Source organism: Hyphomonas sp. GM-8P, from assembly GCF_003263315.1.
Classification (GTDB): domain Bacteria; phylum Pseudomonadota; class Alphaproteobacteria; order Caulobacterales; family Hyphomonadaceae; genus Hyphomonas.
In genome coordinates this window covers 57672-114269 of the sequence record NZ_AWFE01000127.1, presented here as the reverse complement: position 1 = coordinate 114269, position 56598 = coordinate 57672, and the positions used below count along the sequence as shown (strand labels likewise).

Annotated in this window: 57 protein-coding genes and 1 tRNA gene (2 of these 58 running past the window's edge); 19 read left to right on the top strand and 39 right to left on the bottom strand. The window is 58.9% G+C overall.

Annotated features, from left to right (window positions below; translation table 11 throughout):
* A protein-coding gene (locus HY26_RS17730) for a nitroreductase (RefSeq protein ID WP_034764882.1) crosses the window boundary here: on the top strand, window positions 1–467 show its 3' portion. The gene continues 205 nt to the left of window position 1, outside the view; 467 of the gene's 672 nt are visible here — the last part of the coding sequence; its start codon lies beyond the left edge, outside the window; its stop codon occupies window positions 465–467.
* A 43-nt stretch (window positions 468–510) separates the two neighbouring features.
* Window positions 511–1113, top strand: coding sequence for a DUF1287 domain-containing protein (locus tag HY26_RS17725; protein WP_034764886.1), 603 nt, complete (start codon window positions 511–513; stop codon window positions 1111–1113).
* A gap of 2 nt (window positions 1114–1115) precedes the next feature.
* On the opposite strand, the gene scpB is transcribed toward HY26_RS17725, so the two are convergent.
* The 5 genes from scpB to HY26_RS17700 all read right to left on the bottom strand — a co-directional run bounded on the left by scpB (window position 1116) and on the right by HY26_RS17700 (window position 6128).
* A complete protein-coding gene (gene scpB, locus HY26_RS17720; RefSeq protein WP_112074257.1) occupies window positions 1116–2120 on the bottom strand; it encodes an SMC-Scp complex subunit ScpB in 1005 nt (334 codons plus the stop codon).
* A gap of 10 nt (window positions 2121–2130) precedes the next feature.
* Entirely contained in the window at window positions 2131–2964 is an 834-nt protein-coding gene (locus HY26_RS17715; RefSeq protein ID WP_112074242.1) for a ScpA family protein, read from the bottom strand.
* Entirely contained in the window at window positions 2961–3998 is a 1038-nt protein-coding gene (nagZ, locus tag HY26_RS17710; RefSeq protein WP_233351680.1) for a beta-N-acetylhexosaminidase, read from the bottom strand. The genes HY26_RS17715 and nagZ overlap by 4 nt, the downstream gene beginning before the upstream one ends.
* Window positions 3998–4825, bottom strand: coding sequence for an SPOR domain-containing protein (locus tag HY26_RS17705; protein ID WP_034764889.1), 828 nt, complete (start codon window positions 4823–4825; stop codon window positions 3998–4000). The genes nagZ and HY26_RS17705 overlap by 1 nt, the downstream gene beginning before the upstream one ends.
* Before the next feature lie 130 nt (window positions 4826–4955).
* The gene (locus HY26_RS17700; RefSeq protein ID WP_065382740.1) at window positions 4956–6128 is read right to left on the bottom strand and encodes a deoxyguanosinetriphosphate triphosphohydrolase; all 1173 of its coding nucleotides are present in this window, start codon (window positions 6126–6128) and stop codon (window positions 4956–4958) included.
* Between the two features lie 27 nt (window positions 6129–6155).
* Here HY26_RS17700 and erpA point away from each other — a divergent pair, with 27 nt between their 5' ends.
* Window positions 6156–6497, top strand: coding sequence for an iron-sulfur cluster insertion protein ErpA (gene erpA, locus HY26_RS17695; protein ID WP_112074241.1), 342 nt, complete (start codon window positions 6156–6158; stop codon window positions 6495–6497).
* A 64-nt stretch (window positions 6498–6561) separates the two neighbouring features.
* Window positions 6562–7731, top strand: coding sequence for an epoxide hydrolase family protein (locus HY26_RS17690; RefSeq protein ID WP_034764915.1), 1170 nt, complete (start codon window positions 6562–6564; stop codon window positions 7729–7731).
* Here the strand turns inward: HY26_RS17690 and nusB are convergent.
* From nusB to glyA, 7 genes are read right to left on the bottom strand one after another with little or no spacing between them, the layout of a single operon-like run.
* On the bottom strand, window positions 7728–8195 hold the full coding sequence (gene nusB / locus HY26_RS17685) for a transcription antitermination factor NusB (RefSeq protein WP_034764917.1): 468 nt from the start codon (window positions 8193–8195) through the stop codon (window positions 7728–7730). The two genes, HY26_RS17690 and nusB, sit on opposite strands and share 4 nt — an antisense overlap.
* Entirely contained in the window at window positions 8192–8620 is a 429-nt protein-coding gene (ribH, locus tag HY26_RS17680; protein ID WP_034764920.1) for a 6,7-dimethyl-8-ribityllumazine synthase, read from the bottom strand. The genes nusB and ribH overlap by 4 nt, the downstream gene beginning before the upstream one ends.
* A complete protein-coding gene (ribB, locus tag HY26_RS17675; RefSeq protein WP_034764923.1) occupies window positions 8620–9747 on the bottom strand; it encodes a 3,4-dihydroxy-2-butanone-4-phosphate synthase in 1128 nt (375 codons plus the stop codon). Before ribB ends, ribH begins: the two co-directional genes overlap by 1 nt.
* Window positions 9748–9751: 4 nt before the next feature.
* Window positions 9752–10372, bottom strand: coding sequence for a riboflavin synthase (locus HY26_RS17670; protein WP_034764927.1), 621 nt, complete (start codon window positions 10370–10372; stop codon window positions 9752–9754).
* A 24-nt stretch (window positions 10373–10396) separates the two neighbouring features.
* Entirely contained in the window at window positions 10397–11044 is a 648-nt protein-coding gene (locus HY26_RS17665; protein ID WP_034764931.1) for a RibD family protein, read from the bottom strand.
* A complete protein-coding gene (nrdR, locus tag HY26_RS17660; RefSeq protein WP_034764935.1) occupies window positions 11041–11517 on the bottom strand; it encodes a transcriptional regulator NrdR in 477 nt (158 codons plus the stop codon). Before nrdR ends, HY26_RS17665 begins: the two co-directional genes overlap by 4 nt.
* A 6-nt stretch (window positions 11518–11523) precedes the next feature.
* Window positions 11524–12831 (bottom strand): serine hydroxymethyltransferase, encoded by a 1308-nt coding sequence (gene glyA, locus HY26_RS17655; protein ID WP_034764938.1) that lies wholly within the window; start codon window positions 12829–12831, stop codon window positions 11524–11526.
* Between the two features lie 213 nt (window positions 12832–13044).
* Between glyA and HY26_RS17650 the strand changes: the two genes are divergently transcribed.
* Complete coding sequence (locus HY26_RS17650; protein ID WP_112074240.1) at window positions 13045–13446, top strand: MucR family transcriptional regulator; 402 nt, start codon at window positions 13045–13047, stop codon at window positions 13444–13446.
* 48 nt (window positions 13447–13494) lie between these two features.
* Here HY26_RS17650 and hemA read toward each other — a convergent pair whose 3' ends face one another.
* On the bottom strand, window positions 13495–14712 hold the full coding sequence (gene hemA / locus HY26_RS17645; protein ID WP_034764948.1) for a 5-aminolevulinate synthase: 1218 nt from the start codon (window positions 14710–14712) through the stop codon (window positions 13495–13497).
* A 105-nt stretch (window positions 14713–14817) separates the two neighbouring features.
* On the bottom strand, window positions 14818–15609 hold the full coding sequence (locus tag HY26_RS17640) for a class II aldolase/adducin family protein (protein WP_034764957.1): 792 nt from the start codon (window positions 15607–15609) through the stop codon (window positions 14818–14820).
* A gap of 146 nt (window positions 15610–15755) precedes the next feature.
* Here HY26_RS17640 and HY26_RS17635 point away from each other — a divergent pair, with 146 nt between their 5' ends.
* Both HY26_RS17635 and HY26_RS17630 read left to right on the top strand, forming a co-directional pair.
* Window positions 15756–16523: an NAD kinase gene (locus HY26_RS17635; RefSeq protein WP_081813032.1), complete on the top strand. Its 768-nt coding sequence runs from the start codon at window positions 15756–15758 to the stop codon at window positions 16521–16523.
* A 55-nt stretch (window positions 16524–16578) separates the two neighbouring features.
* Window positions 16579–17160, top strand: coding sequence for an Hpt domain-containing protein (locus tag HY26_RS17630; RefSeq protein ID WP_112074239.1), 582 nt, complete (start codon window positions 16579–16581; stop codon window positions 17158–17160).
* 5 nt (window positions 17161–17165) lie between these two features.
* Here the strand turns inward: HY26_RS17630 and HY26_RS17625 are convergent, their stop codons facing one another.
* Together HY26_RS17625 and HY26_RS17620 are read right to left on the bottom strand one after the other, a co-directional pair.
* Window positions 17166–17996 carry an alpha/beta fold hydrolase gene (locus HY26_RS17625; RefSeq protein ID WP_034764963.1) on the bottom strand — a complete coding sequence of 277 codons (831 nt, stop codon included), beginning with the start codon at window positions 17994–17996 and terminating at the stop codon, window positions 17166–17168.
* A gap of 30 nt (window positions 17997–18026) precedes the next feature.
* A complete protein-coding gene (locus HY26_RS17620; protein ID WP_112074255.1) occupies window positions 18027–19715 on the bottom strand; it encodes an alpha/beta fold hydrolase in 1689 nt (562 codons plus the stop codon).
* Window positions 19716–19872: 157 nt separating this feature from the next.
* Between HY26_RS17620 and HY26_RS17615 the strand changes: the two genes are divergently transcribed.
* Window positions 19873–20505, top strand: a complete 633-nt coding sequence (locus HY26_RS17615) for a TetR/AcrR family transcriptional regulator (protein WP_112074238.1) — start codon at window positions 19873–19875, stop codon at window positions 20503–20505.
* Between the two features lie 41 nt (window positions 20506–20546).
* Here the strand turns inward: HY26_RS17615 and HY26_RS17610 are convergent, their stop codons facing one another.
* Entirely contained in the window at window positions 20547–21386 is an 840-nt protein-coding gene (locus HY26_RS17610) for a phasin family protein (RefSeq protein WP_051599801.1), read from the bottom strand.
* Between the two features lie 139 nt (window positions 21387–21525).
* On the opposite strand from HY26_RS17610, the gene HY26_RS17605 reads away from it, so the two are divergent.
* Complete coding sequence (locus HY26_RS17605; RefSeq protein ID WP_112074237.1) at window positions 21526–22230, top strand: dienelactone hydrolase family protein; 705 nt, start codon at window positions 21526–21528, stop codon at window positions 22228–22230.
* Here the strand turns inward: HY26_RS17605 and phoB are convergent.
* From phoB to pstC, 5 genes are read right to left on the bottom strand one after another with little or no spacing between them, the layout of a single operon-like run.
* Window positions 22227–22913 (bottom strand): phosphate regulon transcriptional regulator PhoB, encoded by a 687-nt coding sequence (gene phoB / locus HY26_RS17600; RefSeq protein ID WP_034764970.1) that lies wholly within the window; start codon window positions 22911–22913, stop codon window positions 22227–22229. The genes HY26_RS17605 and phoB overlap by 4 nt on opposite strands.
* Window positions 22914–22944: 31 nt before the next feature.
* Window positions 22945–23622 carry a phosphate signaling complex protein PhoU gene (gene phoU, locus HY26_RS17595; protein WP_034764972.1) on the bottom strand — a complete coding sequence of 226 codons (678 nt, stop codon included), beginning with the start codon at window positions 23620–23622 and terminating at the stop codon, window positions 22945–22947.
* Between the two features lie 6 nt (window positions 23623–23628).
* Window positions 23629–24420 carry a phosphate ABC transporter ATP-binding protein PstB gene (gene pstB, locus HY26_RS17590; RefSeq protein ID WP_197020245.1) on the bottom strand — a complete coding sequence of 264 codons (792 nt, stop codon included), beginning with the start codon at window positions 24418–24420 and terminating at the stop codon, window positions 23629–23631.
* A gap of 29 nt (window positions 24421–24449) precedes the next feature.
* Window positions 24450–26012 (bottom strand): phosphate ABC transporter permease PstA, encoded by a 1563-nt coding sequence (gene pstA, locus HY26_RS17585; RefSeq protein WP_112074236.1) that lies wholly within the window; start codon window positions 26010–26012, stop codon window positions 24450–24452.
* Window positions 26005–27393, bottom strand: coding sequence for a phosphate ABC transporter permease subunit PstC (gene pstC, locus HY26_RS17580; protein ID WP_233351679.1), 1389 nt, complete (start codon window positions 27391–27393; stop codon window positions 26005–26007). Before pstC ends, pstA begins: the two co-directional genes overlap by 8 nt.
* Before the next feature lie 157 nt (window positions 27394–27550).
* On the opposite strand from pstC, the gene hslV reads away from it, so the two are divergent.
* Window positions 27551–28111 carry an ATP-dependent protease subunit HslV gene (gene hslV, locus HY26_RS17575; RefSeq protein WP_034764977.1) on the top strand — a complete coding sequence of 187 codons (561 nt, stop codon included), beginning with the start codon at window positions 27551–27553 and terminating at the stop codon, window positions 28109–28111.
* A gap of 17 nt (window positions 28112–28128) precedes the next feature.
* Window positions 28129–29433, top strand: coding sequence for an ATP-dependent protease ATPase subunit HslU (gene hslU / locus HY26_RS17570; protein ID WP_034764981.1), 1305 nt, complete (start codon window positions 28129–28131; stop codon window positions 29431–29433).
* Window positions 29434–29442: 9 nt separating this feature from the next.
* Here the strand turns inward: hslU and HY26_RS17565 are convergent, their stop codons facing one another.
* On the bottom strand, window positions 29443–30249 hold the full coding sequence (locus HY26_RS17565; protein WP_034764984.1) for an NUDIX hydrolase: 807 nt from the start codon (window positions 30247–30249) through the stop codon (window positions 29443–29445).
* 114 nt (window positions 30250–30363) lie between these two features.
* Here HY26_RS17565 and HY26_RS17560 point away from each other — a divergent pair, with 114 nt between their 5' ends.
* The gene (locus tag HY26_RS17560; protein ID WP_034764986.1) at window positions 30364–31038 is read left to right on the top strand and encodes an EAL domain-containing protein; all 675 of its coding nucleotides are present in this window, start codon (window positions 30364–30366) and stop codon (window positions 31036–31038) included.
* Here the strand turns inward: HY26_RS17560 and HY26_RS17555 are convergent.
* Together HY26_RS17555 and tig are read right to left on the bottom strand one after the other, a co-directional pair.
* The gene (locus tag HY26_RS17555; protein WP_034764989.1) at window positions 31035–32198 is read right to left on the bottom strand and encodes a DUF2336 domain-containing protein; all 1164 of its coding nucleotides are present in this window, start codon (window positions 32196–32198) and stop codon (window positions 31035–31037) included. The genes HY26_RS17560 and HY26_RS17555 overlap by 4 nt on opposite strands.
* Window positions 32199–32360: 162 nt before the next feature.
* Window positions 32361–33698 carry a trigger factor gene (gene tig, locus HY26_RS17550; RefSeq protein WP_112074254.1) on the bottom strand — a complete coding sequence of 446 codons (1338 nt, stop codon included), beginning with the start codon at window positions 33696–33698 and terminating at the stop codon, window positions 32361–32363.
* A gap of 450 nt (window positions 33699–34148) precedes the next feature.
* Here tig and HY26_RS17545 point away from each other — a divergent pair, with 450 nt between their 5' ends.
* Both HY26_RS17545 and HY26_RS17540 read left to right on the top strand, forming a co-directional pair.
* Window positions 34149–35624, top strand: coding sequence for a UbiA family prenyltransferase (locus HY26_RS17545; RefSeq protein ID WP_158531553.1), 1476 nt, complete (start codon window positions 34149–34151; stop codon window positions 35622–35624).
* On the top strand, window positions 35621–36055 hold the full coding sequence (locus HY26_RS17540; RefSeq protein ID WP_197020243.1) for a GtrA family protein: 435 nt from the start codon (window positions 35621–35623) through the stop codon (window positions 36053–36055). The genes HY26_RS17545 and HY26_RS17540 overlap by 4 nt, the downstream gene beginning before the upstream one ends.
* Window positions 36056–36059: 4 nt before the next feature.
* On the opposite strand, the gene HY26_RS17535 is transcribed toward HY26_RS17540, so the two are convergent.
* The 4 genes from HY26_RS17535 to HY26_RS18905 all read right to left on the bottom strand — a co-directional run bounded on the left by HY26_RS17535 (window position 36060) and on the right by HY26_RS18905 (window position 40177).
* Window positions 36060–36470 carry a GtrA family protein gene (locus tag HY26_RS17535; RefSeq protein WP_158531552.1) on the bottom strand — a complete coding sequence of 137 codons (411 nt, stop codon included), beginning with the start codon at window positions 36468–36470 and terminating at the stop codon, window positions 36060–36062.
* Window position 36471: 1 nt separating this feature from the next.
* Window positions 36472–37419, bottom strand: a complete 948-nt coding sequence (locus tag HY26_RS17530; RefSeq protein ID WP_034765187.1) for a glycosyltransferase family 2 protein — start codon at window positions 37417–37419, stop codon at window positions 36472–36474.
* A gap of 81 nt (window positions 37420–37500) precedes the next feature.
* Window positions 37501–38646, bottom strand: a complete 1146-nt coding sequence (locus HY26_RS17525) for an acyltransferase (RefSeq protein WP_158531551.1) — start codon at window positions 38644–38646, stop codon at window positions 37501–37503.
* On the bottom strand, window positions 38636–40177 hold the full coding sequence (locus tag HY26_RS18905) for a YncE family protein (RefSeq protein WP_146740270.1): 1542 nt from the start codon (window positions 40175–40177) through the stop codon (window positions 38636–38638). Before HY26_RS18905 ends, HY26_RS17525 begins: the two co-directional genes overlap by 11 nt.
* Window positions 40178–40664: 487 nt before the next feature.
* On the opposite strand from HY26_RS18905, the gene HY26_RS17515 reads away from it, so the two are divergent.
* Window positions 40665–41969, top strand: coding sequence for a glycosyltransferase family 87 protein (locus tag HY26_RS17515; RefSeq protein ID WP_112074230.1), 1305 nt, complete (start codon window positions 40665–40667; stop codon window positions 41967–41969).
* Here the strand turns inward: HY26_RS17515 and HY26_RS17510 are convergent.
* From HY26_RS17510 to HY26_RS17485, 6 genes are all read right to left on the bottom strand, one after another.
* The gene (locus HY26_RS17510) at window positions 41888–43213 is read right to left on the bottom strand and encodes a glycosyltransferase family 87 protein (protein ID WP_146740269.1); all 1326 of its coding nucleotides are present in this window, start codon (window positions 43211–43213) and stop codon (window positions 41888–41890) included. The two genes, HY26_RS17515 and HY26_RS17510, sit on opposite strands and share 82 nt — an antisense overlap.
* Before the next feature lie 26 nt (window positions 43214–43239).
* A complete protein-coding gene (locus HY26_RS17505) occupies window positions 43240–44982 on the bottom strand; it encodes a PQQ-dependent sugar dehydrogenase (RefSeq protein ID WP_112074228.1) in 1743 nt (580 codons plus the stop codon).
* A gap of 142 nt (window positions 44983–45124) precedes the next feature.
* The gene (locus HY26_RS17500; protein ID WP_112074227.1) at window positions 45125–46570 is read right to left on the bottom strand and encodes a hypothetical protein; all 1446 of its coding nucleotides are present in this window, start codon (window positions 46568–46570) and stop codon (window positions 45125–45127) included.
* A 157-nt stretch (window positions 46571–46727) separates the two neighbouring features.
* Window positions 46728–46812: transfer RNA gene (locus HY26_RS17495), tRNA-Leu, on the bottom strand.
* A gap of 139 nt (window positions 46813–46951) precedes the next feature.
* Window positions 46952–48394, bottom strand: coding sequence for an NAD(P)H-hydrate dehydratase (locus HY26_RS17490; RefSeq protein ID WP_112074226.1), 1443 nt, complete (start codon window positions 48392–48394; stop codon window positions 46952–46954).
* Window positions 48395–48401: 7 nt separating this feature from the next.
* A complete protein-coding gene (locus HY26_RS17485) occupies window positions 48402–48941 on the bottom strand; it encodes a histidine phosphatase family protein (protein WP_034765005.1) in 540 nt (179 codons plus the stop codon).
* A 519-nt stretch (window positions 48942–49460) separates the two neighbouring features.
* Between HY26_RS17485 and HY26_RS17480 the strand changes: the two genes are divergently transcribed.
* Entirely contained in the window at window positions 49461–49799 is a 339-nt protein-coding gene (locus HY26_RS17480; RefSeq protein ID WP_034765007.1) for a P-II family nitrogen regulator, read from the top strand.
* Between the two features lie 53 nt (window positions 49800–49852).
* Window positions 49853–51256, top strand: a complete 1404-nt coding sequence (glnA, locus tag HY26_RS17475; protein ID WP_034765010.1) for a type I glutamate--ammonia ligase — start codon at window positions 49853–49855, stop codon at window positions 51254–51256.
* Window positions 51257–51409: 153 nt separating this feature from the next.
* On the opposite strand, the gene clpX is transcribed toward glnA, so the two are convergent.
* From clpX to HY26_RS17455, 4 genes are all read right to left on the bottom strand, one after another.
* Complete coding sequence (gene clpX, locus HY26_RS17470) at window positions 51410–52672, bottom strand: ATP-dependent Clp protease ATP-binding subunit ClpX (protein WP_034765012.1); 1263 nt, start codon at window positions 52670–52672, stop codon at window positions 51410–51412.
* A gap of 125 nt (window positions 52673–52797) precedes the next feature.
* A complete protein-coding gene (locus HY26_RS17465) occupies window positions 52798–53421 on the bottom strand; it encodes an ATP-dependent Clp protease proteolytic subunit (protein WP_034765015.1) in 624 nt (207 codons plus the stop codon).
* Between the two features lie 113 nt (window positions 53422–53534).
* Entirely contained in the window at window positions 53535–54596 is a 1062-nt protein-coding gene (locus HY26_RS17460) for an alpha/beta fold hydrolase (RefSeq protein ID WP_112074225.1), read from the bottom strand.
* Complete coding sequence (locus HY26_RS17455; RefSeq protein WP_034765018.1) at window positions 54512–55108, bottom strand: uracil-DNA glycosylase family protein; 597 nt, start codon at window positions 55106–55108, stop codon at window positions 54512–54514. Before HY26_RS17455 ends, HY26_RS17460 begins: the two co-directional genes overlap by 85 nt.
* A 47-nt stretch (window positions 55109–55155) precedes the next feature.
* Between HY26_RS17455 and HY26_RS17450 the strand changes: the two genes are divergently transcribed.
* Together HY26_RS17450 and HY26_RS17445 are read left to right on the top strand one after the other, a co-directional pair.
* Entirely contained in the window at window positions 55156–56052 is an 897-nt protein-coding gene (locus HY26_RS17450; RefSeq protein ID WP_034765208.1) for a pirin family protein, read from the top strand.
* Between the two features lie 68 nt (window positions 56053–56120).
* Window positions 56121–56598, top strand: partial view of a M28 family metallopeptidase gene (locus tag HY26_RS17445; RefSeq protein ID WP_034765021.1) — the 5' end (the start) only. Its footprint extends 1271 nt past the window's final position; only the first 478 of its 1749 coding nucleotides appear in the window; the start codon lies at window positions 56121–56123; its stop codon lies beyond the right edge, outside the window.

Genomic DNA, 56598 nt, shown 5'->3' with positions numbered 1-56598 from the left:
ACCCACGCGGCCAGAAGACGGACCGGCCGATCTATCCGAAAGACCTGTGGGAACCCTATGAAGCCCGTCGGCGCCGCGTCGGCGAGATGATGTACGAAGCCCTCGGCATTCCCCGCGAAGACCGTGCGGCCCGCCTCGCCTGGTTCTCCAACAATTTCCGCTTCTTCGGGGCGCCGCTCGCCATCTTCCTGGTGATTGATGAACGCATGGGCCACGGCCAGTGGGGCCATGCCGGCATGTACCTGCAGACCCTCGCTCTGCTGGCTGAAGAACGTGGCTGGGGCACCTGCTTCCAGGAATGCTGGGGCGTGCTGCGCCCTGCCCTGAAGGAGCACTTCAACCTCGCGCCGACTGAAATGATCTGGTGCGGCGTTGCTGTCGGCAAGCCGGACAAATCCCACCCTGTCAATTCTCTGCGGGCCGAACGGACCGATATTGACGAAATCGCCGAGTTTCACGGTTTCTAGATTCCGCCGCATTCCTGCCGGAACTCGATGATCTGTTAGGCGTATGTACACGCGCCGGTCCATACTCGTCTCCACGCTTGCACTACCTCTGCTACCGCAGACGTTCGGTGAACGATCGCTTCCCTTCGCCACGCGCCTCTCAAAAGCGGCCCGCCAGCAGATTGGCGTGACGCAGAGCTATGACGCGGCCTATGTCCGGCTCGATTACCCCATGGGAGATGTGGACCGGTCGACCGGCGTCTGCACCGATGTCGTTGTCCGCGCCTACCGGGATGCTTTCGAGGTGGATCTTCAGAAACTCGTCCACGATGATATGAAAACCGCGTTTGCGGATTATCCAGCAATCTGGGGGCTCAGCCGTCCAGACCGGAACATTGATCACAGACGAGTACCTAATCTCGAACGATTCTTCGAACGCCAGGGCGTGGACTTGCCCCTGCCCGCAGCGCTGGATGGCTGGCAGCCGGGTGATCTGTATACAATGCGATTGGGCGGCCGCTTGCCTCACATAGGAATCGTATCGGACAAGCGAACGTCTGCCGGCCACCCATATGTGATTCACAACATTGGTGGCGGCACGCAGGAAGAGGACATCCTCGGACTATTCGGCGACGAACGCCGGTTCCGCTTTGAAGTGACTGCCTAAACCTAGTCGTCCTCATTCCATTCGGAAATGGGTTGCTCCGGCGTCCGCTCTTCCTTGCGGAGACGCATCACGGCCGCCTTGATATCGTCGCGGTCAAATTCGTCCTGATCTTCGGCAGTCCGGACAGGCGCCCGCGTGTAGGCAAAGACGCTAATTCCGTCATCCTCTTGCTCGTCAGCCTTGACGTCTTCCACAGGCTTTTCCGGGAAGGATTCTGCCTCAGCTTCAGCGTCAGCTTCCGCCTCAACTTCTTCCTCATCCCGACCATCATCCATGAAATCGGTCACGAAGGATTCAATCTCTTCGGTATCACCGCCCGCGTCCACAAGCAGCTCTTCTTCGCTAAGCGCCTCCTCATCCGGCATCTGGAACCCGGCCGGAATGACATCCGACAGCAGACCTTCTGCTTCGAGGTCTGCCTTGCCCGGCAGCGTGCTCAGGCTCTCAAGGCCGAAATGCTCAAGGAACGCATCCGTGGTCCCATAGGTCAGTGGCTGGCCCGGCGTCTTGCGCCGGCCTTTAATCTTTATCCAGCCGGTCTCCATCAGCGTGTCGATCACGGCTTTGGAAACCGCCACGCCCCGAACCGCTTCGATCTCTGCGCGCGTGACTGGCTGGCCGTAGGCAATGATCGCCAGGGTTTCGAGCGCCGCCTGGCTGAGTTTCTTCTGAACCTGTCGCTCTTCCACGAAGAGATAAGACAGGTCCTGCGCTGTCTGGAAGCGCCATTTGCCGGCGACCTCGACCAGGTTCACCCCCCGGTTCACATAAAGCGCCCGCAGGGTCATCAACACTTCAGCGGCTTCAACACCGTGCGGAAGAATTTCCGCAATCTGCGTTGCCGACAATGGTTCACCCGCTGCGAACAGAACAGCCTCAGCCCGGCGCACGCCTTCAGCCAGCGCCTCGTTCATGTCTTCGTGCAGCGCTTCTTCAGACCGGCGGAAAGCCAGCGCGAGCTGCGTGACCGCGCTCGGTTTCTTCTCGGCTGACGTTTCGTCGTTCATTTCAATCTTCTCAAACATCTGCATGGCTGCCCCCCTGTGGGTGGCTTTGCGCATTCCGCAGGTACAACGGCGCAAAATGGGTGTCCTGCCGGACTTCGACCTCGCCGTCGCGTACAAGTTCCAGCGCCGCTGAGAATACGCTGGCCGTGACCGAGCGTGTGGGCAACTCCGGGTCCACATCCGTCATGGTCAGGCTGATCTCGTCAAGTGAAGACCACTGCGCGAGCTGACCGCGAAGCTGCCTGAGCGTCGTACGGGCAAGTTCCAGAGGCAAGACCAGCTGTTGCTCGATCACGTGCGGGCGCTCTTTCTCGCGCCGATCCCTGATCGAACCGAAAGCCTGCGTCAGCTCGTACAGGCTGGCATTCCATTCCGTGTGGCGAATCACTTTGGGCTGCTCAGGCGTGCCACGCAGGAAAACGACATTGTCCAATATCGGCCCGCCCTGCAGCTCTTTCACGGCATCGCGCATGGCGTCGAGCCGCTTCAGACGAAAAGCAAGCCGCGAAGCCATCTCTTCGCCAGTCGGTTCGTCTTCTTCCGGCTTTTCCGGCTTTGGCAGGAGAAGTCTAGACTTCATGAATGCCAGCCAGGACGCCATCAGAAGATAGTCGGCTGCGAGGTCCATCCGGCGCTTCTTCGCGTCCTCAATGAAGACGAGATACTGCTCGGCCAATTCGAACATGGATAGATGCAGGAGATCCACCTTCTGACGGCGGGCAAGCTCCAGCAGCAGATGCAGCGGGCCTTCATATCCGCCGACATCGACGCGGAAAATGTCCTGGATGTCAGCCTCTTCCATGTCGGAAGAGAGAGTCTCCATTGTGACAGAATCGCTACTCATTCGGCCGCTCCCACATTCGGGAATAGCTCATGGAACCGCTGCCAGGCCTTGGCCGGTTCAATCGGTTCGGCCTGCTGCGCGATGGCATCAGCAGCAGCGGCACGCTCCGCGGGACGCCCTGCCAAAACAGGGGCGGCTTCCGCCACTTCCGTCATTTCGGCGAGAATTTCTGCTGGATCCTTGAGAAACCCAGAGCAATGCAGCAGCACATCACAACCCGCCGCGATCGACGCGTGCGCGCGTTCAGCGAGGCTGCCGCCAAGTGCCCTCATCCCCAGATCATCGGTCATCAGGAGCCCATCAAACCCGATTCGACCTCGTATGATCTCCTGAATCATGTAGCGGGACACTGTTGCTGCCTTACCGGGATCGTAGGCCTCATAAGCAATGTGGGCTGTCATCGCCATCGGCGCATCAGCGACTCGGGAGAAGGCATCGAAGTCTTTCGACAGCTCATTGTCCCCAGCGGTTATTCGTGGCAGCTGCAAATGGCTGTCTGCCATGGACCGGCCATGCCCGGGAATGTGTTTGATCACGCTCGCTACCCCGCCAGCGTGCAGACCGGCCATAGCGGCTTGGGCAAGGTCCGCCGCCTGCTCCGGCTCTGCGCCAAACGCCCTGTCCCCAATCACGTCATGCGCCCCTGGCACCGGCAGGTCGACAACCGGAGCGCAATCGGCGTGGATCGACAAACTCGCGAGTTCCGACGCAATCAGCCTGTGGCCGAGCCAGCAAGCCTCTCGCCCTAGCTCAGCGTCCTTTTCATAGATCGCAGCGTAGTCCGCGCCGCGGGGAAACAGCGGCCATTCCGGCGCCTTTAGCCGCGCCACACGCCCACCTTCCTGGTCGATGAAGATCAACGTTTTCCGGCCTGTCGAATCCCAGATGTCCGCCACCAGCCTGCGCACCTGATCACGTGACACGCACGAACGGCCCATGAGAATCACACCCCACGGGTTTTGCGCCTTGAACAGGTCCGCTTCACCTGGTGTCAGGACTGAGCCTGAAACGCTGAGGATACAGGCCTTCGCCACTATCCGGTCACCACAATACAGTTGTCGCCTTCGGCCTTCAGCGCATCGCAAAAGGCGTCTGCCTCTGTTTTTTGGCTAAAGCCGCCGACTCGCAAGCGGTAGAACACACCTTTGGCGCCCAGATCGGCCCGCTGGATGCGTTTTCCGGCACCGCGGTAGAGATCCGGGTGCTCAGACGCAGATTTGCGCCATGCGGCCTCAGCAGCATCCTGGGTACGAAACGCTGCCACTTGCACGAGGTACTGACCCCCTTCGCTGAAGGCGAACTGTGGTGAGACCTCACGCGGCGGCGGGAGTGGCGCGCGCGGCGCTGGCATCGGCGCAAGCGCCTCCGACTCAATCCCCCGGTCAGGCCGGCTGAGATCGGCCAGTTCAGCTACCTCATCGGCGACCGAGTTCGGCATCCCATTGTCCGGATCGCTGCCATCCACCTCATCGTCCGTCGGACGCAAATCAATGGGCGGACCGCCCTGCAGCATGTCCGAGCCGTCGCCGCCATCGAGATTTGCCAGGTCCGGTATGCGCTCGGAAGCATCCATCTGGTCATAGAAGCGCTTGTCGGTATCGCGGACTTCCAGTCCTCCCCGTTCATCCGGAATACGTTTGTAGGGCTGCGCATCGGCAATCACGCTGGGCAACCCTCCTCCATTGGACCGGACGCCTTGACGGTATGTGTTCCAGACGACTGCGCCGAACACCAGCAGCACACCGATCGCCAGCGCCAGGATCAATGGTCCACGCGCGGTCTCATCGTCGCGAATGTCGAACCCGCGATAGTCATCTTCGAATGGTGAGGCCTCATCGGCGCCGTACCGGTAGCGACTCATGAAACGTCCCTTCTGGCTTGTTTCCTGAGGTTAATTTTTAGGCTCGTTTCGTTAACGGCAATTGAACAGCAGCCCATAGCTCCAGGGCGATGGCAGGGATTTCCTCAAATCTTGCAGTAGGTCCCAGCCTTCATCCCAGCTGGCTGAGGTCACAGAGGCGCCGGTGCTCCTCAATGGCATAGCCGTCGGTCATGCCCGCGATGTAATCGCAAACGATGCGGGCCCGGCGAAACGCATCCGCCTGCGAGGCATCTTCCCGCCAGGGCGATGGGAGCGTTTGCGGCTCTGAAGTGAACCCCTCGAACAGCTCTGCCAGGATCCGCTTCGCCTTCGAACGCATCCGGTTCACTTTGTAATGCTTGTACATCCGCTCAAACAGGAAGGCCCTGAGTGCCCGCTGTTTGTCAGCAAGCTCGTCACTGAACCCCACTAGCGGCTCACCCAGACCGCGGACTTCCGCTGCGCTCGCCGGCTGAAGGCGCTTCACCCGGCGCCGGGTTTCGTCAACAAGATCGTTGATCCAGACACCGATGAGCTGGCGCACCGCTTCATATGTGACCATCCGGTCCGTCAGATGTGGGTATTCAATTTTAACGCCCCGGAAAACATCTCCCACGATGGGCAGTTCCATCAATTCCTGGATCGTGAAGAGGCCCGCAGCAATGCCGTCGTCAATGTCGTGATTATTGTAGGCGATGTCGTCTGACAGAGCCGCAACCTGGGCCTCCGGCCCCGCGAACTGGTCAAGTTCCAGGTCTTCAATGCGGGAAAACTCCCGGAATGCGGCCGGGAGATCGGCGGCGCTCGTATCGCCATCTATCAACGGGCCGTTGTGTTTTACCAAGCCTTCCAGCATTTCCCAGGTCAGGTTTAGGCCGTCGAAATTCGGATAGCGCACTTCCAACCGCGTGACGACGCGGAGCGTCTGGGCGTTATGATCAAAACCGTCAAATGGTTCCATGCACGCGTCCAGCTGATCCTCACCAGCGTGCCCGAACGGTGGGTGGCCCATATCGTGCGCCAGCGCCATGGCCTCAGCCAGGTCCTCATCCAGCCCCAGCGTACGTGAAATACTGCGGGCAATCTGCGCCACTTCCAGAGAATGGGTCAGACGCGTGCGAAAATGATCACCTTCATGCGCCACAAAGACCTGCGTTTTCTGCTTCAGGCGCCGAAAAGCTGTGGAGTGAATGATGCGGTCGCGGTCGCGCTGGAAGGGCGTGCGCGTGGCAGACGGAGCTTCATCGTGATACCGGCCCCGGCTGTCTTCATGGCGCGTTGCATACACCGCTCTCTTTTCCATTGGTCCAAACGTCCCTATCTATGGGTCATGAGCACGACGACTGCCCCTGATGTGACCCTTACCGCTTCGGCTGCCAAGCGCATTAATGCGATTCTGGCCAAACAGGACGGCGCAGACTTTTTGCGCGTCTCTGTCGAGGGAGGCGGCTGTTCCGGCTTCTCATACAAGTTCGATTTCGCCTCAGAGGCGAATCCGGACGATCTGCTGGTTGAACGCGACGGGGCCAAGGTCCTGATCGATGAAATGAGCCTCGAATTTCTGAATGGTTCTGAGATCGACTTTTCGACCGAACTGATCGGCGCAGCGTTCAAGATCAACAATCCGAACGCAACGGCTGCCTGCGGCTGCGGGACAAGCTTTTCAATCTGACGCCGGGTAACCGCTCGCGCCAGTTGCACCTTCGCGATAGGGTCCGACGGTCAGGAGGACACTCATGAGCCAGGTACGCCCGTTCAATATTTCCGTTTCCGACGCAAAGCTCGCCGCCATCCGGGAGCGGGTTGCAGCCTATCGATGGTTTCCGGCACCCGAAAATGAAAAGGGCTTTGCGTATGGCATGTCGACGCCCGTCCTTCAGGAACTCTGCAAGTACTGGCTGAACGAATACGACTGGCGCGTGCAGGAAGACCTGCTGAACAAGTACCCGAGCTTCAAGGCTGACGTCGGCGGCATGGAAATCCACTTTGTCCACGTTGTGGGTGAAGCCGAAGGCAAGCGCCCGCTATTGCTGACCCATGGCTGGCCGGGTTCGTTCTTCGAGTTCTGGGACGCCATCGAACCGCTCGCCTTCCCGTCCCGCCATGGTGGCGACGCAGCCGATGCATTCGATGTCGTGATCCCCAGCCTGCCTGGCTACGCGTTCTCGGAGAAGCCCGCCTCTCCCATGGGCCAACGCGCAACCGCGGCGCTGTGGGATGAGCTTATGCGCGATGTGCTCGGCTACAAATCTTATCTTGCCCAAGGCGGAGACTGGGGCGGGCTTGTCACATCCTGGCTAGGCCTGAACCATGGCGCGCACGACAAGAATGGCGGGTGCCGCGCGATCCACCTCAACATGATTGGTTTCCGTCCGACACCGCCAACTCCGAACACGGAGGAAGAAGCGAACTGGCTGACCAACATGCAGGGCGCGATGCAAGCCGAAGGCGCCTATTTCATGGAGCAGGCGACAAAGCCGCAGACACTCGCCATGGCGCTGATGGATTCTCCGGTTGGCACGACTGCCTGGATCATCGAGAAGTTCCATGGCTGGTCAGACCTGCGTGAAGGTGACCTATACTCCGTCTACACACGAGACCAGCTGCTAACGAATGTGATGCTGTACCTCGTCAATGATGCGATCGCGACCAGCGTCTGGTATTACAACGCCCTATTCCAGGAAGGCGGTGTGCAGCTGCCGGAAGGTGCTCGCTGTGAGACACCGACCGGGTTTGCGAATTTCCCGGGAGAGAAGGTTTATACGGCCCCACCAAAAAGCTGGGTCGAACGAGCCTACAATCTCGTGCATTGGCGTGACATGCCGAAAGGCGGCCACTTTGCAGCGATGGAAAAGCCTACGCTCTTTGTCGATGAAGTCAGGGCCTGGGCACGCGCGCACGATTAGGCGCGCAGATCATTCCCGACATTGTCCAGCACGGCGTTGGCGAATTTTGCCTCTGACTCTTCAAAAAAGTCGTGTGCGAGGGACACATACTCATCCATGATCACGGCATGGGAAAGATGCTGGTGCACGATGAACTCAGCGGCGCCTGCGCGGAGCAAGGCGCGCATCGTGGCGTCTAGGCGGGTCAGCTTCCACCCTGATGCAAGGCGTTTCAGGATCGCTTTGTCGACCCTCGCCTGATTGTCTACCACACCATTGACGATGGACTTGAAAAGATCCGGATCGGCCTCTTCCACCGGTTCCTCATTCGGACCGATGCCAAGTTTGTCTTCCATGAAGGCACGAATGGTCTCGCGCGCCGACTTGCCGGTCTGCTCCATCGCATAGAGCGCCTGCACGGCCGCAAGGCGCGCACCAGCCCGGCGCGCGCGTGTGACTTCAAATGGAAACTTCTGATCGCTCAACGAATGAGTTCCTTGCGGAATTTGATCATGGAGAGACAAGCGTTCGCTGCGTCCGCACCCTTGTTGCCGCGTTTGCGATCGGCACGTGCCAGCGCTTGTGCCTCGTTCTCGACGGTCAGAATGCCGTAGCCGATGGCCTGCCGGCGATTGACGATCAGGTCCATAAGGCCCCGCGCGCTCTCGCCACAGACATAGTCATAGTGGGTCGTCTCACCGCGGATCACGCAACCCAAGGCGACCGCACCATCGAAGCGTCCCGAGTCTGCCGCCATGGCGATCACACCCGGCAGCTCAAAAGCGCCCGGCACTTCCATCACCGTGACTTTTGCGTCGGCAGCTTCCAGCACTTCCATCGCGCCAGCCAGCATCTCTTCGGAAATATGTTTATAGTAGTGCGAAACCGCTACCAGGACCCGGTCAGCCATCAGTTTGTCTCCTCGTTGAGGCGGCGCCACCCCTCTATCGTCATGCCGTATCCGTCAAGCCCTGCAACGCGGGTGGGCTGCGTATCGGACAGGTAAATCATCTTGCGCACGCCGAGCTCCCGCAGAATTTGTGCACCAATCCCGTACTCGCGCAGCGGCGAGGTCGGGTCTTTCGGTGTCGACGTCTTCAGACCGAGGCGTTCGGCAATGGCATTCGCCTGCATCGTGTTTACGAACACGACCACGCCTGGCTCTTCCGCTTCGGCAATGATCCGCATCGCACGTTCGACCAGGCCCTGTCGTGGACCGCGCTCGCCCAGGATATCTGCCAGCACGTCGGTGCGGTGGACGCGAACCAGCGTGGTGGAGTCTGGCTTGATCGTGCCGTGAACGATGGCGATGTGCTCGGAATTGTCGAGCACATTGCGGAAGCACACGGTCCGGAAGCCTTCTCCATAGGCCGACTCCAGCGGTGCCTCGACCCGGCGCTCAAGGAAGCGGTCATTCTGGCGGCGCCATGCGATCAGGTCGGCAATGGTACCGATTTTCAGATTATGGAGCTGCGCGAAGGCAACGAGGTCCGGCAGGCGAGCCATCGAGCCGTCCTCGTTCATGATCTCGCAGATCACACCGGCCGGATAGAGGCCGGCCATGCGAGAAATGTCGACAGCGGCTTCCGTATGGCCCGCGCGGACCAGCGTCCCGCCATCCTTGGCGACCAGCGGGAAAACGTGACCGGGTGAAACGATATCATCGTAGTCCTTGGTCGGGTCGATAGCGACAGCGATAGTCTTCGCACGATCATGCGCGGAAATCCCTGTCGTGACGCCTTCCTTCGCCTCAATGGAAACGGTGAAGGCCGTGCCCATGCTCTCCCGGTTGTTCCGGGTCATCATGTCGAGATTCAGCGTATGAGCACGTTCCTGTGTCATGGCGAGGCAGATCAGGCCCCGGCCGTGACGGGCCATGAAATTGACTTGTTCCGGCGTCGCAAAATTTGCCGGGATAATCAGGTCTCCCTCATTCTCGCGGTCTTCTGCATCCACAAGGATGAACATGCGCCCGTTGCGGGCGTCTTCGATGATCTCGTCGATCGAGGAGATCGCGTGCTTGAACTCGTCTGACATTGTTTCACTGCCCTTCAGGTGCATCAGCACCAATCATGCGGGCGACGTAGCGTGCCAGCATATCTATCTCAAGGTTCACACGGCTGCCCGGCTGCAGATCAGCCAGCGTGGTCACCTCCCATGTGTGCGGAATAACAGCGACCTGGAAGTCGCCATTCGGCAAGGCATCCGCGACGGTCAGCGAAACGCCGTTCACCGCGGCGGACCCCTTGGTCGCAAAATACTTCGCCAGATCAGCCGGTGGACGGATCGTGATCCGGCGGCTCTGACCCTCCGGCTCGATGGAGACGATTTCGCCGACGCCATCGACATGGCCGAAGACGAAATGTCCGCCCAGCTCATCGCCCAGTTTCAGGCTCTGCTCCAGATTGACCCGTGCGCCTTCGTTCCACTCTCCGAGCACCGTCTTCGCGAGCGTCTCCGGCACGGCCTCAACGGAAAACCAGGCGCCGCGCTCACCCTGCCCCTTATCGACGACGGTGAGGCAAACACCGGAGTGCATGATCGACGCGCCCATGGCGATGTCTTCCAGCGGGTAACCGCTTTCAACTTCGAACCGCGTCAAGCCGTTGCGGTGTTCCGCCTTCCGGACAGTGCCGACATCGGTGACGAGACCTGTGAACATGGGAAGACCTTCAGGCGACTTTTGCTAAAAACGAACATAAGTGTTCAGAACGTCATCCCCAATGCGTTCCGTCGCGACAGGTTTCCACCGTGTCGCATCCGACAGGGTCTGAAGGCCAAGTCCCCCAAGGGCTGGTAAGCCGTCGCCGCCAATCAGGATTGGCGCCACAAACCAGGCAATTTCATCAACAAGACCAGCGCGGATAAAGCTTGCAGCCAACGTTCCGCCGCCTTCAATCAGCAGCGAAGAAATTCCTTCCGCGGATGCCCGGCGTAGCAAATCCTGTACATCCATCCGTACGCCGTTACCGCAGCGCCAGATCTCCACGCCGCTCCGCGTCAGGAAATCCTGCGGCTGGCCATTGGTCGCCACCACGACGCGGCCGCTCGATACCGACTGCACAAGGCGGGAGCTGAGCGGTGTGCGCCCATTGGAATCCGCCACGATACGAACGGGCTGCTTCTTCGGCAGGGGCACCGTGCGCGCGGTGAGCAGCGGGTCGTCCGCCAGAACAGTACCAATGCCTACAAGGATGGCATCGTGCGAAGCACGCAATTGGTGCCCCCGGGCCCGGGACTCACTGGATGTGATCCACTGGCTCGTCCCATCGGCAAGGGCGATCCGCGCGTCCAGCGAAGTGGCGAGCTTCAGCGTGACCCGCACGCCGCTCATTCGCCTTCGAGGTCCTCTTCGTCCTCAAGCGCGGCCTTTTCGATGAACTGGGCAAAATCGCTCGGATCACGGAAGTCCTTGTAGACGCTGGCGAAGCGGACATAGCCGACCGGATCGACCATGCGCAGCGCCTCCATCGCCAGCTCACCTACATCGTTGGAGGCAACTTCCGGCTCGCCAGCGCTTTCCAGCTTCCTCAGAATACCTGAAACCATCTGGTCGATCTGTTCACGGTCGACCGGGCGCTTGCGCAGCGCAATCGTGATCGACCTTGCGAGACGTTCCCGGTCAAACGGCACACGCTTGCCGTCCCGCTTTACAACCGTCACTTCGCGCAGCTGCACCCGCTCGAATGTTGTAAACCGGGCGCCGCAGCTTTCGCAGACCCTGCGGCGGCGCACAGCGGTATCGTCTTCAGCCGAGCGGCTGTCTTTCACCGATGTGTTCTCAGATCCGCAGAAAGGACAACGCAAACCGGATCAGCCTCCCAAGCCACCATAAATCGGGTACTGCGCCGTCAGCGCTTTGACTTCGTCGCGAATACGGTCTTCCGTAGACGCACTGTCGCCCGTCGCGACGGCATCGACGATCTCGCCTATCCAGTTGCCGATCCGGGTGAATTCTTCTTCTCCGAAGCCACGCGTGGTGCCAGCCGGTGAACCGACGCGAATACCGCTGGTGATCGTTGGCTTCTCAGGATCGAACGGCACGCCATTCTTGTTGCAGGTGATAAATGCACGGCCGAGTGCGGCCTCAGCGTCCTTACCGGTCACCTTTTTGGGGCGCAGGTCGATCAGCGCAAGGTGCGTATCCGTGCCGCCAGAGACAACATCCAGTCCGCTGGCTTTCGCCGCAGCGGCCATGGCTCTGGCATTTACGACCACCTGCGCAGCATATTCTTTGAAAGACGGACGCAGCGCCTCACCAAAGGCAACAGCCTTCGCCGCGATGACATGCATCAGCGGGCCACCCTGAATGCCGGGGAAGATCGCCGAATTGATCTTCTTGGCCAGCTTCTCGTCATTGGTCAGGATCATGCCACCGCGCGGGCCACGAAGCGTCTTGTGCGTGGTGGTGGTTGCCACGTCGGCATAGTCGAGCGGGTTCGGATGCGCCCCGCCTGCCACGAGACCAGCAAAGTGAGCCATGTCGACCATGAACACCGCGCCAACTTCGTCAGCGACCGCCCGGAAGCGGGCAAAGTCGATTTCACGGGGATAGGCAGAGCCGCCTGCGATGATCATCTGCGGACGGTGCGCCTTGGCCAGGCGTTCGACCTGTTCGAAATCGATGCGGTCATCTTCCCGGCGCACGCCGTACTGGACGGCATTGAACCATTTGCCCGACTGGTTGGGGGGTGCGCCGTGCGTCAGGTGACCGCCAGCATCGAGGCTCATGCCGAGGATTGTGTCGCCTGGTTTCAGGACAGCCTGGAAAACACCCTGGTTGGCCTGGCTGCCGGAGTTCGGCTGGACATTGGCAAACTGGCAATTGAAGAGCTGTTTTGCGCGGTCGATCGCGAGATTTTCAGCAATGTCGACGAATTCGCATCCGCCATAATAGCGCCGGCCCGGATAGCCTTCGGCATATTTGTTGGTGAGGACGGATCCCTGCGCTTCCAGAACCGCCTTGGAGACGATGTTTTCCGAAGCGATCAGCTCGATTTCGTGCTGTTGGCGCCCCTGTTCCTTGCCGATCGCGGCGAAAACTTCCGGATCGCTCTCTTCAAGACCGGTCGAAAAGAAACCGCTGGTATCAAACCGTTGCGTCTGGGCGGTGTCTGCCATGGGATTCTCCTGCTTTCCGTGCGCTGTTTACGCGCAGAGGCGCGCGCTCGCAACTGGACAATCCCGCATAACAGTCGGCAGATTTTCTCAATCTTGTTTGATGTAATAAGGGTAATCGCGCGCTAATACTTATGATCTTCTGGTCTTACCGCGTTCTTCGTGACATTATGTTTTGAATTACCGTAGCATTATAAAAATAACGGTGGTGGCAAGATGGGTGACCCGAAGCAGGTTGACGTGCTGGGGATGACGACAGGGATCGTCTCGTCCTTCGTTTCCAACAATACAGTTCCAGCATCCGACCTGCCCGGTCTGATCCGGTCCGTACATGACGCGATCTTGTCGTTGTCCGAGGAAGATTCGAACAATGCCGAAGCCCTCTCGCCCGCGGTTCCGATTTCGAAATCCATTACACCGGACTTCCTGATCTGCCTGGAAGACGGCAGGAAGCTCAAAATGCTGCGCCGTTACCTGCGGTCCCGCTACTCCATGACACCGGAGGAATATCGGGAACGGTGGAACCTACCGGCCGATTACCCGATGGTCGCACCGAATTATGCCAAACTGCGCTCAAAGCACGCGAAGAACATCGGTCTCGGCAAGAAAAAGAGATAGGCGCCCAAAGGCGCCTATTCCGTTTGAATTCAGATGGCTCAACGTCGATCAGGCGGCCTTGTCGAGGCCCAGCTGCTTCCAGACGGCAAGGATCGCTTCGACCAGTTCGTCCATCATGACGGCGTCGTGCACCGGGCTCGGCGTAAAACGCAGGCGCTCGGTGCCACGCGGTACGGTCGGGTAATTGATCGGCTGAACATAGATGCCGAAATCGAACAGCAACGTGTCGGACAGGGCCTTGCACCGCTCCGGATCGCCCACGAGCAGCGGGACGATGTGCGACGGAGATTCCATGACCGGCAGGCCCGCATCGCGGAATTTCTGCTTCAGCTCTGCGGCCTTGGCCTGATGGATGGCGCGCAGTTTGCGGCCTTCATCGGAGCGCAGCTTCTGGATGCTGGCCAACGCTCCTGCCGCCATGACCGGGCAAGTTGACGTGCTGAAGATGAAGCCGGACGCCATCGAACGGATGGCATCGATCACGGTCGCCTTGGAAGCGATGTAACCGCCCATCACGCCATAACCTTTGGCGAGCGTACCCTCGATAATGTCGATCCGATCGGACAGACCGAGCATTTCGGCAACGCCAGCGCCCTGGCTGCCGTAAAGGCCGACAGCATGCACTTCGTCCAGATAGGTCAGCGCATTGAACTCATCTGCCAGGTCACAGATTTCCTTCATGCGGCCGAAATCGCCATCCATGGAGTAGACGCTTTCGAAAGCGATCACTTTCGGACGGTCCGGATCGTCGTTTTCAAGCAGGGCGCGCAGGTGGTCCACATCATTATGGCGGAACACCCGGTAATCGGCGCCCGAACGGCGGATCCCCTCGATCATCGAAGCATGGTTGAGCTGATCGGAATAGATGATCAGGTCTTTCATGATCTTGCCGAGCGTTGACAGGGTCGCGTCATTGGACACGTAGCCGGACGTGAACAGCAGCGCTGCTTCCTTCTGGTGCAGGTCCGCCAGCTCCCGCTCCAGATCGACGTGGAACCGCGTCGTACCGGAAATGTTGCGCGTACCGCCTGAGCCGGCACCAAAGCTGTCGATCGCTTCGTGCATCGCCTGGATGACATCATCATCCTGACCCATGCCGAGATAGTCATTTGAACACCAGATGGTGACTTCGCGCTCACCATCCTCGAACCGGGCGGTGGCCTTTGGGAAACGCCCCTTGTGGCGCTGCAGGTCAATAAAGACCCTGTAGCGTCCCTCGGAATGAATGGTGCCGAGGGCATCCTCAAAGGCCTTCAGGTGTTTCATCTGCTTATCCCTTATAAGCTCTGGGAAGTTTACTTAGACGCTTCGGTCGCGACATTTAATGGGCTGATAGCGCTTTCGCCGTTTTTGTCGCATCCGGGACACTACTTAGGAGTCGTAGCCTGGATATTCGCGGTCCAGTTTCCGAAGAAGTGCAGGCCAGACAAGCTTTTCGGTCAGCATGGACATGCCATTGCTGTTTTCAGTCATGCCGCCCTGCCCGGCCACTTTGTCCTGAAGGCCGTCATCACATTCCAGCACGCCATCACGGCCCGCGGACAGCGCCATGATCTGCATCTTGCAGGCGCGCTCGAGGAAGAACATGCGCGTAAACGTGATTGCTGCGGTTTCACCGCAGGTAAGCGTGCCGTGATTGCGCAGGATCATGGAGTGCTTCTTCGGGCCGAGATCGGCCACCAGGCGTTCTCGCTCGTCGAGATCAAGCGCGATGCCTTCATAGTCGTGATAGGCAACGTCTTCCCGTACAGCGAGTGCTGTCTGGCTGATCGGCAGCAGGCCCTCTTTCTGGGCCGAAACGGCGACGCCCTGGTCCGTATGCACGTGCATCACGACTTTCGCGTCGTCACGTGCGGCATGCACAGCGGAATGGATCGTGAAGCCCGCCGGATTGATCATGGACTCGGTCTCCTGGACGACGTTTCCATCCAGATCGACCTTCACAAGAGACGATGCTGTGATTTCTTCAAAGAAATAGCCATATGGATTGATAAGGAAGTGATGATCAGGCCCCGGCACGCGGTGGGAGATGTGGGTGAAGATCATATCGTCCCAGCCATACATCGCAGTCAGGCGGTAAAGTGCCGCGAGATCCACCCGCGCCTGCCATTCCTCAGCGCTCACTGAACCACGAATATCGGCTGTCTGGTTGCCATCGGCCATGTCTCTGCTCCCTTTGTTCTGCGGCCGCAACTTATCCCAAAAGCCTCAACTTCGCCACTCCAAAGCTGACGCCTCCGTCACAGTTGAAAGACCACATGTAAAGCGACGCCTTGACGCCGCTGCGGAACCTCAACCACATGAGCGCGATGAGTACACTCAGATTTGCCTTTTTCGCTTCCAAGCGCCCAGAAGCCCAGTCTGCCCTGCCCACGCTCGTCCAGCGCTACGGACAGCACAGCGAGGCTGATGCCGACGTGATTGTCGCGCTGGGTGGGGATGGCGCGATGCTGGATTCGCTGCGCCGCCGCTTTGGGGATTCCAAACCCGTCTATGGGATGAACCGGGGCACAATCGGCTTCCTTATGAACGAATACAAGGAAGATGACCTGATTGAGCGCGTAAACGCGGCAGAACGGGCCCAGATCATACCGCTCAGCATGGTGGCAACGGATATCCACGGGCAGGAACATACGGCTCTTGCGATCAATGAAGTGTCGCTGTTCCGCGAAACGGCCCAGACGGCCCGCCTGCGCATCACGGTGGATGGCAAGGTTCGCATGGAGGAACTCTCCTGCGACGGCGTCATGGTTGCCACGCCTGCAGGCTCGACCGCCTACAATCTCTCGGCCCATGGCCCGATCCTACCGATTGGGGCGAACCTGCTGGCCCTCACCCCTGTTAGTGCATTCCGCCCCCGCCGCTGGCGCGGCGCGCTCCTTCGTCATGATGCAAAAGTCACGATCGAGGTCATCGCACCGGATCGCCGGCCGGTTGCCGGCGCCGCCGACAATCAGGAAGTTCGCGACATTGCAACCGTGCGGGTGGAAGCTGATCGCAGCAAACGGCTTACGATGCTTTTCGATCCCGGCCACGCCCTCGACGAGAGAATTCTCCGGGAGCAGTTCGGCTTCTGATTTCCTAGGACATTTTTAAGGCTTGGGCGGCTTATTGAGCGCTCAGGAGTGCCCAATGTTCAAGAATCTGCTGACCGCCCTGCCGACCCGGCGCAAATCGACAACTGCCACCACCGCCGAAGTCACCATCGACATCAGCCGCGTGATCAAACCATCCGAACCGGTCCAGGCCATCCAGACTTCAGATTCTTCAGAAGCATCCTTCGAGACGCACGATCCGAATCTCCTCGGGACCGAAATTCTCGGCAGTCTTGCCGAAGATGCCGTAGACTCGCTTTCCAGCCAGTTCGAAACATGGATGCGGGGGGATCTCGACGAGCTGGTCCGCGCTTGGGGCGTGGCGCGTGAAACGGGCGCCACGTCGGAAGACTACCGCGCCGTCTTTACCGCGGCCCACAACATCAAGGGCGCCGCGAACTCGTACGGATATCCGGCCATTGCACGGCTTTGCGGGTCCCTGAGCCGCCTTCTTGGCGACACAAAGCCCGGTGAGAACGCCGCCCTCATCAATCTTCATGTTGAAGCCTGCCGTGCCGCGTTCAATTCGATTGGCCAGGGCAGCGATGGCCAGTCCATCGCCGATGCCGTCTGTGAAGCGCTTGAAGCGCGTGTGGCGTTGAAAATCGAAAGCGCCTGAGCGCTTCAGGCAGCCTCAGCCAGCAATTCCTCTGCGTCCAGGAACTCACGGATGATGTCTGCTGTTTCGGCAGCTCGGGACACCAGGAACAGGTGTCCGCCCCCTTCAATAACATGCAGGCGCGAGTTCGGCAGGCCCAGCTTCAGGATATGCCCGTTCGCCACCGGCACGATCGTATCTTCGTCACCCATGATGACCAGCGACGGCATCTTCAGGAAACGGATGAACGGCAGGCTGGACCAACCAACGAAAGCCAGAAGCTGGTAAAAGTATCCGCGCGGATGCGGCGGCAGCAGATTGTCAATGTGCCTGCCAACTTCTCCGTCTACGGCATCACCATACAATGAGCTAAAACTGTCACGCATGAATTCGGGATCGGTGTAACGCCGCGCGTCCACCATCTTGGACAGCGACTTCGGACGTCCCGGGACCATCGTCATGCCGGCGCTGGTCGCACACAGGATCAACTTGCCGACACGGTTGCGGTACTGGAAGGCGAACTGCTGGGCGAGCGCCCCACCCCACGACACGCCCATCACATCGACGGCATCGATATGGAACTGGTCCAGCAGCTTACGCGCCCAGCGGGCGAGCATCCACGGCCTGTAAGGCCATTGCGTCACCGGGCTCTTGCCGACACCCGGTACGTCGAACGTGATGATGTCGCGGTCCGGAAACATGTCGCCCAGCCCTTGGGTCAGCTCGAGGTTTGCTCCGATACCATTGAAGAACAACAGTGGCAGGTTGTCGTTTGCCAGCTTTGCCGGCCAGAACGCTGTCCGCAGCTGAATGCCATCGACATCCTGCATCGTGATTTGTGGGCGTGGTTCCGGCATGCCTGACACTTTCTTTGTTTTTCGCCCGGACTATTCGTCGAAGACATAACGGCCCGGTGCCGGGTAAAGAGGCTGGAAAGACTCGTTCCCGCAAGTCTTTGGCGCAGTTTTAACTGTACCCGAGCGCGCCTTCAGCCATTCGCCCCAGACGGGCCACCAACTACCGGCTTCTTCTGCCGCACCAGCTGCCCACTCATCCGCAGTCGGCGCAATTGTCGAGTTGCGGAACATTTTCGCCTTCGGGTTTCCAGGGGGATTAAGAAGCGATTGAATATGCCCGCTCGAAGACAGGATGAACTCAATATTGTTCGACCCTAGCAGTCCTGCCGTGCGGTAACAGGCCTTCCACGGCGTGATATGGTCCGTCAGCCCGGCAACAATGAAGGCATCCGCCTTCACCTTCGACATGTCCAACATGTGCCCGGCCACTTCGAATTCACCCGGATGATCGAATGGCTGATTCAGCCCCATATCCAGATAATCAGAATGCAGCTGTGCCGGGAGGTTGGTGGAATCATTGTTCCAGTAGAGCACGTCAAACGGTGCTGGATCTTCACCCATCAGATAATTGTTGACGACATAATTCCAGATCAGGTCGTTTGGTCGCATCCACGCGAACATGCGCGCGAGATCGTCGCCCTTCAGGATGCCCTTCTTCTTTGAATAAGCCCGCGCGATTTCGAGGCTGCCATCGGAAACGATCTGGCCAAGCTCGCTGTCTTCTTTCTGTGGATTCAGCACACAGACCATGAAGGTGATCGAATTGATTCGGTCATCACCCGCAGCGGCAAACAGGCTCGCGAGTGTCGCGGTCGTGATGCCGCCGGAACAGGCGCCTGAAACGTTGATCTTCTTCGACTTCGTCACCTGGCGGACGACTTCGCTCGCCTGGATCAGGCTATCGACATATTCCTGCATGCCCCAGTCGGCATTCTCGCGCTTCGGGTTTCGCCAGGACACAACAAATGTCTGTTGCTCCATGGCGAGCAGGAACTGGACCATGGACGTCACCGGCGACAAGTCCATCGCATAATACTTGTTGATCTGAGGCGGAATGATCAGGATCGGCGTGCGGTGAACTTTCTCAGTTGTTGGCGCATACTGGATCAGCTCCAGCATCTCGTTCTTCCAGATCACCTGCCCTTCTGACACGGCGAGATTCTCGCCGACCTTGAAAGGCCGCTTGTCGACCTGGCTTGGCATGCCACCATTCTTCGTCAGGTCGCTATAGGCGTTCTTCAACCCCTTGAGCAGCGACAGCCCGCCGGAGTCGACCACACGCTTGGTGGCCGCCGGATTGCCGATCAGGGAGTTGGTCGGCGCCAGCGCGTCGGTGATCATACCCATGACGAACTTCGCCCGCGCATGCTCAAGTTCCGTCATCTTGAGATCGGCCACCCAGTCATTCAGGTGTTCCTGCGTCGCGAGATAAGCCTGCATGCCGCGCCGATAGAACGGGTTGTGCTCCCAGGCCGGATCGCGGAAGCGGCGGTCTTTCGGATCGGCCTTTCTCTGGGATTTGCCGAGCAGGATTGCGGCGTTTTCTTTCGCGATCTTCGAAGCGGATTTCGCGCTGGTAATCGGATTTGTCATCGTCGAGCGCAGCATCATCGCCACGGCGCCCAGCAATTCTTCCCGGTTGATCCCGCCCATGAGCGGGTTCAGCGCAAGCGTCGTCTCTGCTGCACTTCGGGCGATTTCATCCTTCGGCGTCGTCATCAGTCCCTCCCCGAGACTGCCAGAGAGCATGTATTCGCCGCCCGCTGGCTTTTGTTTATCTTTTTTCTCTTTCATTTGAGGAAAGAGTTACTTGTAAACTTTGAAAGAAAATTCGTTCCATAGTCAGAATTGCGTGTCAAACTCCGTCTTCAAACCGATGAAGACACGCGATCGCATCCTCCACGTCAGCCTGCTTCTCTTCAATGAAGAAGGAGAAGCCCAGCAAACGGCTGTCGACATCTCGAATGCGCTGGGCATCAGCCCGGGCAATCTCTACTACCATTTCAAGGGCAAGGACGCGATCATCCGGGCCTTGTTCGATGCCTTCGAGGAAGAGATGCGGGTCATCCTGCGCGGCTCCCGCGGACGGGTCACTTCGATTGAGGACAACTGGGTCTATCTCTACATCATCCTTGAAGAAATCTACGATTTTCGTTTCTTCTACCGCAACCTTGGCGTCCTGCTGGACCGGTATCCGGACCTTGCCAGCCGTTTCAGGTCTCTGGTCGCCGAGCAGCGCACCACGATCCACAATGTGCTGGCAGATCTGGGCAAGGCCGAAGTCCTGACTATCGACCCCCGACTAAGCGACGCCCTGACCGACCAGATCATGATGTCACTGACATTCTGGCTGGAAGCCGATGCGATGAACCGGTGCAACCTTGAAGGCGCAGCCCTGATCCACAAGACCGTGTTCCAGGTCATGTGCCTGATCGTGCCCTACATGGGCGAAAATGGTTTCGATGCCCTCTCACGCATGATCTCGCACTATGAAGCGAACAAGAAGTAGCTGCAGGCGACACTTCAGCCGCCTGCCTGACTATTCTGCTATTACTTCTTCGCCAGCGCTTTGGCCTGCTTCACCCACTCATCGCGGATCACGCGGCCACGGGCACCGATCTTCGCGTCCAGCGCTTCAGCCTCGGCTTTCTTCATGGCGGCCAGCTGGGCAAAGCTGTAGATGCCTGCATCGTTCAGCTTTGTCACCATCGCCGGGCCAACGCCAGTGATCTGCGAAAGATCGTCAGAAGCTTCCGGCGCAGCCACGGCGGCCTTCATGGCCTTGGAGGTCTTGTCGGCAGCCTTCTTCGCCGTCTTGGCGATGTCTGCACCGGTTTCACCGGCTACAGCTTCGATCTCGGCTGAAAGGCGCGCGATACGGGCCTTCAGGTCGACCTTGCTCAAGCGGTCTTTCGACTTGGCGACCGTCTCGGCCACTTCGTCTTCGAGCTTCTCGATCTTCGATGCGATTTTCGAGGTGCGTTCGCTCATCTGCTTCACGCCCAGCAGGTCGCGCATGCGCTCCATGCGTGCTTCGAACCGATCATAGGCTTCAGCCTGGAACTGGCGGGCCGCAGCGTTTGCTTTTGCAACGGACTTGGTCGCCTTGGTAACGCGTTCGTCGTCTGCGAAGCGGGCTTTCACGTCAGTCTCGATCTTTTCACCGCGCTTCACCAACTCTTCGAAGAGTTCGGTCGATTGCTTGTTGAACGTATTCGCGTTCGCAAGCGCGGTGTCATAGGCCTTGCCATAGGCGCCAACGCCGGCAAGCCAGATTTTGTGAGCCATCTCGGCCGATTGTGCCTCAATGGCCTTGCCGACCTGCTCCGCCTTTACGCGAGCGTCGGATTTCTTTGCCTTCTTGGCTTTCGCTTTTTTGTCTTTAGCCATGGGAAATTCTCCTGATGGGTTTGTCCATGGCGCCAAAGATAAGGAAAAAGTCTAGAATCCGCATACTAATCGCCATTGCCCTTGATTGGCGTGGCGCTGCATCTCTATGAATGCCCCATCAGAAAGAGAGGATTTCAACATGAGCGCAGTCGACTACACCGTGGATGGCCAGACCTATGAAGGTTACTTTCTTGCCCCCGAAGGCAAGACGAACCTGCCTGTCGTGGCGATCGCGCATGCCTGGGGCGGTCTTGGGGACAATGAGATCCAGAAAGCGGGCCGCGTCGTCAACGAACTTGGCTATGCCGCGTTCGCGATGGACGTTTATGGAAAGGGCAAGCGCGGCACGACCGTCGAGGAAAACCAGGCCCTGATGAACCCGCTGGTCGGCAATCGCGCCGAGCTGCAGAAGCGCCTCGCAGGCGGCCTTGCCGCAGCAAAAGCACAGCCGGGCGTGGACGCTTCCAAAGCTGCCGCCATCGGTTTCTGCTTCGGCGGCCTGTGCGTGCTTGATATGGCCCGTGCCGGCATGGATCTGCTGGGTGTCGCCTCGTTCCACGGTCTGTTCAACTCGGCAGACAACATTCCCTCACCGAAGATCAGCACCAAGGTCCTGATCGAACATGGCTGGCTGGACCCAATGGCTCCGCCTGCGGACGTACTGGCCATTGCAAAGGAAATGAGCGACGCCGGTGCCGACTGGCAAATGCATGCCCACGGCCAGTCTTATCACGCCTTCACAACCCTGGGCGCTAACAACATGGACATGGGCACGGTTTACAATGCCGATGCGGACCGGCGCAGCTTCGCCAGCCTCAAACTCTTTCTGGAAGAACTCTTCTAGTCAGCCCGGAGCGCATAGCCGGCAGAGCGGACAGTCCGTATCGGATCGTCACCCCCGCTCTGCCGGAGCGCCTTGCGCAGGCGCCCCACATGCACGTCCACTGTGCGCAGCTCGACATAGACGTCAGAGCCCCACACCGTATCGAGCAGCTGCTCGCGCGAGAACACCCGCCCCGGATGCTGCATGAAATAGTCGAGCAGCCGGAATTCCGTCGGTCCGAGATGGATATCGCTTCCATTGCGCATGACCCGGTGCTCGACACGGTCAATCTCAATATCGCCCACCACCACTTTGTCATCCCGCAACCCCGGACGGATCCGGCGCAGGACAGCACGCACGCGCGCCATCAGCTCCGTGGTTGAAAACGGCTTGGTTACGTAATCGTCCGCACCCGTATCAAGACCGCGGATGCGGTCGCTTTCCTCGCCGCGCGCTGTTAGCATGATGATCGGAAGGTTCGGGTTCACCCCGCCGCTGCGCACCCGGCGGCAGACCTCGATGCCGCTGACTTTTGGCAGCATCCAGTCGAGCAATAGCAGGTCAGGCGCCCGCTCTTCCATCATCAGCAAGGCCTCTTCGCCATCATGGGCAATGGCGACCTCATAATCCTCGCGCTTCAGATTGTATTGAAGCAGTTCCGAGACAGCGCTCTCGTCTTCTGCGATCAGCACGTAAGGTTTCATGTCATACTCCTGGCGAACACCGTTCGGGTGCTTAAAGTTTCGGGCGGTCCTGCTGCACCAGGTTTTCACCCGTGATCTGGAAGAAGACGAATTCGGCGATATTGGTACAGTGATCGCCGATCCGCTCAAGATTTTTCGCCATGAACAGCATATGCGCCCCATCGCTGATCGAACGCGGGTCTTCGATCATGTAGGTCAGCATCTCGCGGAACAGGGCGTTGTAGTGCTGGTCAATTTCATCGTCTGTTTCCCAGACAGCCTTTGCTTCAGCTGCATTACCGGATGCATAGGCGTTCAGCACTTGGTGCAATTGTCGCGATACCGGCCCCGCCATCCGGGCAACGCCGCTGCGCATGGCAGGAAAAACCGCTGCGTCCAGATTCAACGCGCGCTTGCCGATATTCTTGGACAGGTCGCCGATCCGCTCAAGTTCGCCGGAAACTTTCAGCGCCGCGAAGACAGAGCGCAGATCGTGCGCCATGGGCTGTCGCCGCGCGATCAGGCTGACAATCTGGCGCTCGACTTCTGCCTCCATCCGGTCGACCTGCGGATCACGCTCGATGACGTCGGCTGCGAGTTCCAGATCATTGTGAAGAACGGCCCGGCAGGAATCGACGATCATCTCCTCAACGATTCCGCCCATGCGTAGAATGTCTGCAGACAGACGTTCTAGTTCTTCGGTAAAGGCTGATACAATATGGTCTGACATGGCGTCTTATCCGAAACGTCCCGTGATATAGTCTTCAGTCCGGCGATCACGGGGACTTGTGAAAATCTGGTCTGTGTCACCCACTTCCACCAGGGCGCCGAGATGGAAGAAGGCCGTACGCTGAGAAACACGCGCAGCCTGCTGCATGGAATGGGTCACGATGATGATGCAATAGCGCTTGCGCAAGTCGTCGATCAGCTCCTCGATGCGCGCCGTCGCGATCGGGTCGAGCGCGGAGCATGGCTCGTCCATAAGGATAACTTCAGGCCGCACGGCAATCGCGCGGGCAATACAGAGCCGCTGCTGCTGGCCGCCGGAAAGGCTGGTCCCGGCAAGATTGAGTCGGTCCTTCACTTCTTCCCAGAGACCCGCACGGCGGAGGCTCTTCTCCACGATCTCGTCCATATCCTCGCGGCCTTGAGCAAGACCATGGATACGGGGACCATAAGCGATATTCTCATAGATCGACTTCGGGAATGGGTTCGGCTTCTGGAACACCATGCCGACACGGGAACGCAACAGGACCGGATCGATGACCGGAGAGTTGATATCCTTCCCCTCCATCATGATCTCGCCTTCCACGCGGCAGCCTTCGATTGTGTCATTCATCCGGTTCAGGCATCGAAGGAAAGTGGACTTGCCGCAACCAGAAGGCCCGATCAGCGCCGTGACAGACCGGTCGGCAATCTGGAGCGAGACATCGTAGATCGCCTGCTTCTCTCCGTAGAAGACATTGATGTTCCGGCACGACATGCGCACGGAGGTCTCCGGCGCGTCCGGCAGGACACCCTTCTCCATCGTCGTACCGTTCCCGAGGGTATCGTCCATCACCATCTCCGCTCGAACTTCCTGCGCAGGAAAACAACCACGCCGTTCATCGCTATCAGGAAGACGAGCAGGATCAAAATGACTGCGCCCGTCATTGGCTCCCAGGCCCGCTCGGCTTGTGTCGCCCAGGAATAAATCAACACCGGCAGCGCGGTCGCCTCGTCCGTCGGACCATTTGGAACTTCCGCCACGAAAGCGACCATACCGATCAGCAGCAGCGGCGCCGTTTCACCCAGCGCTCGCGCCATGCCCAGGATGGCCCCGGTCAGCATGCCTGGCGCCGCCAGCGGCATGACATGATGGAAAACGGTCTGCATGCGGGACGCGCCTACGGCAAGAGCAGCGTCACGGATCGATTGCGGCACCGCCTTCAGGGCAGCCCGCGAAGCGATGATCACAACCGGCAGGATCAGCAATGCCAGCACCAGTCCGCCAACGACAGGCGCTGATCGCGGTAGACCAAAAGCGCCAAGAAACACTGCTGCGCCCAGCAGGCCGAACACAATGGACGGCACCGCAGCGAGGTTGTTGATGTTCACTTCGATCAACCCGGTCACCCGGTTCCGGGGCGCAAATTCTTCCAGATAAATCGATGCCAGAATGCCGATCGGGATGGCCAGTGATGCCGTGACCAGCAGGGTCAGCAGCGAACCAACAATCGCCGCCAGCGTACCGGCCAGTTCCGGCTGTGTGCTGTCCGTATGGGTCAACAGGCTCCAATGCGGCACACGGGACACCCGGCCTTCGGCTTTCAAGGCCAGCAGCCAGGCGATCTGCCTGTCGGTGACCGTACGTTCCGATTCCGGCGACGTGATCAGGCGCGCGCGCACCGGATGGGTACGGAAATCCTGCAGGCTCCCGGACAGAAGCGGACCTTTAATGCGCGACGGGTCCAGCGTTGACAGCTTCAGGGTCGACTGGCCAGCCGTCATCAGGATGGATCCGGTACTTCGCGCATCCTGAATTTGCATACCCTCCAGCGATGCCGCAGCAATGAGGCGTTTGAAGGCGCCTTCGCCGGTCAGGGTCAAAACGCCATTCGTTTCCTCTGCACCGACGCGCCCAATCGGCACGGTCAGATGCCGGGCGTTGGCGCCTTTCAGGTAGAGGTCGAGATCGTCCGACAAGGGCAGTTGGACCTCACGGGTCATGCCAACTTCCCGCGGATTACGGACGATCTCCCGAGCGACAGGCAAGACAGCCAACCGGGTAACCAGCGCGGACAGCTCGTGGCGCAGCACAGGATTGCTGGCTGTTTCCGGGAACTGCGCCAACAGGTCAGTGCGAACCAGTCCGTACACTTTGTCCACGGGCGGCGGATCGTCCGTTTTGAGCCCGCCGAATGTCTCCTTGTCCAGGTCGAGATCGAACGACACGACATGATAGGTCGCGGCTGACATGGCCTGGGTTGTGATCGAGGCCAGCAACAACGTTAGCGCCGCGAGCGCAAAACCGATGGCCAGGCGTCCATACCATTTGAAACGCCGGTCAGCCGCCCGCCGCCGGCGCAGCCGTTTCAACGCCCTTTCATTGGCGAATGGCGAGACGGCCGGATCACTCATACTTTTCCCTGAACCGCTTCACGACATTGATGGCGACGAGATTGAACAGCAGCGTCACGACAAAAAGAACAAGGCCGAGTGCAAAGGCCGACAACGTCTTCGGGCTGTCGAACTCGGATTCCCCGGTCAGCAAGGACACGATCTGGACGGTGATGGTCGTCAGGTCGGAGGTCGGGTCGGGCGATATCCGCGCGCGCTGCCCGGCCGCCATGACAACGATCATTGTCTCTCCAATGGCGCGGGACACGGCCAGCAACAGCGCCGCGATGATGCCCGGCAGCGCCGCCGGCACCACGACCTGGCGGACCGCCTCCGCCTTGGTCGCGCCCATGGCATATGCCCCATCCCTGAGCGACTGCGGCACAGCGCGGATCACGTCATCGGAAAGGGACGAAACGAAGGGGATGACCATGATCCCCATGACGATCCCGGCAGCGAGCGCACTGGTCGGCTGGGCGGCAAGGACGGCCCCGTCCGCCAGGCCCCAAGCGATCACCAGCTGGTTGATCCACAGCGCCACAGACCGCACGGCAGGCGCAATCACCAGCAGGGCGAAGAAGCCATAAACAACAGTTGGAATACCCGCGAGCACTTCCAGGACCGGCTTGATGATCGCCCGCACCTGCCCGCTCGCATATTCGGACAGGTAAATCGCTGCGAACAGGCCAATTGGCGCCGCCACCATCATCGCGAAGAACGAGATCATGAAAGTGCCGAAGAACAACGGCAGTGCGCCGAACTCTGCGCTCGTCTGCGCATTCCACCGCGTTCCCAGCAGGAAGTCCCAAAACGGCACTTCGGCAAAGAAGCGCAGGCTCTCGAAAACGAGCGACGCGACAATGCCGACGGTGGTGGCGATAGCGAGCGCTGCGCAAAGGAACAGGAACCATTCGATGCCGCTTTCGACATGCTGGCGGGCCCGGAACCCGGGCGACAGGCAGCGTCGGGAGAGGAACATGCCCGCGATGGACAGAGCCAGCGCAAAGACCAACGTGAAAATGTTCACCGTCCCGCGGATTTCGCCATACCGCTCCGTGACCGTGTCGAAGACGTGCTCACCGCTCAGGAAGCCCGGAATGCGGCCCGCTCGGGCCACCGTGTCGAGATAGGTCGTCAGCTCACCTGATGTGAGGATCGAAAACCCGTCCGGCAGTTCGCTACGCAGGATGGCGCGGGATGTGCCCTCGCCAAAGAAAATGTAGCCGAGCGCCACCAGCACAACGGGCACCAGACTCCACATGAGAACGAAATAGCCGTGCGCGTTCGGACGGGAATTGGGATGGATGTCTCCTGGGAAGGAGAATTGCTCCGCCCGCAGGCGTCCGGCAATGAATCCGAAGGACGCAAGAGTCACTGCCGCCGCGAGAAGCAGGAAGTCCATTGGCAGGTGGCCCAATTGCGAGAGCATCCAGTCCCCGTTCAACTGTCAGCTGTGCTCCCCATACTGGAGTGCCGCGACACTTATGTGACAAAACGTGCCGACATTACGGCTCATCCGACTCCTTGCACCAGACGACCTTTGCGTCCACATCACCGGCATGACTGGCGCAACTGATAGCACTTCACCCGGCTGGCATGGCACGACCATTCTGGCCGTTCGCAAGAACAATAAACTTGTCATGATGTCCGACGGCCAGGTGTCCATGGGACAGACCGTCATGAAAGGTAACGCCCGCAAGGTGCGTCGCCTCGCCGACGGGAAGATACTGGCAGGATTCGCCGGAGCGACAGCCGACGCCTTTACCCTTTTCGAACGGCTGGAAACCAAGCTCGAACGCCACAATGGCCAGCTCTCCCGTGCCGCCGTTGAACTCGCAAAGGATTGGCGCACCGAGAAATACCTCCAGAAACTGGAAGCCCTGCTGATCGTGGCCGACAAGGAAGTGACGCTCGTGCTCACAGGGTCCGGCGACGTGCTGGAGCCGGAACATGACGTCGTCGCCGTCGGCTCAGGTGGCAATTACGCCCTCTCCGCAGCGCGCGCCCTCATCGACTATGAGGAAGATGCCGAAGTGATCGGCCGCAAGGCGATGCAGATCGCTGCCGATATCTGCGTCTACACCAATGCCAATTTCACGGTCGAAACGCTCGACATCTGACCGGATCACAAGACCACATGACTGAACTCACCCCCCGCGAAATCGTCGCTGAACTCGATCGCCACATTGTTGGCCAGACTGGTGCGAAGCGCGCGGTCGCCATCGCCCTGCGCAACCGGTGGCGCCGCAAGCAGGCCCCGGAAAACCTGCAAGGCGAAATCACGCCGAAGAACATCCTGATGATCGGGCCGACCGGTGTCGGCAAGACGGAAGTCTCCCGTCGCCTCGCGCGTCTCGCCAATGCGCCCTTCCTTAAGGTCGAAGCCACTAAGTTCACCGAAGTCGGCTATGTCGGGCGCGATGTGGAACAGATCATCCGCGACCTCGTTGAGAGCGCCGTCGGCATGATCCGCGAACAAAAGCGCGCCAGTGTGCAGCAATCCGCGCAGGACGCAGCCGAGGAGCGCCTGCTGGATGCTCTCGTCGGCGCAGAGGCGCAATCCTCCACCCGCGAAGTCTTCCGCCGAAAGCTGCGTGACGGGGATCTCGACGACAAGGAAGTCGATATCGACATGCCAGAGACCGGCGGTCCGATGCAGATGTTCGACCTGCCCGGCCAAGGCGGCTCGATGGGGATGATCAATCTCTCCGACATGCTGGGCAAAGCCATGGGCGGACGCACCAAGCGCGTACGCACCACAGTGAAGGAGGCCTACAAACCGCTGCTCGACGAAGAAGCCGACAAGATGCTGGACGAGGAATCCATCTCCCGCGAAGCTGTCAACGCGGTGGAGCAGGATGGCATCGTCTTCCTCGACGAAATCGACAAGATTGCCGCCAAATCAGAACGCGGCGGCGCTGATGTCAGCCGTGAAGGTGTGCAGCGTGACCTTCTGCCTCTGATCGAAGGCACGACCGTCTCCACCAAGCGTGGCGCGGTGAAGACGGACCACATCCTCTTCATCGCGTCCGGCGCCTTCCACGTCTCGAAGCCGTCGGACATGCTGCCGGAACTTCAGGGGCGCCTGCCGATCCGCGTTGAATTGGATGCCCTGACCCGCGACGATCTCCGCCGTATCCTGGTCGAGCCGGAAGCGAGCCTCATCCGCCAATACGAAGCCCTGATGGCCGCCGAAGGCGTGACCCTTGTCTTTGAGGACGCCGCGATCGACAAGCTGGCAGACCTGGCAGAAGCCGTAAACAACAGTGTCGAAAACATCGGCGCCCGCCGCCTTCAGACCGTTCTGGAGCGCCTGCTGGACGAAATCAGTTTCGAAGCCCCGGAAAAGAAGGGTGAAACGATCACCATCACGGCAGATTATGTGCACGAGCGCGTCAGTGGCCTCGCCGCCGATGCCGACCTGTCCAAATTCATCCTGTAACGGACTAAATCAGACCTTTACGTTGGACAGCAGTTCCACCGTCTGGCCATAGCCTTCGACATCCGGGATGAACAGGCAGGGATTTCCGTCATCATCCTTGCCGGGCTTCGGCAACACGGTCGGTACGTCCATGGACCCAAACCGCGCCAGCGCGTCGGAAACAGATGTCGCCATTGTCATGCGTTTCAGATTCATCCGTGTCGGGAAAATAATGGTCGCCCGGCCGTCGGCTTCCTGTGCCAGTGCCTCTTCGGCGGATAGCCAGACGGCATCTGTCGTCTCGCGCCCGTCATGGGCCGCCACCTGGTTCTCCGGGGCTGGCGCAATATAGAAATGCGTGTCGAAGCGCTTCGGCATCATGATCGGCGTGATCCAGTGGCCGAAGTAGACAAGACTGTCGAGCGCCAGAACAAGATCGTGTTCGCGGATGAGTTCCAGGAAGCTCATCTCACCCCTGTCCACAGCGTGACGATGCGGCGCCAGCTTGTCGGCGATGTCAGCGCCCACCAACGGTGCTCCCGTACCACGCGCTGAGGCGGGCCGCGCGAGCAGCAAGCCACTTTCTTCGTAAGCCTCGCGTACAGCCGCGATCCGTGCATCCTGCTGCACCGGGCCATAGTCGCCGTCCGTGTAGGCATCCCATTCCGTCCGCGAGTCGTCCGCGCTCGCCTTCCCGCCCGGAAACACCAGCGCGCCGGCCGCAAAGTCTATCTCGTAATGACGCTTCACCATCAGCACTTCCGGCGGACCGGACGCGGCATCGCGAAGCATCAGGATTGTTGCGGAAAGTCTCGGTTCTGCGGGCTTCTTTTCCATGGTGGTTCCCCCTATCGGGCAAATTTTATCGAAATGTGCCTCTGTTCTTACGCGTGATCTTCAGCCTCAGCCCCTAGGGAAGGCAAGACCAACACAGCACACGAGCGGGACACTATGAAACAGACCTGGGCCAATCCTTCCGTCCAAACAATCCCAACGCCGGCCGTCCGTTTCGACCCGGTCCTGGATCTTGCCACGGGCGACGCGCTCGGCATGACGGCGGAACTGCCCTTCTGTTTCGAAGACGGCCCTTCCTTCGGCCCGGCCCGTGCCCGTCAAAGCGAAACAAACTCCGCCAAATGGGTCGCTGACCGGATTGGCGAAATCTCCAGCGTTGCGCATGAATTCCACCATGATCACCGCCCGATCATCGTCCCGGCACCTGTCGCAGCCCTTGCCAACCCGGACACAGCCCTCGCCTGCGATGCCCGCGTACGCCGCAGCGTTTTCTGCCAGCAGGAATTCTGCATCGAGTTTACCGATACGGCCTTTGCCGGCGATGCTGCCGACTGCACCAGCCGCGTGGCCCATTTCCGCCGTCATGGCTTCCGCGTATCCGTCGACATGCGCAAATCCTGGCAGACCCCGCTGGCCGAAGGCATGCGCCTCCTGATTGATACGCTCCGCGTCGATGCCCGCAACCTCGACTGCGACCTCCTGATGGAAGTCTGCGAAACCGCTGCTGGCGCAGGCATTCTCGTGATTGCCGAAAACGCCAACTGGCGCGATGCGGACGAGCTGGCCCGCCTTGGTATCTCCGCCGGAACGCGCCTGCGCGCAGACGCTTAAGCGGCGTCCGTATCGGCGTTGTCTGCCTCTTCGGCGGCCGCCATCTCGGAATAATAGTCCAACTTCTCGAGCAGGTATTCGAGGTCGTCCTTCGGGATCGCCTGGAACTGCGTCAGCACGCGCTCGATCATGCGGGCACGGAACCGGGCCCGGTCGTTCGTCCCGCCATCATAAGCGGTCTCGTGGAACACGTTCACAGCAGCCTTGAAGGCTGGCAGCATCTTGCGCGGCAAGCCCGCCCGGTCGAACACAGCCTGCAGGCCGAGCGGCCCGGCATCATGGATCATCAGCCAGACGCGCTGGTGCGCAACGCCCGATAGCTCCGCCAGCGCATGCTCCACAAACGGCATCTGCCCGCAGCAAAGCGCACGCATGATCAACGAGTGGCTGAGTCGGCCGTTCAGGTTCAGCTGGGACACGAAACGCACGAGATCGTTCGAGCGCCCGGCCTGTTCGACGAGATCGATCGTCGCCCGCTCGCGCGCACCGGCAGCTAAATCGATTGCCATCTGTGCCGGTAACTCATGGCGGTTCACCAGCATGTCGAACAGTTGGCCGGAGACCAGAGAAACCATCTTCTCGGCGATATGGGTCGGAATGAATTCCCGGCGGATCAGGCCTTTCTGGACGATCTCGTCGCTGCCGAAGCGGCGCAGAGTATCGTCATAAGCCCGGTCCGTGAATTCTGCATGGGAATTCGAGGCAAGCGCCCGGACAGCGTCCACCTGCCCATGCTCGGAAATAACTTCTGTCAGCGTGACGGAAATATTGTCCCGCGCCGCAATTGCGGCCTGCTTCGCTGCAGTGACGGACAGGACCAGTTCGATCAGGTCCTCTTCGGTAAAGACCGGCGAATCCTGCAGCACAGGTATAGCAACGGCCTCAATGTCCTGCGCCAGTTTCAGTGCGATCTCGCGCGGCAGAATCGGCGAATTGCGCAGCGTGACGGACAGCGTGCGGCGCACGAGATCTGCTGCATCATCCGCCAGGATCGCCATGATCTCTTCGGCGTATTTGCGCTCTTCCTCGCTCAGCACGTCCAGCGCGATACGACGGCACAGCCGGTGCGCCACCGACGCGCGCTGCTCGGGCGTTTCGCCCTTCATCAGGCGATGGATATCCTGCTCTGTCAGTTGCGGCCGGATGGCTTGTACGCTCATAGGAACCGAAACCCCTCATTAACGATTCGAGGCACCTTCGCCCGGCTCGGTTAATAGGCGGTTTACCAACCCGCTCCCACAGCCCGAGAACAGTTCGCCAAACAGCAAAACGCCGGGCTCTGGGGCCCGGCGTCGTTAAATTTTCGTGAGGTTGGAAGAAGCCTACTCTTCGTCTTCCTTGAACAGCTCCTCGCGGGAGACCGTCTTGTCGGTCACGTCCGCTTCGCCGAGGATGTAGTCGACAACTTTATCCTCATAGATCGGCGCGCGGAGCTGGGCCATGGCATTCGGGTTCTTCTGGAAGAACTCGATCACCTGACGCTCCTGGCCCGGATACTGGCGGGCTTCCTGGATCAGGGCCTGCTGCACTTCCTGCTCGGTGATCTGCACATTGTTCACACGGCCGATCTCAGCGAGCACAAGGCCAAGGCGCACGCGGCGCTCGGCGATCTCGCGGTATTCCTTCTTCAGGTCGTCTTCCGACTTTTCCTTGTCGGCGTCGTCGACACGGCCGGCGTCCATCTCACGCTGCAGCTGGTCCCAGATCTGGCCGAATTCGGCTTCAACCATGTTCGGCGGCAGATCGAAGCTGTGGGCTTCGTCCAGGCGGTCCAGCAGGTCACGCTTCGCCTTGTTCCGCGATGCCTGGTCCAATTCGCCTTTCAGCTGGTCCTTGATGAGACCCGTCAGCTGTTCCAGAGACTCAAGACCAAGACCCTTGGCGAACTCGTCATTGATCTCTGCTTCCTTCGGCGCACGCACTTCGTGCACCTTGGTTTCGAAGACTGCAGCCTTACCGGCCAGATCTTTCGACGGGTAGTCTTCCGGGAAGCTGACTTCGAGGTTCTTCTCTTCGCCCGTCTTCACACCGACGAGCTGCTCTTCGAAGCCCGGGATGAAACGGCCGGAACCGAGCACGACAGTCTGCTGCTCAGCGGTGCCGCCATCGAAGGGCTCGCCATCAATCTTGCCGACGAAGTCGATGACGACCGCGTCGCCGTCTTTCGCCTTGGCGGTCTTGCCACGCGGCTCATACTGCTTGTTCTGTTCGGCAAGGTTCTTCAGCGCTTCGTCGACCTGCTCGTCAGCCACTTCGGCGACCGGACGGGTAACCTTGATGGTCTTCACGTCGACCGGCTCAAATTCCGGCATGACATCAACATGCATGTGATAGGCAAGGTCGGCCTCGCCCTTCACGACGTCTTCAATGTCGCCTTCCAGATGCACATCAGGCTGACCGGCCGGGCGCAGTTCTGCGTCCTCGATGGCTTTCTGGTTGGTTTCATTGACCGTTTTGTCGATGATCTCGCCCATCAGGTCGCGGCCGAACATCTTGCGCACGTGGGACGCAGGGACTTTGCCCGGGCGGAAGCCCTTCAGGTTCATGGTCGGGCGGATTTCTTCAATCCGGGCGTCGAGCTTCGACTGCAGTTCGCTTGCAGATACCTTGACGGCAAAGGTGCGGCTGAGACCTTCTGCCTTGGTCTGGGTCACTTCCATCGGTTCATTCATCCGTTCTGGCGATCAGGCCCGGTCATGCCCATCCGGCAGCCTTCTGATCTGTGTCTGAAGGGGCGGCTTATGTCACACGGAAAACGCCCTGTCCACGCGGGTTCTGCGGGTTTCGCAGCGGGAGGAACGAACAGCGGCAGCCACGTGGAATTGCACCTCGAGGTCACTGTGATCGCGCAGAACGAATCTCGTTCAAAAATAGCAATTCCGCGTGCATCTGGCGATTTTCGGCCTATTGAATGGGCAAGATAACGCCTGACGCTAGATTTATTGCGCGTGCGAACAGGAAAACACTCCCATCAGGTGAACCCGAATTACAGACTAGAAAGTTAACGATAGATTGCAGGCGTGGCCGCCGAAGGGGAGCGGGGACGCACCGGACTCTTCATGATCATGAATGGTTCGAACATCTGGCAGGTCCGATCGGGGGACAACAAAATGCAATTCCATGAAGTGGATGCGCCACAAGCTGAAACGCTTAGCGATCAAGCTCCACCTCTTGTACTTGATCTGGATGGCACGCTCCTGCGGACGGATTCCCTCATTGAGCAGGCACTCGCCTACATCCGCTATAACCCCCTTGGCATCCTTACGCTCATCGCCTGGGTCTTCTCCGGACGTGTGGCCCTGAAAGAACGGCTCGCCGCAGCTGTCGACCTCGACCCCCGCACGCTTCCGCTGAACGAGGATGTCGTCGCCTATGCCGAGCAGGAGTCTGCGAAAGGTCGCAAGGTTGTCCTCGCCACAGCCGCGCATCAGCAGACAGCGCACCTCTTCAAGGATCAGTTCCCTTTCATTTCCGAAATTTTGGCGACCAGTTCTTCCGGCAACCTGAAGGGTAAAGCCAAGGGTGAAACCCTGGCCAAACGCTTTCCACAGGGCTTTGACTATGCCGGGGACAGCCCCGCAGATGTCGCCGTGTGGAAACACGCTCAAAACGCGATCACGGTCGGAGCGTCCAGTTCGACGGTACGCAAGGCGAAAAAAGTTTCGAACGTGGTCAAGGAATTCCCGCGTCCGAAAGTGCTGAAGGCTTTCATAAAGTGCCTGCGCCCTCATCAATGGGCGAAGAATATTCTTGTGGCAGTTCCGGCAGTTCTCTCCGGCCGGATCACCGACCCCTCGACAATTCTCCCTCTCGTAATGACATTCTTCGCGCTGTCCCTTACCGCTTCAGCGACGTATGTCTTCAATGACATCTGGGATCTGCAGGACGACCGGCAGCACTGGACCAAAAAACGCCGACCATTCGCGAGTGGTACGTTATCTCTGCCTGTCGGCGTGGCCGGGGCATTCGTTTGCTTTGCCGCCGGACTGACCCTGGCCCTGCTCGCGGGCCCTGAGGTCCTGCAGTGGGTGCTCATTTATGTGGTGGTGACGCTCACCTATTCCCTGTGGCTGAAGCGCAAAGTCATTCTGGACGCGCTGGCGCTGGGTAGCCTGTTCACACTCCGGCTTGTCGCAGGCATGGTCGCTGTGGCGGCTGTCCCCTCCCCCTGGCTGTTCGTATTCTCGATGTTCATTTTCACATCGCTCGCGTTCGCAAAGCGCCATACCGAAATTGCGCGGGTGATCGACAAGGGCGGTTTCTGGATCAATGGACGCGGGTACCGCGCCTCAGACTTGCCATTGGTTCTGGCCGCCGGCGTTGCGAGTTCTATCGCCGCTGTTCTCGTCATGACGCTCTACATCATCGAAGACGCGCATAAGCAGATCTTCATCAAAAATGGTGACTGGCTCTGGTTCCTGCCGCCACTGGTTTTCCTGATCGCCAGCCGCATCTGGATCTTCTGTCAACGCGGTGAGCTGGATGACGACCCGGTATTCTTCGCCGTCAAAGACCGCGTCTGCATGGCCTATGCAGGCCTGACTGCGGTCTGTTTCGGCCTTGCTTGGTTCGGAGTTCCACTGTGAATCGTCTGTTTGCTGACCAACGCATCCGGTTCCTGTTCGCCGGCGGATCTGCCGCGTTCCTGAACTGGGTCGTCCGTTTTCCCTTGTCTATGTTCATGCCTTATGCAGCGGCCGTCACCTTGGCGACTGCGATCGGCATGGTTGCCGGCTTCTTCCTGTACCGGAACCTCGTTTTTCACGGATCAACGCGCTCGCTCTGGCTGCAGATCCGGGACTTCATCGGCGTCAACATTGCGGCAGGCATCATCACCGTGCTCAGCGCGCTGATCCTCAGCAGCGGCCCATGGTGGCCGGATGCCTACAAGCACTTCGCCCCCGGCGCGTCACACATGGCCGGCATCGGTATCGGCGCGGTCATCAATTACCTCGGCCACAAGGCCTTCACCTTCCGGAAATCTCCGGAGCAGTCTCAACCGCAATGCGGATCGTGATCCGTCAGCTCGATGAATCTTTAAAAACCCAGATCCGGGAAATCACAAATGTGGTGATCGGCACAATCGCCACCGCAAGCATCAGCGCCTGCCAGTCAGCAAGCATGGGAATTTTCGACAGAAGAACCACCAGCGCACCCTGCCCGACCAGGAATCCGGCCAGTGCAACGGCAAAAAACTTTGCGATGCGTGCAAGGTGGTTTTTCGACATGCCGGACACCTGAAACGTCAAGTGCAGATGACCGAAATAGGAAACCCAGAACGCACAAAGGAAGCCGACCGGATTCGCAAATACGAGCGGAATAAACATAGATGCGGCCAAAGCGACAAAATAGTGAACAACCGTCGCGGCGACACCAACGACACCGAATGTGACCAATTGCCGGAACAGTTCGCGGACGTCTGCCGGCTTCAACTCAATCTCTCTCAAAGCCGTAGAGCTTTTCAGCCAAATACAAAGGTCGTTGCTTCACCTCATAGAAGACTCTTCCGAGGTACTCCCCGATGATGCCGAGCCCCATCAGCTGAACACCCCCAAGAAACAGGATCAACACCAGAAGCGACGCATAACCTGGCACATCCACACCGAAGATCACGGTCCTCATAATTATGTATGAGCCGTAGACAAACGATACCAATGCGATCAACAAGCCGACATAGGTCCAGATGCGCAACGGCACCGTCGAGAATGACGTGATGCCATCAAGGGCAAAGTTCCAGAGGCGCCAGTAACGAAACTTCGTTTGCCCAGCCAGCCGTGCGGGCCGCTCATAGTCCACCGCGATGGATTTAAACCCCACCCAAGCGAATAGACCCTTCATGAATCTCACGCGTTCAGGCAGCTTGTTCAAGGCGTCGACAACACTGCGGTCCATCAAGCGGAAATCGCCAACATTGTCTGGGATCGGCGCATCGCTGATACTGTTGAAGAGCTTGTAGAAGCGGCCAGCCGTCAGCCGCTTGAGGAAGCCGTCACTGTCTCGCTGAACGCGTCGGCCATATGCAATGTCATATCCTTCCCGCCAACGCGCGATCATCTGCGCCAACAGCTCAGGCGGGTCCTGCATGTCAACATCCATGACCGCCACCATATCACCCGACGCAAAATCCAGCCCGGCAGCGAGCGCAGCTTCCTTGCCGAAATTCCGGCTAAGCTTCACGATCTTAATCTGCGGCACCGTGGTCCGCTGTGCGAGCAGAATATCGACTGTCCGATCGCTGCTTCCGTCATCGACGAACACCAGCTCCCAGTTCGCGCCGGTGCCTTCCAGTATCGGTCCGACCACCTTGATGAACGCGAGAACCGATTCCTCCTCATTGAAGACCGGCACCACGATCGAAATCAAAGTGCCAGCATCCACCATTCGTACCATGTCAGCACTGACTGCCGTGGTGGCCGCTTCCTGTGTCGTGGTCATCGCATTACTCATAAATCCCGGGCACACCTAGTGAAAATGCTTTTTAAGTCGAAGGAACGGCGTCTCGTAGAATTTGTAAGACAGCACCGCGGCCAGCACACTTAGCCCGAACGCAGAGCCGATCAGCAGGATCGATTGAAATGCATTCAACTCTCCGAACCGTTCTGTAAGCGGAGAATGAAGCAAAGTGACATTAACGATCGGGTGCCAGACATATAGCCCATAGCTGTACCGGCCCAGCCAGCGCATGATCGGCGTTTCCATTACCACTCTTAATGGCTGGAATGTGATCGCCAGAATTAAAAGACACCCATTGATCGTCAACAGCATGGAGATGCCAACCGTAAGCATCAATGGATCCGCATGCGAGAACGTACTGCGCACCAAGACCAAAGTGACGAAGCCGATAGACGCAAGCCCCCCAAGCCGCCAGGCCCAGGGCACCAGCGCTGCCAAGCCACCCGGACCGCGAACTGCCAAAGCGATCAAAGCTCCCAATGCAAGCCCATCCATACGAGCGGGTGTAAGTACGTAGATGCTGAGGGCAGGCACACCATTCGCCACCAAAAGAACCCTGATGATTGGCGCAATCACGATCAAAGCTACCGCCAGAAGCATGATTTGCTTTCGCGTAAGCGCAAGAACAATCATTGGCCAAACGAGGTAGAATTGCTCCTCGATCGCCAAAGACCAGAAATGATCGAGAATCCCTCCACCTCCCTTAAGCGCCATCTGGAAGTTGCCGACATACATCAGGATCCATAGCGGATTTTGATCTGCGAGCATGTCATAGCGCCAGAATGCATCCAGCGTGATGACCAAGATGGCAGCCAGGTAATAGAGTGGGAATATTCTCAGTGTACGTCGCGCATAGAAATTGACGAAGTATTTTTCCTTACCCTTCGAGTCATAGAGGATGCCGGTAATAAGGAAGCCCGAAAGGACGAAGAATAGATCAACGCCAGACCAGCCAATCTCACTCAGTTTGAGGATCGGATTATCAAACCCGAACGCCCGACTACTTGCGCTGTAGTGATGCAGGAGCACGAGCAGAACGCCGAGGCCACGAATACCATCAAGCGCACCAATATGCCCGGACAACACCGACGGCGGTGCGGCAACCGCACTGCCCTCCTTTGGTATCAATTTCTGCTGCAGAGGCTCATCTGTCACGGTCGTAGACCCACTTGTACAGAGCCCCATTTGACGAGACGAACGCTGTGCCAGTCTCTGTATCCAACTCGATGGAACGTAGCCATGGCCCGAGGTAAACAGTGCCGATCGTATGGTTGTCGTTCATGTCGATCATTTTGATCTGGCCCGTCGTAAAGCTTCCGGCAAAAAGGATTTTCTGCTTTGGATCAAAAGCGAGTGTCCGGACACCGAACGGCGCTTTCAGCACGCCCTGCTCCAACAACGTGTCTGCATTCAGTCTAAGGATCTCGGACGCAACCGGCGATGTCACAAGAAGCTCGTTCGTCTCCTCGATCTGAGCCATACGGTCTACGCGGGCCGGAATGGATGCTCGTTTGATGATCTCCCTTTGTGACATGTCGTACACAAGCACTTCCGGATTTCGCCGGAAGAAACTCATATAGAGCCAAGGTTTGTTCGGGTGCTTGAGCAAATTTCCGGCATCTATATCGCGCGTATCCAAAACATCTCCCGTTACGCGGTCCAAAAGCAGGAAGGCCACTCCATTGTCCGCATCCGCTTCAGAAACCAGCGCGATGGTGTTGGAAATCGGATCGATTGATGCCCACGGGTCGCCGTCGGCGAGATGACTGACATTTACCCAACGGCGCTCTTCCAGCGTATCCGCATCCACAAACAGCAGGTGCTTTGTCGAATTATTGAAGAGGATCAGCTCCTGGGTGCCCGGATCAAACGTGATCCCTTGCGACCCGCCTGTATCTACCGGAGAAGTTGCAGGCGGAGCCTCAGGATCATCAAGATCGATCTGCAGAACATGCTGGATACTGTGCCCCGTGACGTTCAGTCGGCGCTGCCCTGGAAGGATCGCCAGGCCATTGATGTCCCCCCGCATAAGAACTGTTGCGCTGTCGGGCATACGAAGCGACTGCTCCAGAGACACAAGCTTCCTGCCTTCGACGAAAAACAAGGTACTGGCACTGACAAGAAATATCGCCAGCCCCCAGCCCGTTGCCTGTATAGCCGGCAGAACAGATTGCGGCGCGTTGGCTAATCTGCCGAGCCACTGCAAATGTTGCCGCACCTGCAAGCCTTCGGTTACGCCGACTGCCAAGGCCATGTTGCGGTGGGTGACCCAATGCCGGGTTACCTGTTCGGGCAGGAAGTTGGTCGCCGCGAGCAGGAGGGGGATCGCTGCGAACTTCAACGGCGTTCCAGACCATTCGAATAGCAACACCTCGACGATCAGCACTGCGCCCATCAACAAGCCATAGCCAGTATACGGTTTGAGCCGGCTGGTTCCGGCAACCAGCGCAGCAAGAACCGCAATCAATCCGACAAGCAGAATGGCACGCGATACTGGAACACTGAAAATATCGATGACACGAAGGGTTACAGAGGCACCGTCAAAAACCGGCAGCGCAGCGACCAGCTGACGGAGGAAATATAGCACAAGGATGATTGCGGGAACGCGTAGCACACCCCACCAGAATAAAGCCCTTTGGGCCTGCGGCTTCGATCTGGAGTTCAGTGTTTTGATCAGACTTGCCAACTCTACGCCCCTACATGCCTACCGGCAGTCCCCGCATCCAACTTCAGAACATTCCCGAATGCCGCGAATGCTGACTCCATCCAAACTAAGCAATTCAGCCTGCAGTGATCGTTTTCATCTTCTGATCGACTGCAATTTCGATGCCGGTTCCGGTGTTCGCCTTCTCCGGTATTAACCAAGTTCTCGTTTTGCTGCCGCCTTTAGGAGACCCGAAGCGGATGGAGGTCACCGCGCACAATCGCCCCACTGATTGCACCAGTCTGCCACAGATTATATTCCAATTTTAGCGGTTTACATCATGATTGTATTATATTTTTCTGCCGAATGACACCATAACTCTATGGAATTGTGCGATCTGATTGAAGACAGATCACGATTGCTGAAAAAGCGGCAAACCCGAGGCGTCCATGAAGCTGGATGACGCAAGTAGGTTAATACCCTACACGGGGCCTGGCTGCCGGGGCGCCGATGGGTAAATAGGGACAGAATGACGACTTTTCTGCTGAGCCTCGCTCAACTCTTCGGAACGGCTTTGGGCATGGCCATCATCTGGCGCCTCTCGCGCTCGGCGATGCCAGCCCGGCTGGTATTTGCAATCACCGCTATTCTGTCCGCTCTGATGGCGTCCTTCGTGTTTGCCATCAGTGAACCTCCACACCTGTTCGAGGATTTTACGGACGCATATCTTGCCGCGGGTCAGGCAGTGCTCAGCGGGCCGGAAGCCTTGAGGCCGGAAATCGAGCTGGGCGCCCATGGGTTCGTGAACCTGCCCATCGTCGCCTATCTGTTCACGCCGTTTGCCCTGTTGCCGGATGACATGGCTTCCCTGGCATTCCTGCTGGCAGGCATTGCCGCCATGATTGGGGCGTGGTGGCTAATTTGCCGGCACTTCCGCTTCGACCGCAAGGTGTCCGCATTAAGCCTTTTCGTGATGTCCAGCTTCGGGCCGATGCTCTACAGCGTGCGCGAAGGGAACACGTCGCATATCCTGCTTCTGGCTCTGATCGGGGGGCTGGTCTTGTCCCGTGCCCGGCGGGACTATCTGGCTGGAATCGTCTTTGCGGCCGCGGCCATCATCAAGCCGCCATTGCTCCTGATCGGGATCTATTTTGCCCTGCGCCAGCGCTGGCGCGTGGTCGCTGGCGGTCTCGGAATGTGCGTCGGAACTCTGGCCTTGTCGTTACTGGTGTTCGGCTGGGACATGCATGCCCTGTGGATCGGCAACTTCCGTGAATATGCGGGCGCGCCCATGCCAGGCTTCAACACGCAATCCCTGGCGGCCGCCACATTGCGGTTCATGCTCGGACCGGACTCCTATCTGGATTGGGAGCCTCACGCCCTTCCCGGATCTGCCAGAGCTGTCATCCTTGGACTGACCCTGATCCTGTTCGCAATTGGTGTCTGGATGTCTCGACGCGCAGGCGGCGCTGATGACCGTGAAGACATGGACATCTCCCTCTTGCTGGCTTTCATCTGCATCGCCAGCACAGTGTCGTGGTCGCACTATTACACTTGGCTGATACCGGCTTTCTCTGTCGTCTATTCGCGTCTGAAAAACGAAGACCTGCTGACCTGGCCGGCAATCTCAGCGCTCGCTGCGTTTGTCCTCGCCATGCCGGCGGAACGGATCGGCCATGCGGAAACCGGGCGCCTGCCGGGCATCATCGCCGGCGTCGCATCATCCCACCTGCTTTGGGCCGGTCTGCTGCTCTACGGTTTGCTTATCTGGCTCGCGGAAGGGTCGCTGGCCAGCCGGCGCAACAGGACCAGCACGCCCAACGCAGAGAAATAAAGATAGGACTGCGCTATATTCAGCGGTGCCCCGTCCAAGGCTCGCGTGAATCCAAAGCTGTTGGCCGCGAATAGGTAGCAAACCACAAAGGCGATCAGGAGCGGACGCGGGCTTGGGTTTTGCCGCCAATTGGTCAACGCCATGACGAACAGCGCCGCAAACATCGGTGCCATGACGCCATAATGATGCTCCCAGGCGATCGGAGACGCTGCGGTAAAAGCCAGTGCAGCGAGCATGAAATCAAACAGCGATGCCATCGCCCCTTCACCCCGCCGTACGCGGAGCGCCAGCACCAGAATGGCGACCGTGGCGATCATCGATCCTGCATAGACAATGAGTGAGTATGGCGGGAAACCGCCTGCCTCCCAGTCACTGACGCCATTGCCTGCCAGACGGTGCAACAGTCCATTCATGGACTGGTTCGCCCAATAGGATTCTCCATGCCGTGACAGGAATTGCAGCACGGAAATGTATTCCAGATGGTTCATGAATCCGAACAGGCCGATTGAAATCAGGAGCCCGCCCGCGCCCACGATGCAGAGCGGGAAGACAAAGCGCCACTCCTTCCTCATGAGCCCCCAGATCAGAAAAAGGCCGAATTGCGGCTTCAGCAGGCAGATCAATCCGATTGCGACCCCTGCAGACGCGCGCCGGTCCATCGCCCAGGCCAGACAGGCAAGCACGAACAGCATGTTGATCCACACCTGAAGCTGTCCAAGATTGTAGGCCATCATGACCGGATAGAAGACCAGCACGGCCGCACCGGACATGCCGGCGGCCAAAACCCTCTGCAGCGGGCTCATCCGAAATTCCGTCCGTCCAAGCAGAACATGGACCAGGCCTGAGACAGCCGCAGCTGTCACCAGGATGAAAAGCCGGTTCACCCCGTTCAGGAATCCAACCGTTGGTTCTATGCCCAATGCTTCGAATGCTGCGAGCGGCAACAGGCTTGTCGGCGCATACTGAAACTTGTTCTGCCCTTCGAAGAAGATTGCTTCGTAAAGGCCGCCATCCGGATTGTTGCGGATCCAGTCGAGTGCAATCGCCATGACGTGCCAGGAGTCCCCGGATTCCCCGGCATTGCCGAGCAGCCACCTATAGGTTGGCCACCAGGCCGACCAACCGGTCAGGCGAAGCATGAGGTAATTCAGCGGCAGCGACACCGCCAGCAATGCAGCCGCAAAGACGAGGAACCGCATCCGGCGGTCGTCCCACTGTTTCCTGATCCATTCCACTGCTGCCATCCGCCTGATCCCGATATCGGCCACTCTTACTCCAGCCTGTCTTCAGCCGACTTTGCTTCAGTCGTGTGGAGGTACGCAACCAGTGCCTGAAACTGATCTTTATAAAGACTGACGGCAGGCATGGCCGATTCATCGAACCCGGCACCGTCATGGTTGAGCAGCTTTCTCAGACGCGAAGGTGTCCAGCGGCCCTTCACATCCGCCAGCGCGGCCGAATACGGATAATCTGCAACAGAGCCAACACGCCGCCCAAGAACACCGTTCAACGGAGGACCAACAAGCGTCTTGCCGTCTGTTGTATGACACGTCCCGCAATAATAGAAGAACACCCGGCTTCCCGTAACCTCTGCCGTTGTTGGGATAGATTCTGCAGCTTGCAATTTTGGCCGCTCGGTCAGGTTTGCAACCTCGAAAGAAGCTGCTTTATCCCGGTGCTTGTCGCCATTGCGTATGAAGATGAGCCAGCCGGAATCCGTGATGATCGCGACGCGCCCATCTGACAGGGAAATGATGTCCCGCATACGTTCGCCGATCGATATCGGCTCAGCATAGGTAATGTCGTCACCTTCCGTTTTCAGGGCGTAGAGCGTATTTCCTGCAAGCGAGGCCACCAGAAGATGCTCGTCCCATTCGGGAAACTCTTCCGCACTGGGTTCAATTAGATTGGAAATCCCGATCGACGGCACAAAGGCGAACCGCGGGCGTTCGAAACCAACCTGCTTTCCGGGATGCGGATTGAATGGCCAAGGAACCGCACCATAGTTTGTGCCATACGTTGCAATCGGCCATCCATAGTTTTTACCCTGCTGGATCAGGTTGACCTCATCCCCGCCACGCGGACCATGTTCTGTTTCCCAAACCCTTCCATCGCTGGCGACGAGCAGGCCCTGCGGATTGCGAAATCCGCGCGCATAGAAACTGTGGCTGCCATCCTTGAGTGAAATCTCGATGATCTTGCTCAGGTCGTTCTTGTTATCCTGGCCAACCTGATACGGTCCGTCCACGCCATCGAACTGATGCGCGCCAAGGGAAAGAAGCAACGTGTCCCCGTTCAGACGCGCAAGACGTCCACCGCCTTCATGTCCTGCCAGGCGCATTCCGGTTGATTTGACCGGGATGCACGGGTCCGTGAAAAAAATCTCGTCCCACGCTCCGGACACGGCATGTACGCCCGCATCATCCTTCGCCAACTGTGTGTGCGACAACACGACCTCGAAACATCCATTCCGATAGCGGTGATGGCTGACATACAGGTCATATAGATTCCCGCCAGCCGGAATGCTCAACAGGTCGAAGGTCCGGAATTCGCTCAGCTGAAAGATCGGATCCTGAAACAGCTCCGACTGCGTCAACTCCTCCAGACCCATCGGAACATGCAGCCCTTGGATCCGGTGGAGACTGTTCTGCCTGTCCAGGTAACCGAATTCGCCCAGCCGTGTGACATACAGGATGTCTCCATCAACCTCCTCCAGCGCCCAGATGGCTGGACTGCCGTTCGGAGACAGGCTGATGCGGGCAATCTGAAGCGGGAAGAAATGCGTCTGGATCGTTTCCCAGGTGACAACATCTTCAGCCGCGGGCGCTTCGAAGCGCGCCAGCGCCGGCTGAAAAATCTTCTCATTCACCTTTTCGAGCGTGTTGTTCTTTCCGGCCCAATACCCGACTGCCGCCGCACAGATCAGAAGGAAGCCAAGGCCGGCAAGAAGCAGGAGGACCAGGGCTATTCGGCGCCATCGCGGTGATATCGGAAGGACATCGAGCAATTTCATGGAAATCTTCTCCAACGCCCTGTTATCGTGCCGATATTAGCGCAATTTCCATGCCGGGGACACACAGCATTCACCCGACTTCTTTGTTCAAAGAAGACCGGAACACAAAGGATGCATTCACAGATCTGCACATGCCGGACCTTCAGGATTCTGCGCCACGATTAATGAGGATCATAGATCTTTCTGCGCGAAGCATCTCCACACGCCCCGTGAATTCCAGTTCGATTTCAGCCAGGAAGTCTTCCCGTCCGGCATCGGCATCCAGGACATGCTCAAACCAGATAATGTTCGGGCACTTCCCGGGCGCCGGCACGGTGTCGCCCTTCTGAAGTTCTTCAAACGAGAAGCCGTTGCGGCTGGCATAATATTCCAGGCCATACCGGACAGCATGTGTCATCATATAGTCGGCCTCAGATTTTCTCGTAGGCTCGGTAAAAATGCGTGAAGACTGACAATCCTCCAACAATCCGGCAACCGTCTGCGCTCCTGCCCGCCAGCCCGTTTTGTCATAAGTGTCCTTGTAGATTGCGCGCCCCTGGGACAGGAGCGCAAACACGCAGACCGCGATCGCAGACCATCGCGGCGCTTGCGGTCCTCCCGCCAGCAGTGCCAGCGCGGTGATGATGCATCCCCCCGCTGCAATCAGGTACCGGTCAATGATGAGCGGCCGGACAGCATTGGCCAACACGAGGAAGCCGAAAAATCCGATCAGGACAGCGATCAGGACAAGCGGGTCGCGAACGTCCTTCCAGCTCAGGCGGCGCTCCAGCAGCAGGAGCAGGACATACACCGAGAGCCCGAATGCGACCAGGTTCCTGGCACCCGCCGACCAGATCTCGTCGATCATAACGAAAATTGCGTCGATCCGGCCCGTCTGAATCCAGTCGATGATGTCGGGACCGGAAGACAGACTCTGGATTATGAATAGCAACACGGCCGGCACCGCAGCAGCCGCGCTCACACAAAGGAAAGGCACGACACCCCGGCCCCGCTTCACCAGAATCAGTGCGAGCGTCATAAGCCCGCCCATGAAAGTCGAGAAATAGTGCAGGTTCACGAAGATCGCGAGCGACAGGCCCCAGAACAGCAATGGCTGCCACTCCCACCGCTGTTCACGCAGCTCCATCTGGAGAAGAACCCGCGCCAGTACGGCGACGGCAATGCCGGAAGAGAAGACCAGAAAATAGGCCCTCAGGTCCGGAAAAGTGCTCAGGAACATCGGCGATGAGGCATAGAGCGCGAGAAGTACGCATATCTGTCCTCGGTCGAGCGCCTTCTGCCGATAAGCATACCATGCAGCGCCAAGAACCAGCGGCACACCCAGAATATTCAGCGCCCGCAGGGCCCCGACATCCGTGACACCGAGTTTCTCGAAAATCTGGATCAGAAGATAGTGAAGGGGCGGATGAACCTCATTCGCCATGATCATCCAGAACTGGCGCCAGCTCTGTTCTGGTCTGGTCGAGGCGAGCGTCCAGAACTCGTCGAGCCAAAGCCCGCGGCCAAGCAATCCGATCACGGTCAGAAGTCCCAGCCCAAGGGCCAGAACGGCCAGAAGCCATTCCGTTCTCTCGATTGACCATTTCATAATCTACCCCGCCCCACATTCTATGGTTCGTCCCAAAAATTCCGTAGCACGCCGCCGGTTGGTCAGGCAACCGCACGTAATTAAACGCATCTACCAGTTATTGCAGGAGTATTTGGAGCGAGCGTTCTGAGCAGAAGGTGCAACCAAAAAGATCAAATGGTGCGGATGAGAGGACTCGAACCTCCACGCCTTGCGGCGCTGGAACCTAAATCCAGTGCGTCTACCAATTCCGCCACATCCGCGTTCCGGCGGAACCCTTAAGCGAGAGCGCGCGCGGGCACAACGGGTCACTGCACCGGAAGGCGCGCTATAAATGGTCCTTCCATGGTGTATTCATGGTGTTCTTCATTGCCTGAGCGGCGGCTTATCCAACACCCTGGATCAGCCAATCTCGCCGTGCAGCGCGCTCAGGATGTCAGGCACCTGACGCTCAAGGTCTTCCGAAATCAGACCCGCCCCGACGCGCCGCCCGGCCTCGCCATGAATCCATGCCGCCATGCTAGCCGCGACCAGCGTGTCAATTCCCTGCGCCATCAGGCCACCTGCAAAGCCCGCCAGAACGTCGCCCGAGCCCGCCGTTGCGAGCCAGCGCGTGGCGTGAATATTGACGACGGCACCGCCATCCGGCTGCGCGATCACTGTGTCCGGACCCTTCAGGAGCACGGTGCACCCGGTCTGGGACGCAGCCTGCCGCACGGCCTCGACCTTGTTCGTCGCGGTCTCCAGCAGATCCCCGAACAGGCGGTTGAACTCGCCGATATGCGGGGTCAGCAGGTCCGTTGGGCGGAGACGTTTGAACAGCTCATCCTGTTGTGACTCAAACACAGTCAGCGCGTCAGCATCAAGCACGGCACGGCCTGGCCCGTTCAGAATTGTCTCCACATTGGCGCGTGTCGACGGCGTGATCCCTGCCCCTGGGCCGGCGATAACAACCGAAGCCGTCTGGATCGCGCCGGAGAGCTCTTCGGTGCCATCGACAGGCTTCACCATCACGGCCGTCAGTTGGCTGGCATTGACCATCAGCGCCGATGGCGGCGTCAACAAGGTCGCCAGCCCGGCGCCGATCCGCAGGCCCGCCCGCACCGCCAGCCGCGCTGCGCCCGTTGATGAGACGCCGCCACTCAGGACTTTCAGGTGCCCCCTGCTATGCTTGTGATCCGCCATGCCGGGTTGCGGCAACAAGCGGAGCCACAGCATCGGACTATTCTCCATCAGCCGCGTCTGCACCGTCACGCCTATGTCGGCGACCAGGACATTGCCGCAATAGGCAGACGCCGGACGGAGCACATGCGCCGGACGGAGCGCGGCAAACGTGATTGTGCCTTCAGCGATGAAGCATGGCCCCAACGGTTTTGCCCGCAGGCCACAGATGCCCGACGGCACATCGATAGAGATCACACGACCACCGCGCTGGGCCAGTTGTGCCGCGACACCTTCCAGTGGCCGGGACAGGCCGCCACCAAACAATCCATCCAGAACAAGATCATGTGGCGCCTCAAGCGCATCTTCCAGCGTGCCGACAGGGCCTTCCCAAAGGGCTGCCGCCTTGGCAGCATCACCCGTCAGCTCGGCGACCGGCACCATGGAATAGACTTTCACATCCCGCCAAAGCTTCGACAACTTTGCGGCCGCCACGAAGCCGTCGCCACCATTCCCGCCCGGTCCGCACAGGACCTGAATGGAGCCTTCCGGCCAGTTCGCATGAACAAATTCGGCGACGGCATCGCCGGCGCGCTGCATCAGCTCGAAACTGTCGAGCCCCTGTGCAAACATCGCCTGCTCGGCGGCCTGCATTTCCTGTGGTGTGAGTATTGGTCTGCCCATAACGGGCTCATAGCACGCGTGTGGCAGCCTGGCTTCCGTATTCAATGACGCGCGGCACCGCACCACTGAAATCGACCTTGGTGATGGAGCAGTGACCAGGCTTGAACACAGTCGTCCGGGTGTCCTGATCAATCAGGCTGATCACGGCATTGATTGCGACGAAGTGGGAAAAGACCGCTGTATTGTCCGGCAGCAATGCCAGTGCCGCAGCAATCTTCTTGCGCCAGGCATCATGCTCAGCGCCCTCGGCATCCCATGTGCCGGCCATATAGGCGCGCAGCCATTCCACGCGATCGCCCACGCCTTCTGGCGTCTCGATCTCCGAAACAACCGGCTCGACTTGCGCAGTTACGCCCGCAAGGCGCTCGAACGCGGCCGCGGTTTCCCGGCACCGCTGCATAGGGCTACTGACAGCGCTACGCGCGCCCAGGTCAAGAAGAGTCGCCGCAGCCGCTTCTGCCTGTTTGTGACCAAGTTCGCTGAGCCCCGGATTGGGGTGGTTGCCCCAACTCGCCGCCGCTTCGCCATGACGGACGAGATAGATCATGCTGATACCCTCAATTCGGTCTTGTCGGGCGAACCGGTGTTTTGGATTCATCCCATTGCTTGCAGGACCGCTGATAGACCACGGACCCGCAATTGTTAAGGTGCGAGGCCCGCGGATCGCACGCCAACTCTCCTGATCCGCGAAACGTGATCGGCGGCTTGCCGACCACGCGACTCCGATGTTTTCGCTCAGGTGCCTATGCCTTGAGCGGTGCGAAGCAGAACCTCGCGCTGTCCTTGCTGACCGAAATCTGCGCGCAGGGATTCGCAAACGGGCCACTTGTTTACGTTGCGATCCACCGGCGCCACAGCACATCCCCCCGGATCCGCAACGGCCTGAATATTTGCAAACAGTCGTGCCAGCCTGAAAACCTCTGACCAATTTTGAAGCAACGCCGCACAAAAATCGACCACGCCTTAACCTCACGCCACCTGACACGCATGAATGTCTCGCCTAGGCACGGGAAGCCGCCTACCGGAGTCTACAGACAGACACTCAGCGGCTGGGAGAACACGGGCCATGAAAAAAATTGAGGCAATCATCAAACCGTTCAAACTCGACGATGTGAAAGAAGCGCTGCAGGAGATTGGCCTGCAGGGCATGACCGTCATCGAAGCGAAAGGATTCGGTCGTCAGCGGGGGCACACCGAACTCTATCGCGGCGCCGAATACGTGGTCGACTTCTTGCCGAAACTCAAAATCGAGATCGTGCTGGCTGACAGTGCCGTTGACGGTGCCGTCGAAGCGATCAAGAAAGCCGCTCACACCGACAAGATCGGCGATGGCAAAATCTTCGTTTCCGATATTATCGATGCAGTTCGGATCCGTACCGGCGAAACCGGCGAAACCGCACTTTGATCCGGCCAGACACACAAACAAATTCAGCAAATTATTGATGGAGGGCATTTCCAATGGCTGAAAACCTCATGAAGATCATGAAGGATGAAGACGTCCAGTACGTGGACCTTCGTTTCACAGACCCGCGCGGCAAGATGCAGCACGTGTCGTTCCACAAGGACATGGTTGACGCCGACTTCTTTATCGATGGCCAGATGTTCGACGGCTCCTCGGTTGCTGGCTGGAAAGCCATCAACGAGTCGGACATGCTTCTGAAGCCGGACACAGCGTCCGCAATTATCGATCCGTTCTTCCAGCAAACCACACTCGCCGTGATGTGTGACGTGCTGGATCCAATCAGCGGCCAGGCCTACAACCGCGACCCGCGGATGACCGCCAAGAAAGCCGAAGCCTATGTGAAGCAGTCCGGCGTTGGCGATACCGTCTTCTTCGGTCCGGAAGCGGAGTTCTTTGTCTTCGACGATGTGCGCTGGAGCGTTGAGCCCCATAATACCGGCTATTCCTTCGACTCGACTGAGCTGCCTGTGAACACGGGCAAGGAATACCCGATGGGCAACATGGGCCACCGCCCGGGCCCGAAAGGTGGTTACTTCCCGGTTCCGCCAATCGACTCCGAACAGGACATGCGCAGCGAAATGCTGTCGGTCATGGCTGACATCGGCCTCGACCCGGAAAAGCATCACCACGAAGTGGCTCCGGCACAGCACGAACTCGGTCTGAAATTCTCGACCCTGACCGTGATGGCTGACCGACTTCAGCTCTACAAATACGTGATCCAGAACGTTGCGCATTCCTACGGCAAGACGGCGACTTTCATGCCGAAACCGATGTACAAGGACAACGGTTCCGGAATGCACGTGCACCAGTCCATCTGGAGCGGCGGCAAGCCGCTGTTCGCCGGCGACAAGTATGCAGGCCTGTCCGAGACCTGCCTCTACTACATTGGCGGCATCATCAAGCACGCCAAGGCTCTGAACGCGATCACCAACCCGTCCACCAACAGCTACAAGCGTCTGGTCCCGGGCTACGAAGCACCGGTCATGCTGGCCTACTCGGCTCGCAACCGTTCGGCCTCGATCCGTATTCCTTTCGGCGACAACCCGAAAGCCAAGCGCATCGAAACCCGCTTCCCGGATCCGATGGCGAACCCATACCTCGCCTTCGCAGCCCTGCTCATGGCTGGCCTCGACGGCATCGAGAACAAGATCCATCCAGGCGACGCCATGGACAAGGACCTCTACGATCTGCCGCCGGAAGAAGCGAAAGCCATTCCGCAGGTCTGCGGCTCGCTGCGTGAGGCTCTTGCTTCCCTCGATGCGGACCGTGAGTTCCTCAAGAAGGGCGGCGTCTTCGACGACGATCAGATCGATGCCTACATCGACCTGAAGATGGAAGAAAACATGAAGTACGAGCTCCACCCGCACCCGGTCGAGTTCGACATGTACTACAAATACTGATCGCTCAGACGATCAGATCACCCGACACACGGGGGAAGGCCGGGCCGGTACCGAAAGGTACCGGCCCTTACCGTTTCAGGAACCAATCGCGCAAAACAAAAGCCCCGGTCCATCGACCGGGGCTTTGTAACTCTGTCGTCTGGAGACACCAGGTCAGCCAGCTTCTGGCTGGCTCTTCTTGGCGTGAACGTAAAGCGGCTCGGCATTGCCATCGACCACTTCCCCGCTGATCACGACTTCCTCGACACCGCGCAGGTTCGGCAGTTCGAACATCGTGTCGAGCAGAATGCTCTCCATGATGGAACGCAGCCCCCGTGCACCGGTCTTGCGGACGATGGCGCGGCGAGCCACGGCCGTCAGCGCATCCGGCGTGAAGGTCAGCTGGACATTCTCCATGTCGAAGAGACGCTGGTACTGCTTCAGCAGTGCGTTCTTCGGCTCGGTCAGGATCTGGATCAGTGCCTGTTCATCGAGGTCTTCCAAGGTGGCAATGACTGGCAGACGGCCGATGAATTCCGGGATCAGGCCGAAACGCTGAAGGTCTTCCGGTTCGACTTCGCGCAGGATCTCGCCCACGCCGCGGCCTTCCGGATCTTTCACCGGTGCGCCAAAGCCAATCGAGGCCGCTTCGCCGCGCGCAGAGATGATCTTGTCGAGGCCAGCAAACGCACCGCCACAAATAAACAGGATGTTCGTCGTGTCCACCTGCAGGAATTCCTGCTGCGGGTGCTTGCGTCCGCCTTGCGGCGGTACGGCCGCGACAGTGCCTTCCATGATCTTCAGAAGCGCCTGCTGGACCCCCTCGCCCGACACGTCGCGGGTGATGGACGGATTGTCCGACTTGCGGGAAATCTTGTCGATTTCGTCGATATAGACGATGCCGCGCTGGGCGCGCTCGACATTGTAGTCAGCCGCCTGGAGCAGTTTCAGGACGATGTTCTCGACGTCCTCACCGACATAGCCGGCTTCAGTAAGCGTCGTCGCGTCAGCCATCGTGAACGGTACATCCAGGATCCGCGCCAGCGTCTGGGCCAGCAGTGTCTTGCCGCAACCCGTCGGGCCGACCAGCAGGATGTTGGATTTCGACAGCTCTACGCCATCCGTTTTACCAGCATGAGACAGGCGCTTGTAGTGATTGTGCACGGCAACCGACAGGATGCGCTTCGCATAGGTCTGTCCGATCACATAGTCGTCAAGCACGTCGCAGATTTCCTGCGGTGTCGGGACGCCTTCGCGAGAGCGGACCAGCGAGGTTTTGTTTTCCTCGCGGATGATGTCCATGCAGAGTTCAACACATTCATCACAGATGAACACGGTCGGACCAGCAATGAGCTTCTTCACCTCATGCTGGCTTTTGCCGCAGAACGAGCAGTAAAGCGTGTTCTTGGAGTCGCCTGAGCCGGTTTGTTTGGTCATGCTTTCCTCAATGCCGGTTAAGGCTTAACGTGGTTTTAAGCGCCCAAACCCAGTTCCTTAACAGAACAATATGGGCATTGGCCTGCACTGCAAGTGCCGGGCCGCAATACGCGGGGACGCGCGATCTATTTGTCATCCTCTACGGCCCGGCGTTCGAACACCTTGTCGATGATGCCGAATTCCTGGGCTTCCTCAGCTGTGAGGAAGGTATCCCGATCCAGTTTCCGCTCAATTGCGTCGTAGTCCTGGCCGGTATGCTTGACGTAAATCTGATTCAGGCGCCGCTTAAGATCAATGATTTCTTCGGCATGGCGCTCAATATCCGTCGCAACGCCCTGATAGCCACCGGACGGCTGGTGGAGCATCACGCGGGCATTAGGCAAGGCAAAACGAGCCCCTGCCTCGCCAGCAGCGAGCAAAAGCGAGCCCATTGAGGCCGCTTGGCCAATACAGACTGTGGACACCGAGCACCGGATAAACTGCATGGTGTCATAAATCGCCAGACCAGACGACACATAACCGCCGGGGCTATTGATATACATGGCGATTTCTTTTTTCGGGTTTTCCGATTCGAGAAACAGCAGCTGAGCTGTAATCAGGGCGGCCATGCCATCATCGATACCACCGGTCACGAAGATGATCCGCTCTTTCAGAAGGCGCGAAAAGATGTCGAACGCCCGTTCGCCACGGCTGGTCTGCTCCACCACCATGGGGACTAGGTTGAGGGCAGTCTGGTACGAATTTGACATAAGTCGGGCCTCGGGCGTCGAAAAAAGGAATCTCTACTTTGCCAGAACTGGCAGAATGACTGATATTTGTCCACGCAGGCAGTGCTGCAAGAGGCGTTCCGCTGTGGAAAGCCTTAGCGAAACGGCCATTCAGCAGCCTTGCTGGGCAATTCACCGGCCGGATCCAGCATAAACGCCAGATAATCGTCATGTACCGTTTGCGCCTGAAGGTCCCTCAGCAGCATGTGGAACCCCTTTTCATAGTAGACTGTCCTGACATGCGACGGCAGCACTTTCGCGGTTCGTTCCACCCCCTTTGCCGGCACAACGTAATCATTTGCTCCATAAGACATGAGCGTCGGCAAGCTTGCTGGCAGGTTCGGGGCGCGTTCATGTGCCCGCTCCATCAGCGAAACAAGCCCATAGACCTGATCAATGCGATTGGTCGGCATCATCAGCGGATCAGACCAAGTCCGCTGAAGCATCTCGATATTGTCCGAGGGTTCGATCCGAACGAAACGCCTCGGCGGCTGAACGATCCAGCCCGGCCTGACGTGCGCAGACAGCCAGAGGCTGGTCCGGTAGGTGAGGTTCATTGCGCCCCAGCCCCGCAGGCCAGGTCCGGACGCGATAAACTGATCGGCAGCTGGCGGTAAATCGGAGCCAAACGCCGACATGGCCACCGACGCACCCATGGAAATTCCGACCACCGTGATCTTAGCATCAGGGTGACGCTGTCTGGCGAGGTCCACCGCCGTTCGAAGATCCTCCCGCATCAGGTCTTCGTCAGGCCAGATTCCTCTCTCAGGCGAACGGCCGAAGCCGCGCTGGTCGTAAGCGTAGACCGTCACGCCTTTCGACGCCCAATAGGGCGCCGCCATGTGGAACGCGTTCGCATAATCGTTCATGCCGTGCAGGCCGACCACAACATGTCCTGCGGCCTCTCCGGCCTCCTGCCCCGGCCAATAGGTCAGCCCCAGCTCGGCGCCGTCGAACGACACAAACTTGTTTTCTTCCACTTTCAGTTCGGGTGTCACGGTTTGCGTCATGGAGAGCGGTTCCTGAACCTTTGGCGTTGCACAGGCACTGACGGCCAGCATTGCCAGCACGATCAGCTTTCGGACAAGGCCGAACGGACCGCGCTCCGCAGGTCGGGCAGCACATCGTCCTCGAACCAGGGATTGCGCTTCAGCCATGCGGTATTCCTCCAGCTTGGATGCGGCAGGGTGAAAATGCGATCGCCAGCATAGGATTTCCAGTTCGCGACCGTCGCTGTCAGTGTCTTTTCGACCCGGCGCCCAAGATGCCAGCGCTGGGCATATCCACCGACCAGCAAGACCACGTCGATCCTGGAAAGCTGTTCCAGAACCCGTTGCCGCCAGACCTCAGCGCAACGCTTCATGGGCGGCAGGTCTCCACCCTTGGCATCATAGCCCGGAAAGCAAAGCCCCATTGGCAGGATCGCGATCCGGCTGGCGTCGTAGAATTCCTCCCGTGACAGGCCCATCCAGTCTCTCAGACGGTCACCAGACGGATCGTTGAACGGTGTGCCGGTCGTGTCTGCCAGATTGCCGGGAGCCTGACCTGCGACCAGAACGCGGGCGTCAGCTGACAGCTGGAAAATGGGGTTCGGCGCGCGTTCCATTTCCGCCTCACATAGGCGGCACCGGCGTATCTCATTAATCAGGGACTGGAGATCATCGCTCATGCGTCCATATTTGAGGGGGAATGTGGCCGCGAAAAGGAGTCCTGAGCATGAGCGAACCAATCTCGCGAAGAATTGAACCGAGAGCACGCGATCTGGGCGGTGGCTTCCGTGTTCGCCGGGTGCTGCCTTTCCATGCGCAACGCATGGTCGGTCCATTCGTCTTCTTCGATCATTTCGGACCCGTGGAATACGCGCCCGGTGAAGGCTTCGATGTGCGCCCGCATCCGCATATCGGTCTGTCTACCGTCACCTACCTGTTCGAAGGCGCGATAGAACATCGGGACTCCCTCGGAACAGATCTTGTCATTCGCCCAGGCGCAGTGAACTGGATGACCGCCGGACACGGCATTGTCCACTCGGAACGAACCCCAGCCCCGGAACGGGAGGCAGGTCAGAGCATGCACGGCCTTCAGACCTGGCTCGCGCTGCCGAAGACCCATGAGGATATTCCACCAGCTTTCGACCATCATCCGGCCGATGCGCTACCGGAATTCAATCACCGAGGCGCGCGCATGCGTGTGCTCGCTGGTGAGGCATTCGGAAAAGTCTCACCCGTGCAGTTCCCATGGCCAATCCTGTACGTGGCTTTCGAGGCGGATGAAGGCGCCAACCTGATCCTTCCACACACACTCGCCGAAGAGCGGGCAGTCTATCTCGTCAGCGGCAGTGCTGTGATTGGCGGTGAGACGTTCGGCGAAGGACAGATGCTCGTACTGGCCAGGGGCATCGATGTCGCCATTCGGCTGGAGCCTGGTACGAAAGGTGTGATCTGCGGCGGCGCGGCCATGGATGGGCCACGCAAAATCGAATGGAATTTCGTCGCCAGCGATCAGACGCTTATCGATCAGGCGAAACAGGATTGGCAACATTCGGTCAGCTCGGGTGGATCTGACCGCTTTCCAACGGTTCCCGGCGACGAAGAGGAATGGATCCCGCTCCCATGAGGCACAAGCTTGCCCCTCGCCCGGGCACGTGCAAAACCCCTCCTAACAGGATTGTTACGGAGAATCTCATGAAGAAGCTGTTCCTGGCAGCGTCCCTGCTGGCGTTGACCGCCTGTGGAGAACAAGCCGCCAAGGTCGACACCACCCCCGAAGCAGAAACCAATGCAGCTGCAGCGACACCGGACCTGCTGATGCCGCTTCCGGAAGGTACGGTCGCAGACATTTCGGCCGACGATCTGGCGGTCCGTATCAAAACTCTCGCAGACGATACGTTTGAAGGCCGGGGTCCCGGTACGCCGACAGGCGAAGCTGCAGCTGACTGGATTGCCGCCGAGATGAACCGGATTGGGCTAAAGCCTGGCGCAGCCAATGGCAGCTATCTTCAGGAAGTGCAGATGGTGAACCAGACCATCGACCCATCTGAATCCTATCTGTCGTTCTCGTCAGAAGACGGCACGGAGATCCCGACCACACTGAAAGACGATGCGGTAATCTGGACCAAGCGCCAGAATGCGACCGAGCTTTCCTTCGACCCGAGCGATGTTG

Excerpts from the sequence above, each read along its gene's own strand:
- HY26_RS17725 (WP_034764886.1), top strand. The coding sequence starts at position 511 with ATGTACACGCGCCGGTCCATACTCGTCTCCACGCTTGCACTACCTCTG.
- scpB (WP_112074257.1), bottom strand. The coding sequence starts at position 2,120 with ATGAACGACGAAACGTCAGCCGAGAAGAAACCGAGCGCGGTCACGCAG.
- HY26_RS17715 (WP_112074242.1), bottom strand. The coding sequence starts at position 2,964 with ATGAGTAGCGATTCTGTCACAATGGAGACTCTCTCTTCCGACATGGAA.
- HY26_RS17705 (WP_034764889.1), bottom strand. The coding sequence starts at position 4,825 with ATGAGTCGCTACCGGTACGGCGCCGATGAGGCCTCACCATTCGAAGAT.
- HY26_RS17700 (WP_065382740.1), bottom strand. The coding sequence starts at position 6,128 with ATGGAAAAGAGAGCGGTGTATGCAACGCGCCATGAAGACAGCCGGGGC.
- erpA (WP_112074241.1), top strand. The coding sequence starts at position 6,156 with ATGAGCACGACGACTGCCCCTGATGTGACCCTTACCGCTTCGGCTGCC.
- HY26_RS17690 (WP_034764915.1), top strand. The coding sequence starts at position 6,562 with ATGAGCCAGGTACGCCCGTTCAATATTTCCGTTTCCGACGCAAAGCTC.
- ribH (WP_034764920.1), bottom strand. The coding sequence starts at position 8,620 with ATGGCTGACCGGGTCCTGGTAGCGGTTTCGCACTACTATAAACATATT.
- ribB (WP_034764923.1), bottom strand. The coding sequence starts at position 9,747 with ATGTCAGACGAGTTCAAGCACGCGATCTCCTCGATCGACGAGATCATC.
- HY26_RS17670 (WP_034764927.1), bottom strand. The coding sequence starts at position 10,372 with ATGTTCACAGGTCTCGTCACCGATGTCGGCACTGTCCGGAAGGCGGAA.
- HY26_RS17665 (WP_034764931.1), bottom strand. The coding sequence starts at position 11,044 with ATGAGCGGCGTGCGGGTCACGCTGAAGCTCGCCACTTCGCTGGACGCG.
- glyA (WP_034764938.1), bottom strand. The coding sequence starts at position 12,831 with ATGGCAGACACCGCCCAGACGCAACGGTTTGATACCAGCGGTTTCTTT.
- HY26_RS17650 (WP_112074240.1), top strand. The coding sequence starts at position 13,045 with ATGGGTGACCCGAAGCAGGTTGACGTGCTGGGGATGACGACAGGGATC.
- hemA (WP_034764948.1), bottom strand. The coding sequence starts at position 14,712 with ATGAAACACCTGAAGGCCTTTGAGGATGCCCTCGGCACCATTCATTCC.
- HY26_RS17640 (WP_034764957.1), bottom strand. The coding sequence starts at position 15,609 with ATGGCCGATGGCAACCAGACAGCCGATATTCGTGGTTCAGTGAGCGCT.
- HY26_RS17635 (WP_081813032.1), top strand. The coding sequence starts at position 15,756 with ATGAGTACACTCAGATTTGCCTTTTTCGCTTCCAAGCGCCCAGAAGCC.
- HY26_RS17630 (WP_112074239.1), top strand. The coding sequence starts at position 16,579 with ATGTTCAAGAATCTGCTGACCGCCCTGCCGACCCGGCGCAAATCGACA.
- HY26_RS17625 (WP_034764963.1), bottom strand. The coding sequence starts at position 17,996 with ATGCCGGAACCACGCCCACAAATCACGATGCAGGATGTCGATGGCATT.
- HY26_RS17620 (WP_112074255.1), bottom strand. The coding sequence starts at position 19,715 with ATGACGACGCCGAAGGATGAAATCGCCCGAAGTGCAGCAGAGACGACG.
- HY26_RS17615 (WP_112074238.1), top strand. The coding sequence starts at position 19,873 with ATGAAGACACGCGATCGCATCCTCCACGTCAGCCTGCTTCTCTTCAAT.
- HY26_RS17610 (WP_051599801.1), bottom strand. The coding sequence starts at position 21,386 with ATGGCTAAAGACAAAAAAGCGAAAGCCAAGAAGGCAAAGAAATCCGAC.
- HY26_RS17605 (WP_112074237.1), top strand. The coding sequence starts at position 21,526 with ATGAGCGCAGTCGACTACACCGTGGATGGCCAGACCTATGAAGGTTAC.
- phoB (WP_034764970.1), bottom strand. The coding sequence starts at position 22,913 with ATGAAACCTTACGTGCTGATCGCAGAAGACGAGAGCGCTGTCTCGGAA.
- phoU (WP_034764972.1), bottom strand. The coding sequence starts at position 23,622 with ATGTCAGACCATATTGTATCAGCCTTTACCGAAGAACTAGAACGTCTG.
- pstB (WP_197020245.1), bottom strand. The coding sequence starts at position 24,420 with ATGGAGAAGGGTGTCCTGCCGGACGCGCCGGAGACCTCCGTGCGCATG.
- pstA (WP_112074236.1), bottom strand. The coding sequence starts at position 26,012 with ATGAGTGATCCGGCCGTCTCGCCATTCGCCAATGAAAGGGCGTTGAAA.
- pstC (WP_233351679.1), bottom strand. The coding sequence starts at position 27,393 with ATGGACTTCCTGCTTCTCGCGGCGGCAGTGACTCTTGCGTCCTTCGGA.
- hslV (WP_034764977.1), top strand. The coding sequence starts at position 27,551 with ATGACTGGCGCAACTGATAGCACTTCACCCGGCTGGCATGGCACGACC.
- hslU (WP_034764981.1), top strand. The coding sequence starts at position 28,129 with ATGACTGAACTCACCCCCCGCGAAATCGTCGCTGAACTCGATCGCCAC.
- HY26_RS17565 (WP_034764984.1), bottom strand. The coding sequence starts at position 30,249 with ATGGAAAAGAAGCCCGCAGAACCGAGACTTTCCGCAACAATCCTGATG.
- HY26_RS17560 (WP_034764986.1), top strand. The coding sequence starts at position 30,364 with ATGAAACAGACCTGGGCCAATCCTTCCGTCCAAACAATCCCAACGCCG.
- HY26_RS17555 (WP_034764989.1), bottom strand. The coding sequence starts at position 32,198 with ATGAGCGTACAAGCCATCCGGCCGCAACTGACAGAGCAGGATATCCAT.
- tig (WP_112074254.1), bottom strand. The coding sequence starts at position 33,698 with ATGGAAGTGACCCAGACCAAGGCAGAAGGTCTCAGCCGCACCTTTGCC.
- HY26_RS17545 (WP_158531553.1), top strand. The coding sequence starts at position 34,149 with ATGCAATTCCATGAAGTGGATGCGCCACAAGCTGAAACGCTTAGCGAT.
- HY26_RS17530 (WP_034765187.1), bottom strand. The coding sequence starts at position 37,419 with ATGGTGGATGCTGGCACTTTGATTTCGATCGTGGTGCCGGTCTTCAAT.
- HY26_RS17515 (WP_112074230.1), top strand. The coding sequence starts at position 40,665 with ATGACGACTTTTCTGCTGAGCCTCGCTCAACTCTTCGGAACGGCTTTG.
- HY26_RS17510 (WP_146740269.1), bottom strand. The coding sequence starts at position 43,213 with ATGGCAGCAGTGGAATGGATCAGGAAACAGTGGGACGACCGCCGGATG.
- HY26_RS17505 (WP_112074228.1), bottom strand. The coding sequence starts at position 44,982 with ATGAAATTGCTCGATGTCCTTCCGATATCACCGCGATGGCGCCGAATA.
- HY26_RS17500 (WP_112074227.1), bottom strand. The coding sequence starts at position 46,570 with ATGAAATGGTCAATCGAGAGAACGGAATGGCTTCTGGCCGTTCTGGCC.
- HY26_RS17490 (WP_112074226.1), bottom strand. The coding sequence starts at position 48,394 with ATGGGCAGACCAATACTCACACCACAGGAAATGCAGGCCGCCGAGCAG.
- HY26_RS17485 (WP_034765005.1), bottom strand. The coding sequence starts at position 48,941 with ATGATCTATCTCGTCCGTCATGGCGAAGCGGCGGCGAGTTGGGGCAAC.
- HY26_RS17480 (WP_034765007.1), top strand. The coding sequence starts at position 49,461 with ATGAAAAAAATTGAGGCAATCATCAAACCGTTCAAACTCGACGATGTG.
- glnA (WP_034765010.1), top strand. The coding sequence starts at position 49,853 with ATGGCTGAAAACCTCATGAAGATCATGAAGGATGAAGACGTCCAGTAC.
- clpX (WP_034765012.1), bottom strand. The coding sequence starts at position 52,672 with ATGACCAAACAAACCGGCTCAGGCGACTCCAAGAACACGCTTTACTGC.
- HY26_RS17465 (WP_034765015.1), bottom strand. The coding sequence starts at position 53,421 with ATGTCAAATTCGTACCAGACTGCCCTCAACCTAGTCCCCATGGTGGTG.
- HY26_RS17460 (WP_112074225.1), bottom strand. The coding sequence starts at position 54,596 with ATGGCTGAAGCGCAATCCCTGGTTCGAGGACGATGTGCTGCCCGACCT.
- HY26_RS17455 (WP_034765018.1), bottom strand. The coding sequence starts at position 55,108 with ATGAGCGATGATCTCCAGTCCCTGATTAATGAGATACGCCGGTGCCGC.
- HY26_RS17450 (WP_034765208.1), top strand. The coding sequence starts at position 55,156 with ATGAGCGAACCAATCTCGCGAAGAATTGAACCGAGAGCACGCGATCTG.